This window comes from Rhizobium sp. SG570 (genome assembly GCF_012275345.1).
GTDB lineage: Bacteria > Pseudomonadota > Alphaproteobacteria > Rhizobiales > Rhizobiaceae > Rhizobium > Rhizobium lusitanum.
On the sequence record NZ_JAAZQI010000006.1, the window covers coordinates 280,356 to 337,070 of the forward strand.

General features: G+C 61.4%; 55 protein-coding genes and 1 tRNA gene (2 of these 56 running past the window's edge). 36 read left to right on the forward strand and 20 right to left on the reverse strand.

The annotated features are described in order from the left end of the window. The 3 genes from FHT28_RS15150 to FHT28_RS15160 all read left to right on the forward strand — a co-directional run. Positions 1–6: the 3' end of an adenosine deaminase gene (locus tag FHT28_RS15150; protein ID WP_037200388.1), read on the forward strand. It extends 963 nt beyond the left edge of the window; 6 of the gene's 969 nt are visible here — the last part of the coding sequence; its start codon lies off the left edge, out of view; the stop codon is at positions 4–6. Positions 7–128: 122 nt separating this feature from the next. Then, positions 129–758 (forward strand): uracil phosphoribosyltransferase, encoded by a 630-nt coding sequence (gene upp / locus FHT28_RS15155; RefSeq protein ID WP_037200387.1) that lies wholly within the window; start codon positions 129–131, stop codon positions 756–758. A 125-nt stretch (positions 759–883) separates the two neighbouring features. Beyond that, entirely contained in the window at positions 884–1,405 is a 522-nt protein-coding gene (locus FHT28_RS15160; RefSeq protein ID WP_047560084.1) for a TIGR02281 family clan AA aspartic protease, read from the forward strand. Positions 1,406–1,459: 54 nt separating this feature from the next. On the opposite strand, the gene deoA is transcribed toward FHT28_RS15160, so the two are convergent. The 9 genes from deoA to FHT28_RS15205 all read right to left on the reverse strand — a co-directional run bounded on the left by deoA (position 1,460) and on the right by FHT28_RS15205 (position 10,110). Then, positions 1,460–2,767, reverse strand: coding sequence for a thymidine phosphorylase (gene deoA, locus FHT28_RS15165; RefSeq protein ID WP_168596635.1), 1,308 nt, complete (start codon positions 2,765–2,767; stop codon positions 1,460–1,462). A gap of 4 nt (positions 2,768–2,771) precedes the next feature. Further along, positions 2,772–3,545 carry a deoxyribose-phosphate aldolase gene (deoC, locus tag FHT28_RS15170; protein ID WP_037200384.1) on the reverse strand — a complete coding sequence of 258 codons (774 nt, stop codon included), beginning with the start codon at positions 3,543–3,545 and terminating at the stop codon, positions 2,772–2,774. Next, positions 3,542–4,348, reverse strand: coding sequence for a purine-nucleoside phosphorylase (locus tag FHT28_RS15175; protein WP_037200382.1), 807 nt, complete (start codon positions 4,346–4,348; stop codon positions 3,542–3,544). The genes deoC and FHT28_RS15175 overlap by 4 nt, the downstream gene beginning before the upstream one ends. Next, entirely contained in the window at positions 4,345–4,737 is a 393-nt protein-coding gene (locus tag FHT28_RS15180; protein ID WP_037200381.1) for a cytidine deaminase, read from the reverse strand. Before FHT28_RS15180 ends, FHT28_RS15175 begins: the two co-directional genes overlap by 4 nt. A 3-nt stretch (positions 4,738–4,740) precedes the next feature. Next, a complete protein-coding gene (locus FHT28_RS15185) occupies positions 4,741–5,712 on the reverse strand; it encodes an ABC transporter permease (RefSeq protein WP_168596636.1) in 972 nt (323 codons plus the stop codon). 10 nt (positions 5,713–5,722) lie between these two features. Beyond that, positions 5,723–6,826, reverse strand: coding sequence for an ABC transporter permease (locus FHT28_RS15190; protein WP_037200380.1), 1,104 nt, complete (start codon positions 6,824–6,826; stop codon positions 5,723–5,725). 7 nt (positions 6,827–6,833) lie between these two features. Further along, a complete protein-coding gene (locus FHT28_RS15195; protein ID WP_037200378.1) occupies positions 6,834–8,345 on the reverse strand; it encodes an ABC transporter ATP-binding protein in 1,512 nt (503 codons plus the stop codon). Between the two features lie 80 nt (positions 8,346–8,425). Beyond that, entirely contained in the window at positions 8,426–9,421 is a 996-nt protein-coding gene (locus FHT28_RS15200; RefSeq protein ID WP_037200377.1) for a BMP family ABC transporter substrate-binding protein, read from the reverse strand. A gap of 371 nt (positions 9,422–9,792) precedes the next feature. Next, positions 9,793–10,110 carry a hypothetical protein gene (locus tag FHT28_RS15205; RefSeq protein WP_034512015.1) on the reverse strand — a complete coding sequence of 106 codons (318 nt, stop codon included), beginning with the start codon at positions 10,108–10,110 and terminating at the stop codon, positions 9,793–9,795. Positions 10,111–10,343: 233 nt separating this feature from the next. Between FHT28_RS15205 and FHT28_RS15210 the strand changes: the two genes are divergently transcribed. The 5 genes from FHT28_RS15210 (at position 10,344) to FHT28_RS15230 (ending at position 13,735) form a co-directional block, all read left to right on the forward strand. After that, positions 10,344–10,433: transfer RNA gene (locus FHT28_RS15210), tRNA-Ser, on the forward strand. A gap of 251 nt (positions 10,434–10,684) precedes the next feature. After that, on the forward strand, positions 10,685–10,855 hold the full coding sequence (locus FHT28_RS15215; RefSeq protein ID WP_246704865.1) for a hypothetical protein: 171 nt from the start codon (positions 10,685–10,687) through the stop codon (positions 10,853–10,855). A gap of 88 nt (positions 10,856–10,943) precedes the next feature. Further along, a complete protein-coding gene (locus FHT28_RS15220; RefSeq protein ID WP_168596637.1) occupies positions 10,944–11,750 on the forward strand; it encodes an alpha/beta hydrolase in 807 nt (268 codons plus the stop codon). A 138-nt stretch (positions 11,751–11,888) separates the two neighbouring features. After that, the gene (locus FHT28_RS15225) at positions 11,889–13,010 is read left to right on the forward strand and encodes an alkene reductase (RefSeq protein WP_037200375.1); all 1,122 of its coding nucleotides are present in this window, start codon (positions 11,889–11,891) and stop codon (positions 13,008–13,010) included. Next, entirely contained in the window at positions 13,007–13,735 is a 729-nt protein-coding gene (locus FHT28_RS15230; protein ID WP_168596638.1) for an SDR family NAD(P)-dependent oxidoreductase, read from the forward strand. Before FHT28_RS15225 ends, FHT28_RS15230 begins: the two co-directional genes overlap by 4 nt. A 21-nt stretch (positions 13,736–13,756) precedes the next feature. Here FHT28_RS15230 and FHT28_RS15235 read toward each other — a convergent pair whose 3' ends face one another. Beyond that, positions 13,757–14,056: a hypothetical protein gene (locus FHT28_RS15235; protein ID WP_037200373.1), complete on the reverse strand. Its 300-nt coding sequence runs from the start codon at positions 14,054–14,056 to the stop codon at positions 13,757–13,759. Between the two features lie 138 nt (positions 14,057–14,194). Here FHT28_RS15235 and FHT28_RS15240 point away from each other — a divergent pair, with 138 nt between their 5' ends. Continuing rightward, positions 14,195–15,265 carry a LacI family DNA-binding transcriptional regulator gene (locus tag FHT28_RS15240; protein WP_047559940.1) on the forward strand — a complete coding sequence of 357 codons (1,071 nt, stop codon included), beginning with the start codon at positions 14,195–14,197 and terminating at the stop codon, positions 15,263–15,265. 27 nt (positions 15,266–15,292) lie between these two features. Here FHT28_RS15240 and FHT28_RS15245 read toward each other — a convergent pair whose 3' ends face one another. Continuing rightward, the gene (locus FHT28_RS15245; protein WP_168596639.1) at positions 15,293–17,455 is read right to left on the reverse strand and encodes a mechanosensitive ion channel family protein; all 2,163 of its coding nucleotides are present in this window, start codon (positions 17,453–17,455) and stop codon (positions 15,293–15,295) included. Positions 17,456–17,629: 174 nt separating this feature from the next. On the opposite strand from FHT28_RS15245, the gene FHT28_RS15250 reads away from it, so the two are divergent. After that, on the forward strand, positions 17,630–18,583 hold the full coding sequence (locus tag FHT28_RS15250; protein ID WP_168596640.1) for a hypothetical protein: 954 nt from the start codon (positions 17,630–17,632) through the stop codon (positions 18,581–18,583). Positions 18,584–18,684: 101 nt separating this feature from the next. On the opposite strand, the gene pncB is transcribed toward FHT28_RS15250, so the two are convergent. From pncB to FHT28_RS15285, 7 genes are all read right to left on the reverse strand, one after another. Further along, positions 18,685–19,989, reverse strand: coding sequence for a nicotinate phosphoribosyltransferase (pncB, locus tag FHT28_RS15255; RefSeq protein ID WP_168596641.1), 1,305 nt, complete (start codon positions 19,987–19,989; stop codon positions 18,685–18,687). A 338-nt stretch (positions 19,990–20,327) separates the two neighbouring features. After that, positions 20,328–21,287 (reverse strand): glyoxylate/hydroxypyruvate reductase A, encoded by a 960-nt coding sequence (locus FHT28_RS15260; RefSeq protein WP_168596642.1) that lies wholly within the window; start codon positions 21,285–21,287, stop codon positions 20,328–20,330. A gap of 11 nt (positions 21,288–21,298) precedes the next feature. Next, positions 21,299–22,936: an ABC transporter ATP-binding protein gene (locus FHT28_RS15265; RefSeq protein WP_168596643.1), complete on the reverse strand. Its 1,638-nt coding sequence runs from the start codon at positions 22,934–22,936 to the stop codon at positions 21,299–21,301. Next, positions 22,933–24,087, reverse strand: a complete 1,155-nt coding sequence (locus FHT28_RS15270; RefSeq protein ID WP_037200364.1) for an ABC transporter permease — start codon at positions 24,085–24,087, stop codon at positions 22,933–22,935. Before FHT28_RS15270 ends, FHT28_RS15265 begins: the two co-directional genes overlap by 4 nt. After that, positions 24,087–25,178, reverse strand: coding sequence for a microcin C ABC transporter permease YejB (locus FHT28_RS15275; protein ID WP_037200362.1), 1,092 nt, complete (start codon positions 25,176–25,178; stop codon positions 24,087–24,089). The genes FHT28_RS15270 and FHT28_RS15275 overlap by 1 nt, the downstream gene beginning before the upstream one ends. A gap of 169 nt (positions 25,179–25,347) precedes the next feature. Further along, on the reverse strand, positions 25,348–27,186 hold the full coding sequence (locus FHT28_RS15280) for an extracellular solute-binding protein (protein WP_037200360.1): 1,839 nt from the start codon (positions 27,184–27,186) through the stop codon (positions 25,348–25,350). A 109-nt stretch (positions 27,187–27,295) separates the two neighbouring features. Beyond that, positions 27,296–27,916, reverse strand: coding sequence for a TetR/AcrR family transcriptional regulator (locus FHT28_RS15285; RefSeq protein ID WP_168596644.1), 621 nt, complete (start codon positions 27,914–27,916; stop codon positions 27,296–27,298). A gap of 50 nt (positions 27,917–27,966) precedes the next feature. Here FHT28_RS15285 and FHT28_RS15290 point away from each other — a divergent pair, with 50 nt between their 5' ends. The 7 genes from FHT28_RS15290 to FHT28_RS15320 all read left to right on the forward strand — a co-directional run bounded on the left by FHT28_RS15290 (position 27,967) and on the right by FHT28_RS15320 (position 34,865). Continuing rightward, complete coding sequence (locus tag FHT28_RS15290) at positions 27,967–28,536, forward strand: isochorismatase family protein (RefSeq protein WP_092576013.1); 570 nt, start codon at positions 27,967–27,969, stop codon at positions 28,534–28,536. Positions 28,537–28,681: 145 nt separating this feature from the next. Next, a complete protein-coding gene (gene mepA / locus FHT28_RS15295; protein WP_092575994.1) occupies positions 28,682–29,728 on the forward strand; it encodes a penicillin-insensitive murein endopeptidase in 1,047 nt (348 codons plus the stop codon). A gap of 99 nt (positions 29,729–29,827) precedes the next feature. After that, positions 29,828–30,208 carry a methylglyoxal synthase gene (locus FHT28_RS15300; RefSeq protein ID WP_047640328.1) on the forward strand — a complete coding sequence of 127 codons (381 nt, stop codon included), beginning with the start codon at positions 29,828–29,830 and terminating at the stop codon, positions 30,206–30,208. A gap of 34 nt (positions 30,209–30,242) precedes the next feature. Continuing rightward, the gene (locus tag FHT28_RS15305) at positions 30,243–31,265 is read left to right on the forward strand and encodes a glucokinase (protein ID WP_113102587.1); all 1,023 of its coding nucleotides are present in this window, start codon (positions 30,243–30,245) and stop codon (positions 31,263–31,265) included. 208 nt (positions 31,266–31,473) lie between these two features. Continuing rightward, positions 31,474–33,267, forward strand: coding sequence for an ABC transporter ATP-binding protein (locus FHT28_RS15310; RefSeq protein WP_210255758.1), 1,794 nt, complete (start codon positions 31,474–31,476; stop codon positions 33,265–33,267). Between the two features lie 15 nt (positions 33,268–33,282). Continuing rightward, positions 33,283–34,107, forward strand: a complete 825-nt coding sequence (gene dapB, locus FHT28_RS15315) for a 4-hydroxy-tetrahydrodipicolinate reductase (protein ID WP_168596646.1) — start codon at positions 33,283–33,285, stop codon at positions 34,105–34,107. Positions 34,108–34,229: 122 nt separating this feature from the next. Continuing rightward, entirely contained in the window at positions 34,230–34,865 is a 636-nt protein-coding gene (locus FHT28_RS15320; protein WP_037200350.1) for a 2,3-bisphosphoglycerate-dependent phosphoglycerate mutase, read from the forward strand. Positions 34,866–35,065: 200 nt separating this feature from the next. Here FHT28_RS15320 and phnF read toward each other — a convergent pair whose 3' ends face one another. After that, positions 35,066–35,800, reverse strand: coding sequence for a phosphonate metabolism transcriptional regulator PhnF (gene phnF, locus FHT28_RS15325; protein ID WP_047560077.1), 735 nt, complete (start codon positions 35,798–35,800; stop codon positions 35,066–35,068). A 101-nt stretch (positions 35,801–35,901) separates the two neighbouring features. Between phnF and phnG the strand changes: the two genes are divergently transcribed. The 15 genes from phnG (at position 35,902) to phnN (ending at position 48,885) form a co-directional block, all read left to right on the forward strand. Then, positions 35,902–36,378, forward strand: a complete 477-nt coding sequence (gene phnG, locus FHT28_RS15330) for a phosphonate C-P lyase system protein PhnG (protein ID WP_047560075.1) — start codon at positions 35,902–35,904, stop codon at positions 36,376–36,378. Continuing rightward, positions 36,378–37,001, forward strand: a complete 624-nt coding sequence (phnH, locus tag FHT28_RS15335) for a phosphonate C-P lyase system protein PhnH (RefSeq protein ID WP_047559910.1) — start codon at positions 36,378–36,380, stop codon at positions 36,999–37,001. Before phnG ends, phnH begins: the two co-directional genes overlap by 1 nt. 3 nt (positions 37,002–37,004) lie before the next feature. Continuing rightward, complete coding sequence (locus tag FHT28_RS15340) at positions 37,005–38,114, forward strand: carbon-phosphorus lyase complex subunit PhnI (protein ID WP_092576004.1); 1,110 nt, start codon at positions 37,005–37,007, stop codon at positions 38,112–38,114. Next, positions 38,111–39,022: an alpha-D-ribose 1-methylphosphonate 5-phosphate C-P-lyase PhnJ gene (locus FHT28_RS15345; protein WP_037200344.1), complete on the forward strand. Its 912-nt coding sequence runs from the start codon at positions 38,111–38,113 to the stop codon at positions 39,020–39,022. Before FHT28_RS15340 ends, FHT28_RS15345 begins: the two co-directional genes overlap by 4 nt. Further along, the gene (phnK, locus tag FHT28_RS15350) at positions 39,019–39,795 is read left to right on the forward strand and encodes a phosphonate C-P lyase system protein PhnK (protein WP_037200343.1); all 777 of its coding nucleotides are present in this window, start codon (positions 39,019–39,021) and stop codon (positions 39,793–39,795) included. The genes FHT28_RS15345 and phnK overlap by 4 nt, the downstream gene beginning before the upstream one ends. 9 nt (positions 39,796–39,804) lie before the next feature. Continuing rightward, positions 39,805–40,512 (forward strand): phosphonate C-P lyase system protein PhnL, encoded by a 708-nt coding sequence (gene phnL / locus FHT28_RS15355; RefSeq protein WP_037200342.1) that lies wholly within the window; start codon positions 39,805–39,807, stop codon positions 40,510–40,512. Further along, on the forward strand, positions 40,509–41,126 hold the full coding sequence (locus FHT28_RS15360; protein WP_168596647.1) for a DapH/DapD/GlmU-related protein: 618 nt from the start codon (positions 40,509–40,511) through the stop codon (positions 41,124–41,126). The genes phnL and FHT28_RS15360 overlap by 4 nt, the downstream gene beginning before the upstream one ends. A 95-nt stretch (positions 41,127–41,221) precedes the next feature. After that, positions 41,222–41,776 (forward strand): pyridoxamine 5'-phosphate oxidase family protein, encoded by a 555-nt coding sequence (locus tag FHT28_RS15365; RefSeq protein ID WP_168596648.1) that lies wholly within the window; start codon positions 41,222–41,224, stop codon positions 41,774–41,776. Positions 41,777–41,999: 223 nt separating this feature from the next. Continuing rightward, positions 42,000–42,854, forward strand: coding sequence for a phosphonate ABC transporter ATP-binding protein (gene phnC / locus FHT28_RS15370; RefSeq protein ID WP_168596649.1), 855 nt, complete (start codon positions 42,000–42,002; stop codon positions 42,852–42,854). A 93-nt stretch (positions 42,855–42,947) separates the two neighbouring features. Next, a complete protein-coding gene (gene phnD, locus FHT28_RS15375; RefSeq protein ID WP_037200338.1) occupies positions 42,948–43,853 on the forward strand; it encodes a phosphonate ABC transporter substrate-binding protein in 906 nt (301 codons plus the stop codon). Between the two features lie 64 nt (positions 43,854–43,917). Continuing rightward, positions 43,918–44,898: a phosphonate ABC transporter, permease protein PhnE gene (gene phnE / locus FHT28_RS15380; protein ID WP_037200337.1), complete on the forward strand. Its 981-nt coding sequence runs from the start codon at positions 43,918–43,920 to the stop codon at positions 44,896–44,898. Positions 44,899–44,905: 7 nt separating this feature from the next. Further along, a complete protein-coding gene (phnE, locus tag FHT28_RS15385; protein WP_037200336.1) occupies positions 44,906–46,252 on the forward strand; it encodes a phosphonate ABC transporter, permease protein PhnE in 1,347 nt (448 codons plus the stop codon). 188 nt (positions 46,253–46,440) lie between these two features. Further along, positions 46,441–47,127 carry a DUF1045 domain-containing protein gene (locus tag FHT28_RS15390; protein ID WP_168596650.1) on the forward strand — a complete coding sequence of 229 codons (687 nt, stop codon included), beginning with the start codon at positions 46,441–46,443 and terminating at the stop codon, positions 47,125–47,127. 16 nt (positions 47,128–47,143) lie between these two features. Continuing rightward, complete coding sequence (locus FHT28_RS15395) at positions 47,144–48,283, forward strand: alpha-D-ribose 1-methylphosphonate 5-triphosphate diphosphatase (protein WP_047559888.1); 1,140 nt, start codon at positions 47,144–47,146, stop codon at positions 48,281–48,283. Then, positions 48,280–48,885, forward strand: coding sequence for a phosphonate metabolism protein/1,5-bisphosphokinase (PRPP-forming) PhnN (gene phnN, locus FHT28_RS15400; protein WP_168596651.1), 606 nt, complete (start codon positions 48,280–48,282; stop codon positions 48,883–48,885). Before FHT28_RS15395 ends, phnN begins: the two co-directional genes overlap by 4 nt. Before the next feature lie 221 nt (positions 48,886–49,106). Here the strand turns inward: phnN and polA are convergent, their stop codons facing one another. Then, positions 49,107–52,109, reverse strand: a complete 3,003-nt coding sequence (gene polA / locus FHT28_RS15405; protein WP_168596652.1) for a DNA polymerase I — start codon at positions 52,107–52,109, stop codon at positions 49,107–49,109. 436 nt (positions 52,110–52,545) lie between these two features. Here polA and FHT28_RS15410 point away from each other — a divergent pair, with 436 nt between their 5' ends. From FHT28_RS15410 to FHT28_RS15425, 4 genes are all read left to right on the forward strand, one after another. Further along, the gene (locus FHT28_RS15410; protein ID WP_168596653.1) at positions 52,546–52,962 is read left to right on the forward strand and encodes a MarR family transcriptional regulator; all 417 of its coding nucleotides are present in this window, start codon (positions 52,546–52,548) and stop codon (positions 52,960–52,962) included. Between the two features lie 343 nt (positions 52,963–53,305). Next, a complete protein-coding gene (locus FHT28_RS15415) occupies positions 53,306–54,694 on the forward strand; it encodes a M20/M25/M40 family metallo-hydrolase (protein WP_168596654.1) in 1,389 nt (462 codons plus the stop codon). 137 nt (positions 54,695–54,831) lie between these two features. Next, the gene (locus FHT28_RS15420; protein ID WP_168596655.1) at positions 54,832–55,755 is read left to right on the forward strand and encodes a nucleoside hydrolase; all 924 of its coding nucleotides are present in this window, start codon (positions 54,832–54,834) and stop codon (positions 55,753–55,755) included. Further along, on the forward strand, positions 55,752–56,715 hold the 5' portion of the coding sequence (locus FHT28_RS15425; RefSeq protein WP_168596656.1) for an adenine deaminase. The gene runs 824 nt beyond the window's last position; only the first 964 of its 1,788 coding nucleotides appear in the window; its start codon is at positions 55,752–55,754; its stop codon lies beyond the right edge, outside the window. Before FHT28_RS15420 ends, FHT28_RS15425 begins: the two co-directional genes overlap by 4 nt.

The window sequence follows — 56,715 nt, forward strand, 5'->3', positions numbered from 1 at the left end:
CTGTAAAGGCTGGATTCCAGGCCGCAGACTGGGGATGAAATTTCCCAAAGCGGCCTATTTTCTTGCACCAGAGACGATTTCCGTGAAAGAAACATCTCATATCGCGGAATTACTGGAAGGCTGAAACCATGGACGGCGTCACTGTCATCGATCACCCGCTTGTGCAACACAAGCTCACAATCATGCGCAAGAAGGAGACGTCGACAGGGAGCTTCCGCCGACTGCTGCGCGAAATCTCGACGCTGCTTTGTTACGAAGTGACGCGCGACCTGGAATTGACCATCGAGACGATCGAAACGCCGCTTCAGCCGATGGACGCGCCGATCCTCGAAGGCAAGAAGCTGGTCTTCGCTTCGATCCTGCGCGCCGGCAACGGCCTGCTGGAAGGCATGCTCGACCTCGTGCCCTCGGCCCGTGTCTCGCATATCGGCGTCTACCGCGATCACGAGACGCTGCAGCCCGTCGAATATTACTTCAAGGCACCCGAGGATATCGCCGAGCGCCTGATCATCGTCGTCGACCCGATGCTGGCGACCGGCAATTCCTCGATTGCGGCGATCGACAAGCTGAAGGAACGTGGTGCCCACAATATCCGCTTCCTCTGCCTGCTGGCCGCTCCCGAGGGCATTGCCAATTTCCGCAACGCGCATCCGGACGTGCCGGTCTTCACCGCCGCGATCGACAGCCATCTGAACGAGAAGGGCTATATCGTGCCCGGCCTCGGCGATGCCGGCGACCGTATGTACGGCACGAAGTAGATTTCGCCGTTATATTTGCTTTTTACCCGGCGGTGTCCAACTGCCGGGCTTTTTATTGATTGCCTTAGCGGCCCTTCAGTAAAGTTGACTTACATATAGCGATGCCCGTAGGAGGGGCCTCGCTGATGCTTGTTCGCGTTCTTGTCTTTGCCGGCATCATCGCCGTTGCGGCCACCCAGGTGCCACCGCTCTTGACCGGGATCGCAAACAGAGAAAAGCCCGCGCCGGTGGAAACCGTTTCCGTTCCGCCGCAGAAGGCCGAACCGCCCAGCCTCTATGGCACCGTATTGCTGCACGCCGATGCGAGCGGCCACTATCAGGGCGATTTCAACCTTAACGGCCGACCGGTGCATGGGATGATCGATACCGGTGCAACCTATGTCGCGATCAACGAAAGCACAGCACGCAGCATCGGCTTCAGCAGCGTCGATCTGGACTATCGTTATCCGATGCAAACCGCAAACGGCACTTCCAAGGTAGCTCTCGTCAAGCTCGGGCGCCTGGAGATCGGCGGGATCAGAGTCCGCGATATCGACGCCATCGTGGCGAAGGACAGCGCGTTATCCACGACACTGATCGGCATGAGCTTCCTGAAAAGGCTGAATTCCTATGGTGTCCAGAACAGCACATTGCGCCTGACGCAATAGGGCGGCCAAGCGTTTCGCAGAATCGCTCAACCGCTCCGCTCTATTGTTTTGACGTCATATCCTGGTGACGATAACGGGCGGCAAGACAGGTGCAGTCTCAACGATGCGATAGTTGGCAGCCAGATCGGCCGTGGCCTTTTCCGCAGTTACCTCATCGACGGCGTGAACGGTTGCGATGCGGTCGCCTTTGCTGACCCTCGTGCCGAGCGGCAGGATATCGCTGAAGCCAACGCGATGATCGATCTTGTCCTGCGGATGACGTCGTCCGCCGCCCAGATCGATCACGCTCATGCCGATCGCGCGGGCATCGCAGGCGCCGAGCCATCCATCGGAGGAGGCAAGAACGGGCTTTTGCACCGGCGCGGCTGTCAGATACCGATCGGGATTCTCAAGCAGATCGACCGGACCGCCGAGACCATGCACCATGCGGCCGAACACGTCAGCCGCCCTGCCGGAAGCAATGGCGTCTCGCGCCCTGCCCTCCGCCTCGGTGCTGTCCGCAGCAATGCCGGACTGAACCAACATCTCCACAGCGAAGGCCAGCACGATCGTTTCAAGCCGCGTGCCCGCCTTGTTGCCCTTCAGGAAATCCAGGCAGTTGCGAAGCTCGACCACATTGCCGGCGGCATCGGCCAGTGGCTCATTCATATCGGTGATCAGGGCGGAGGTTTTCACGCCGGCGCCGTTGGCGACATCCACCAGCGAGCGCGCCAGTGTCTCCGCCTCCTCCTGCGAGGTCATGAAGGCGCCATTGCCGATCTTGACGTCAAGCACCAAGGTTTCCAGCCCCGCCGCCAGTTTCTTCGACAGGATCGAAGCGGTGATCAAGGGTACGGAGTCGACGGTTGCGGTGACATCACGCACCGCATAGAGCTTGCCGTCCGCGGGTGCCAAAGCGCCGGTCTGGCCGATGATGGCGCAGCCCACCTCGTCCACCACCTTGCGAAAGCGCGCCGCATCCGGGGTGATCCCGTAGCCGGGAATGGATTCCAGCTTGTCGAGCGTGCCGCCGGTGTGGCCGAGGCCGCGACCGGAGATCATGGGCACGGCGAGGCCGCATGCGGCGGCGATGGGGGCCAGCATCAGCGAGACGTTGTCGCCGACGCCGCCAGTCGAATGCTTGTCGGCGATCGGCCTGCCGATGCCGGACCAGGAGAGCGTATCACCGGAGCGGGCCATGGCGAGCGTCAAGGCCACGGTCTCATCGCGCGTCATTCCGCGAAACCACACGGCCATGGCAAAAGCGCCGATCTGGCTTTCCGCCAGTTCGCCAAGCGCCAATGCACCGATGAAATCGTCGATATCGGCAGCCGACAGCGCGGCGCCGTTACGCTTCAGCCGGATGATTTCCTGCGGGATCATGAGTTCAATAGCCTGAGGAGGCCGTCTTCGACTCTCCGCCGGCCAATACGTTCAGGATATCGTCAAGCAGGCTCGACGCACCGAAACGGAAGGTCGATGGCATGGCCCAGTCGGGCGCCATGATGGTCTCGGCAAGGCTTAGGTAAAGCGCCGCGTCGGCGACGGAGCCGATGCCGCCGGCCGGCTTGAAGCCGACCTTGCGGCCGCTGGCGCGGATCGCCCGCAGCATGATGTCCGCCGCTTCGAGCGTCGCATTGACGGCAACCTTGCCGGTTGAGGTCTTGATGAAATCCGAGCCGGCGTCGATGGCGAGTTCGGAGGCGCGCCGGATCAGCGCGGCGTCCTTCAATTCGCCGGTTTCGAGAATGGTCTTCAAGATGACTGGCCCCTTGCACTCGGCCTTGACGGCAGCCACCATGTCGGTGACGGCCTGTTCATTGCCGGCCAGAAATGCGTGATAGGGAATGACCAGATCGATCTCGTCGGCGCCGTCGGCAATGGCTTCGCGGGCCTCGGCTGATACGTCGGCCACCTCCATGTCGCCGGCCGGGAAGTTCACGACAGTCGCGATCTTCACGACATGGTCGGTTCCGAGAATGCTGCGGGCCTGGGCGACGAAGCGCGGCCAGATGCAGATCGCGGCGGTATTGCCATAGGGGGATTGCGCGCGGGCACAGAGCGTCTCGATCTGGGCGGGCGTGCAATCATCCTTGAGATTGGTGAGATCGAGAAGGGAAAGCGCAACGGCCGCCGTTTCTCTAAGGGAATGGCTCGTCATTGGGGATCTCCTCCGTCGGCAATCATTTCTTTCAAGATGGCGGCGAGACGGGCGCCGCCGACCGGAGCCATGTCCTTGGTCTCGTCATGCGAGAGTTCGCCGCCGGTCATGCCAGCACCATAGTTAGTGATGACTGAGGCAGCGGCAACCCTCAGGCCAAAAAGACGTGCCAGAATGACTTCCGGCACGGTCGACATGCCCACGGCATCGGCACCGAGGATGCGCGCCATGCGGATCTCCGCCGGCGTTTCGAAGCTCGGTCCGGAAAACCACATATAGACGCCGTGCGACAGCTTGATCTCAGCCTTTTCCGCGGCCTTGCGCATGCGCATGATCAGGTCGGTATCATAGGCGCTGGTCATGCCGACGAAGCGCTTGTCGCTTTCTTCGCCGATCAGCGGGTTCATGCCGGAATAGTTGATGTGATCGGTGATCTGCATCACCGATCCGGGCGCCATCTCCTCCCGCAACGATCCGGCCGAGTTGGTGAGAATCAGCGTCTCGACGCCGAGCGCCTTCAGCGTCTCGATCGGCACGCGCATGGCATTGGCGTCGCCCTTTTCGTAGTAGTGCACGCGGCCGGACAGCATGATAACAGGCACGTCGCCGAGCTGGCCCGCGACCAAAGTACCGGCATGACCGGAAACGGCGCTGACGGGGAAACCAGGCAGATCGGCATAGGGAATGCGCACGGCATCGCCAACCTCATCGACGAGAGAGCCGAGGCCGGAGCCCAAAACGACGCCGTAGCGCGGCTTCAGATCGCCGAGCTTTTTGGTGAGGATTTCGACGGCGGCGCTCATCCCAGCATCTCGGTTTCAAAGCTGAAGGGCAGCATCTCGTCCATGGTCATGGTCTTCTTCACGCCGGCCTCGTCGCAAAGGTAGATGCGTGTCTCCTTGCTGGCGAATTCGGCGATCTTCTGCCGACAGCCGCCGCAGGGCGGGCAGAGCGGCAGCTTTTCCGCAATCACGGCCATCTCGACGATCTTCTTGGCGCCACCCATGATCATGTGGCTGATCGCTGTGGGTTCAGCGCACCAGCCCTGCGGGAAGGACAGGTTCTCGATATTGGCGCCGGTATAGATCTTGCCGTCCTCGGCGCGGATAGCCGCTCCAACGGGAAATTTCGAATAGGGAGCATGGGCGAAAGCCATCGCCCCGCGGGCGGCCTCGAACAGATCATGCGACATGGACTAGCGCTCCTTGGTATAGGGCACGCCACCGGCCTTGGGAGGCTTGGCGACACCGATAAAGCCTGCGAGCAGGATGCAGGTGAGGATATAGGGCAGCGCCTGGAAAATCTGTACCGGCACTTCGCCGATACCCGGAACCGCCTTGCCCTGCATGAAATTGGCGAAGGCATCGAGGAAGCCGAACAGAAGGCAAGTGAACATGACCGGCACCGGCTTCCACTTGGCGAAGATCAGCGCCGCAAGTGCAATATAGCCCTTGCCCGCCGACATGTTGTTGATGAAGGCGGCGGACTGGGCGATGGCAAGATAGGTGCCGGAGAAGCCGCAGAGAATGCCGGCGACGATCAGCGAACGATAGCGCAGCCACTCGACGGAGATACCGGCCGTATCGACGGCACCCGGATTTTCCCCAACGGCACGCAGCCGCAGGCCGAACCGGGTGCGATAGAGGATCCACCAGGAAATCGGCACGGCGAGGAAGGCGAGATAGGTGAGGATATTGTTGCCGGAAATGACGTTGGCATAGAGCGGCCCAATGAACGGCACGTCACGCATGGCATCGACGCCGGGCAGCGTGATCGAGGCGAAGCGCGCCGAGCCCGGCAGCGTCGGCGTGCGGCCGCCCTGGCCGAACCAGGCCTGTCCGAGCACAATGGTCAAGCCGGCGGTCAGGAAGTTGATGGCGACGCCGGAGACGATCTGGTTGCCGCGATTAGTGATCGAGGCGAAGCCATGAAGCAGGCCGAGGACGACCGATATCACAATGCCGGCGCCAAGCCCTGCCCAGGCCGAACCGGTGACGGAGGCGACACAGGCTGCGGCGAAGGCCGATGCCAGCATCTTACCTTCGAGGCCGATGTCGAAAATGCCGGCACGCTCGGAAAACAGGCCCGCAAGCGCGGTAAAGATCAGCGGAATCGACAGGCGGATGGTCGAGCCAAGTATGCTGATGAGAAGATCATAATAGTCCATCATCCGATCCTCACGCCCTGGCAAATTTTTGATAGATGCGCGCAAGCGCAGGTCGGAACATATATTCCAGGGCGCCGGCGAACAGGATGACGAGGCCCTGGATCACAACGATCATGTCACGCGTGATGTTCGGCATATCAAAAGAGAGCGCGTCGCCGCCCTGGTAGAGAATACCGAACAGGATCGCCGCCAGAATGATGCCGAACGGATGGTTGCGTCCCATCAACGACACGGCGATACCGACGAAACCGGCGCCGAGCACGAACTCCACCTGCAGGCGCGCGGAGGCTCCCATGACCGGATTAAGTGCCATCATACCGGCGAGACCACCTGATATCAGCATGGCGATGACGACCGTGCGTGCATAGGGAATGCCGGCATAGACGGCGGCCGTCGGGCTGAGGCCGAGCGTACGCATTTCATAGCCGAGCTTGGTGCGCCAGACGAGAACCCAGACGAGAAAACACATGACCAGCGCGATGAGAAAGGACACGTTGAGCGGCGCTGCCCCGATGGTCGAGCCGAAGATGCCCATCAGCCAATCGAGCTTCGGAAGTTGGCCGCCCTCGAGAAAGGTGCGGGTTTCCGGTGCCATCTTGCCTGGCACGATCAACACATGCACCAGGATGAAATTCATCATCGCCGAGGCGATGAAGTTGAACATGATGGTGGTGATGACGACGTGGCTGCCGCGCTTGGCTTGCAACCAGGCGGGAATGAGAGCCCAGAGCGCACCGAAGATGGCCGCGCCGATCACCGCGAAGGGCATCGTCACATACCAGGGCACGTATCTGTCCAGCGCCAGCGCCACCAGGGCGCAACCGAGACCACCGACATAAGCCTGGCCTTCGGAGCCGATATTGAACAGACCGGCATGGATGGCGACGGCGACGGAAAGGCCTGTGAAGATGAAGCTGGTGGCATAGTACAGAGTAAAGCCGATACCCTCACCGCTGCCGAGAGCACCCTGCAGCAGCAGCACAAGGGCATCGAGCGGGCTCTCGCCGATGAACCAGACCACGAGGCCGGAAATCAGAAAAGCAACGATCAGGTTGAGGATGGGGATCAGGCCGTAATTGATCCAATTTGGAAGTGGAACGGAAGCAGTACTCATCAAGGCCTCATGCCGCAATGCCGGCCATCATCAGGCCGAGCGTTTGTTCACCGGCCTCAGCCGTTTTTTCACCGACGATATGCCCGGCGAACATGACAAGGATGCGGTCCGACAGCGCGCGGATTTCATCCAGCTCCACCGAAACCAGCAGGATCGCCTTGCCGGCATCGCGCATCTCGATGATGCGCCGATGGATGAACTCGATGGCGCCGATGTCGACGCCGCGCGTCGGCTGGCCGATCAGCAGCGCTTTCGGATCGCGCTCGATCTCGCGGGCGACAACGATCTTCTGCTGGTTGCCGCCGGAGAAGTTGGCGGTCTTCAGCCGCGCATTCGGCGGGCGGATATCGTATTTCTCGATCTTCTCGACGGCATCCTTGCGCATGGCTTCGAGATCGAGCATTCCGCCCCGGCCGTATTTGACGTCGCGGTGATAGCCGAGCATCGAGTTCTCGTATTCCTCGAACTTGAGGACGAGGCCCATGTGATGGCGGTCCTCGGGGATATGGGCAAGGCCCAGGTCGCGCAGGGCGGCAGGATCGGCCATGCCGATCGGCTTGCCGTGCAGATGGATCTCGCCTGAGGCCGGCTTGCGGATGCCGGCGATCGCCTCCAGCAATTCGGACTGGCCGTTTCCGGCCACGCCGGCGATCCCGACGATTTCTCCCGCACGGACATCGAAGGAGACGTTGTCGACCATCGTGACGCCGCGGCCATCCTTGACGGTCAGATTGCGTACCGACAGCAGGACGTCGCCGGGATTGGAAGCACCCTTCTCGACGCGCAACAACACGCGGCGGCCGACCATCAGCTCCGCGAGTTCCTCCACGGTGGTTTCCGCCGTCTTGCGGGTGGCGACCATCTCGCCGCGGCGCATCACCGATACCGTGTCGGTGATCGCCATGATTTCGCGCAGCTTGTGGGTGATCAGGATGATGGTCTTGCCCTGATCGCGCAGCACGCGGAGAATACGGAACAGATTGTCGGCCTCGGCTGGCGTCAGAACGCCTGTGGGCTCATCGAGGATGAGGATCTCGGCGCCGCGAAACATTGCCTTCAGGATCTCGACGCGCTGCTGCTGGCCGACGGGAAGCTCCTCGATCAATGTGTCCGGATCGACCTCCAGGCCGTAATCCTTCTCCAGACGACCAAGCTCGGCGCGCGCGGCTGCGACGCCCTTGGCGAGCAACGCGCCGCCTTCGGCACCCAGCATCACGTTTTCGAGCACGGTGAAATTATCGACCAGCATGAAATGCTGGTGCACCATGCCGATGCCGGCGGCGATTGCCGCCTGGCTATCACGGATGGCGATGGGATTGCCGTTGATGCGGATCTCGCCGCTGTCAGCATGATAGAATCCGTAGATGATCGACATGAGCGTCGATTTCCCGGCACCGTTTTCGCCGATGATCCCGTGGATCGAGCCTTTGGCGACGGTCAGGTTGATATCTTTATTGGCGTGGACAGCACCGAATTTTTTGTCGATGCCCACGAGCTCGATGGCAGGTGTTTGGCTCACTATAGGGGGCTCCAGAAACCAGATTCCGGATAAGAAAAGGGCGTATGACGTTTTGATCCGTCATACGCCCTTGTTTCATATCAGCTCTTCGGGCAGGCGTTGTCGGTCGTATAGTCGTGGACCTTGACGGTGCCGCCGATGATATCGGCCTTTGCCTTGTCGACCGCAGCCTTGATTTCCGGCGTCACGAGCGGCTTGTTGTTGTCGTCCATGGCGACGCCGACGCCCTCTTCCTTCAGGCCGAGCTCCTGCGTGCCGGGCGTGAACTTGCCGTTCTTGGCATCGCTGAACGCGTTGTAGACGGCGAGGTCGACGCGCTTGACGACGGAGGTCAGAACGGAGCCCGGATGCAGGTAGTTCTGGTTGCTATCGACGCCGATCGACAGCTTCTTGTTGTCGGCGGCCGTCTGCAGCACGCCGAGGCCGGTCGCGCCGGCAGCCGCGTAAACAACGTCGGCGCCCTGGTCGATCTGGTTCTTGGTGAGCTCGCCGCCGCGGACCGGGTCATTCCAGGCAGCGCCCGTCGTGCCGGTCATGTTCTGGAAGACTTCGATCTTCGGATTGGCAGCGCGTGCGCCCTGCTCGTAGCCACACTCAAACTTGCGGATCAGCGGGATGTCCATGCCGCCGACGAAGCCGACCTTGCCGCTCTTCGAAGACAGCGCAGCCATGACGCCGGCGAGATAGGAGCCTTCGTTTTCCTTGAACTTGACGGAGCGGACGTTCGGCAGATCAAGACTGTCGTCGATCAGCACGAATTCGGTCTTCGGATATTCAGCAGCAACCTTCTGGAGAGCAGAGGTCCACGCGAAAGAAACGGCGATGACCGGATTGAAGCCCTTGCTGGCAAAGTTGCGCAGCGCCTGTTCGCCCTGTGTGTCGCCCGTCGGCTCGAAGTCGCGATAGGCGATGCCGGTTTCCTTCTTGAACTTTTCAGCGCCATTGTAGGCAGCTTCGTTGAAGGACTTGTCGAACTTGCCGCCAGTTCCGTAGACGATTGCCGGCTTGATATCGGCCGCAAGCGCCGTTGCCGACATGGCAGCCAAGGCGAAAAGGGTCAGAAGGGATTTTTTCATGAGTTGCAGCCCTGTTGTTGCTATCTTTGTTGGGTCCTCCCGCAAGCCCGTTGGCCGGACATGTCTGCGGAACCGCCGGCCTCCCCCGAGGCCAAGCTGGCGCATCCTTGCATGGCTGCACGAAAAATTCACGAGAAATTTTTCAGTTGGTAAAGATTTGTGGGAATTGCCAAAAACCCGTCCAAAGGGGCCGATTTTTGAACAATTTCGCTCTCAAACTGCGATTTTATTAGCCAGCGAGGCGGTCGTCGAACGTCCGGCAGCCGTTGGTTCGGCGCTTCGCATTCCCTTTGCAAGACCGCCCGAGGGCGTTCCCGTCACTGCCAAACTCCCCAAAATGGCACAGGTCCCGACGGCTCTTGCATAGCGCTTCAGACACTGAAGCGACCGGCAACCGGCGGCCGCTTGTAGGCGACCATCCAAAGGAGCAGCGCGAGCACCAGGAAAACGGCAAAGGCCGGCTGGAACAGCAACCATTGCATCGCCAGATCATAGAATTGCGGATGGACATAATAGGAGATCATCGAGCGGAGCGTCGCCAGCGACGATGGGCTGACATCGTTCCAGGCATCGCCCATCGGGGTCATCACCACAGCCGATGCCGCGACCGACTGGATGGAATCGATGGTGCCGGCAATGACCGCAACCACCAGCGCGACAAGGCTGGCGAAACGCAGCAGGAAACGCATGAACCCCTCCGGATACTCAATTATCCTCGGCCATACACGTTTGGCCGGTCGCGTTCTTTTTCCGTCCTTCTGTTTAGATAGGTTGAGAATGGGACAAACGCAATGGAGGAGAAGCGCGTAGTTTTTTGTCCAGAAGTCAAAAAACTGTCAGATTCAGGTTGATCCCAGAAAATTCATCGGTATATATCGCGCCGTTCCCACGATAGCTCCTTTATCGGACGCGAAGTGCAGATGGACAGGTGGCCGAGTGGTTTAAGGCGCACGCCTGGAACGCGTGTGTACGTGAAAGCGTACCGTGGGTTCGAATCCCACCTTGTCCGCCATCCAACGCTACAGCGTGATGTAACTCTCTATCCTCCGCAATAACCGGCGATCAGCGTGCGCTCGAGAGCGTGCTCCGCATGGACCTGCGCAGCAGGAGCACCCCGCAAAATTGGAGGGCGCCAATGACCAGCGGCCCCGCGGATCAGCGTATAATGCACGCCGAACGCTGTAAGAATGGCATCGAGATCGGTGCCGTCGAAACCGTCATCCCTCGTCTTTTGATGACCGTTTCCTCGCGGCCGGGTGCAAAATGCAGTTCCCATCCAGCCTGAAACGGCAGCGCTGCGGCCGCTCCGCAAAGATCGCGGCACTGCGGCTCACCGACGATTGGGCCACGCGCCTACTCACGGCATGCACGCGCTCCGCCGAGGAGCTGGCACCGCCGGCACGGGATCTTTTCGAGCATCTGGCAGTAAAGTAACCACAGCGCCCTCTTGGAAAAACGAAGCAGGATCGAATAGGTTCGTTCGCGTTGCTGCCTGGAGGAGGCAGCGCGTTGGGAGGTCAGCATGGAATTTCAGGACGACGGTCTCGATCGATTCGAGGCGGAGGGCGCAGCGCCCTTGCCGCACGCAGAGACGGAAGGACACGTCGATCACGACGGCGCTCGCATATGGTATGCGGCCTACGGCAGCGGCGCCCCGGTGATCCTCCTTCATGGCGGGCTCGGAAACAGCGGTAATTGGGGCTATCAGGTGCCGGCGCTGATCGACGCCGCCCATCGCGTCATCGTCATCGACTGCCGTGGCCACGGTCGCAGTACGCGCGACATGCGACCCTACACCTACGAGCTGATGGCTACCGACGTTCTGGCCGTGATGGACAGGCTGGGGGTCCGAAAAGCCGCCATCGTCGGATGGAGCGACGGCGCCTGTACGGGTCTCATTCTCGCAAGAACCCATCCGGAGCGCGTTGCCGGCGTCTTCTTCTTTGCCTGCAACATGGACCCGAGCGGTACGAAGGAATTCGTGGCCACGCCGGTCATCGACCGCTGCTTTTCCCGCCACACCAAGGATTACACGGCTCTGTCGTCAACACCGGATCAGTTCGATAGCTTCGTTGAGGCTGTCGGCCTGATGCAACGAACGGAGCCGAACTATACCGCCACCGATCTCGCCGATATCGATGTGCCCGTTGCCATCGTGCATAGCGAGCATGACGAGTTCATCAAGCGCCAGCACGCCGATCACCTCGCGCGGCACATCCCCGGCGCGGAATTGATCCTTCTGACCGGCGTCAGCCATTTCGCCCCATTACAGCGACCAGCGCAGTTCAACGCCTCCCTTCTTCCCTTCCTTGCGAGGATTTCGGCCTGATATCAGATTCAGTTGCGCACGTCCGATTGTTGGAATAAATGATGATCATCATCTTATTCGAGACTCCCGAGACCGAATCGCCGCTGACAGGCCCTTCCGCCCCGGGGGAGCAACATCAGCTCCAGGCAGGATAATTTTATGACAGCGACCTTATTTTCACCACTTGCCGTCGGCCCCTATGAACTCGCGCATCGCATCGTCATGGCGCCGCTGACCCGCATGCGGGCGAGCCAGCCGGGCAATGTGCCTTCCGCACTGAACGCCGAATATTATGCGCAGCGTGCCACCCAAGGGGGGCTGATCATTTCCGAAGGCTCGCAGATTTCTCTTGCCGGACAAGGCATGCCGGCAACGCCCGGCATTCACACGGCCGAACAGATCGCCGGCTGGAAGGCGGTAACGGAGGCGGTCCATCGCAAGGGCGGCAGGATCTTCCTGCAGCTCTGGCATGTCGGCCGCATCTCCCATTCCTCGCACCAGCCGGGCGGTGCTCTGCCCATCGCCCCTTCCGCCATCGCCGCCAAGGGACAGGCTTTCACCGCTTCGTTCGAACGCGTGCCCTTCGAGACGCCGCAGGCGATCGACATCGATCTCATGCCGCTGCTGATCGACGTCTATGCGCAGGCGGCTGCCAATGCCAAGCAAGCCGGCTTCGACGGCGTCGAGATCCACGGCGCCAACGGCTATCTGATCGAGCAATTCCTGCAGGCGCGCACCAACCAGCGCGCCGACCAATATGGCGGCTCGATCGAGAATCGCACGCGGCTGCTGCTCGAAGTGGTCGAGGCGGTTTCCGGCGTATGGGGCTCGAACCGTGTCGGCGTCCGCCTTTCGCCCTTCGGCATCGCCAACGATAGCGGCGAGGATGACCCCTTGCGTCTCTACGGCCATGTCATTCGCGAGCTGGACCGGCTGCATCTTGCCTATCTGCATCTGATCGAACCGCGTGCCAGCGGGGCGGGCTTCGCTGAGGTCGACCACAAGAATGTGCCATCGGCGGCGGAGCTGTTTCGCCCTGCCTGGTCGGGCACATTGATCGCAGCCGGAAACTTCCGGCCGGAGACCGCCGAAGCAGCACTTGCCGCCGGGCATGCAGACGCCATCGCCTTCGGCCGGCTGTTTATCGCCAATCCCGACCTGCCGGAACGCATCCGTCGCGGGGCTCCGCTCAATCCCTATCATCGCCCGACCTTCTACGGCGGCGGTGCCGAGGGCTATACCGACTATCCAACGTTCGATGCCAGGGAGGCCGCCGAATGAGCACGCCAAGCGCCGTCATCGTCGGAGTGGGAGCAGAACAGGGATTGGGTGCCGCGCTTTGCCGGCTTCTGGCCGGCAAGGGCTATCATGTCATCATCGCCGGCCGCACACCGGCGAAGATCGACAAGGTCGCCGAGACCATCAAGGCATCCGGCGGCAGCGCCGAGGCCATCGAAACGGACGCAACGGACGAAGCCGCCGTCGTGCGGCTCTTCGAACATGCCTTTGCGCCGCGGGACGGCATCGCGGCGCCCGATTTCATCGTCTTCAACGCCGGCATCAACCGCCCGATCGGCTTTCGCGATCTGACAGCCGCCCAGTTCGAGGAGTTCTGGCGCATCTGCTGCTTCGGCGGCTTCCTCGTCGGGCGCGAGGCGGCCCGCCACCTCGTGCCGCTCGGCCGCGGCACCGTGATCTTCACCGGCGCTTCCGCCAGCCTGCGCGGCAAGGCGGGCTATGCGCAATTCGCCGCCGCCAAGGCGGGCTTAAGAATGATCAGCCAGAGCATGGCGCGGGAATTCGGGCCGCTCGGCCTGCATGTCGCCCACACCATCATCGATGGCGGCATAGACGGAGAGCGGCTGCGTTCCCGGCGGCCTGATATAGACGCCAGCGGCTTGCTCAATATCGACGCCATCGCCGAGAGCTACTGGCATATCCACCGCCAGCATCCCTCGGCCTGGACACAGGAGCTCGACCTGCGTCCCTACAAGGAAAATTTCTGAGGCCGGCAATCGAGGCACAGGCTAGCAATTCCGCGAGAGCGCTTTCGCGATGTTGAGAAATTTCGGCTGCGTGGCATCGCACTCGTTGCGACGCCACGCACTTGTTTCACTTTCAGCGTCAGGGGTTTCGCTGGGGATCGTGAAGGACCATGGAGACGGGCGGGACGGGCTACCGCGATACAGGCGACGAAGTCGGCCGAAAATGCCCCTCGCAGCAGCTCGATCCTTGTCCGCGCCCGAAGGCGGCTCGATCGCCTTCAGGTTTGCCGGATCACCCCAACGATCATTGTAAAGATCCCTGAAGAAATAGTTGGTCAGCATTTGGGTTTGCCTTTTTGAACCGATTCAATCCTATATCGGATTCATTGACTTGAATCGGTTCAATCCTACGCTTGAATGCTCCGTTGTCAAGCGGAATTGAACCGATACAATTTCCTGCTACTGTGCACGGGAACGAAAATGGAGAGGCTATTGGTCAAGGGTACGATCAAGCTTGCGGATGTCGCCAAGGCGGCAGGGGTATCGCAGGGAACCGCATCGAATGTCTTCAGCCGGCCCGACGTGGTGCGCGAGGAGGTGCGCGAGCATGTCCTTAAGACCGCCAGACAGCTCGGTTATGCCGGCCCGAGCCTCACGGGGCGGTTGTTGCGGGCAGGAAAGGTCAATGCGATCGGCGTCGCCGCCGTGGAGCCGCTCGCCTATTTCTTCGACGACCCATGGGCGAGAGCCCTGTTGGCGGCCGTGGCCCAGGTCTGCGATGCCAGCGGCACCGGGCTGGCGCTCGTTTCGGCCAAGGACCGGCAGAAGCTGGACTGGAACATCAAGAGCGCCCTCGTGGACGGCTTCATCCTGTTATGCGTGGAGGGCGGCGAAAAGCTGGTGCAGCTGACGCGCGAGCGGCAATTGCCCTTCATTGCCCTGGCATTGAACGACGATGATCCGTCGGTCGCGTCGATCGGCGTCAACAATGTCGCCGGGGCTGCGACAGCCGCGACGCATCTGGCGGAACTGGGCCACCGGCGCTTTGCCGTGCTTGCCACCGAATTCTCTTACGATCATGTCGGGCCGGTGGGCCTCGGCGAGATCGAGCGGGCTGTTTATTCGACCTCGCGCGATCGTGCCACCGGCTATTGGCAGGCGCTTGAGACATTCGGCATCCGACGCCAGGATGTTCCGATCTACGAGACGGATAACCACAAGACGAGCGTCGAGACGGGTCTCGAATATCTGTTCTCGGCGCCTGAGCCGCCGACCGCCCTCCTCGCAATGTCCGACCATATCGCACTGCTGGCCATGAACTGGCTGCAGGCACGGGGACTTTCCGTTCCAAGGGATGTCTCCATCATCGGCTTCGATGGCGTTCCGGAGGGCGGCATGGTGGAGCCGGGCCTCACGACGATGGCGCAGCCCTTTGACCAGATCGCGCAACGCGCGGTAAGGGCGGTTCTGGACGATGCCATGCCGATCGAGCGCGAGATGATCGACGTCACGCTCATCGTCCGTGGCAGCACGGCGGCGCCGAAGCTATGATGCCGCGACACTATCCGACACAGCGTCTCAGCCCGCTTGCTGCGCGCCGTCGACGGCTGCAGTACGCATCTCCATGAGCTGCCGGGCAGCGGCGGCGGAAGCGTCCCTGTCGCTTGCCACCTGCACGGTCGGGAAGGCGAACTGGATGCCGTTTTCATCGAAGGCCTGCTTGATCAGCGCCAGCGCGCTGCGGCGGATGACAGAGACGTCGTTGGGCTTGGCGGTGAGCGCCAGCCTGATTTCGATCGCGAAATCGCCGAACTGTTCCACGCCCTTCATCTTCAGCGTCTGGATGATGCTCGGCGCCAGTTCAGGATCGTCGAGCAGGCGCTGGCCGATATCCCTGATGATCCGCTTCATCTTCACCAGATCGGTATCATAGGTGACCTTGACGATGATCTTGTCGATCGCCCAGTCGCGATTCATGTTGTTGACCGCGCCGAGCGAACCGAACGGAATGGTCGCCAGCGGTCCGCGCTGGTGACGCAGCTTGACCGAGCGCAGGCTGAATGACTCCACCACGCCCTTGTGGTTGCCGCTTTCTATGTATTCGCCGACCCGGAAGGCATCGTCCCACAGATAGAAGACGCCGCTGATGACGTCCTTGACGATGGTCTGCGCGCCAAAACCGACCGCGACGCCGACGACACCGGCACCGGCGATCAGCGGCCCGATCTGGATGCCGAGCCCCGACAACACCATCATGATGGCGATGATGCCGATGGCAACCGCAAGGATATTGCGGAAGATCGGCAGCAGCGTCTGCAGCCGGGCGCGGCTCGCCTTCATCTCTTCGGAATCGCTGTCGGCGGGCAAGGATTCCATCAGCTTGGCGTCGATATAGGTTTTCATCAGGTGCCAGACGAGATCTGCGACCAGCAGGATGACGATGCCGCTGAGAACACCGCGCGCGATTCGCCCGATGATTGATTCGCTGCTGCTCATCATCGCGTGGGCCTCGACACCCAGCATCCGCCCCAGCCAGAGGGCCGCGAAGGTGATGATCAGTGCCCGCACGCCGCGATCGAGAAGCACGGCTGCCAACTTGCCGGCGCCGAAAATGCCATCGGCCGCATCATGCAGCGCCTCGATGGCACGCGTGGATACCGAGAGAACGCGCGGCAACAGGATCGCATAGATGCCGAGCCAGAGAAGGCCGTCGAAACCGGCGACCCACAGGCACCAGAGGGCCACGAAGAAAATCGTCAATAGCCAGGAAATCGTCTTCGCCCCACGTTCCTCCGGCGCGACGGGCCTTGACCACACGGCCGTCACGGCGATGAGAAACAGGCCGATGCCGAGCGCATAGCTGATGAGATCCCGGGCGCCGACGGAAAATTCGAGAGACGTGACGGCCTGCAGAACTGCCCAACCGCAGGCAAAATAGACAGCAAACAGCGTGCATCGCCGATACCAGTATCTCGCAACACGCCGCCGTTCGGCAATGCGGGCGGTACCGCTGTCCTCGTCCAGAACATCGTTCGTTCGGCGCATGGCGATCAACTCCATCAGCAGTTTGCCGATGGAAATGACGAGCCTGATGGAAACCAGCGCAATGACACAGGCTATGGCGAAGCTTTCGATGGCCGGCGGCCAGTCGAAAGCGAGCAGCGGAACCAGCGTCACCAGGGCGTGAATGATCGCAGGCACCACCCCGCCCAAAAACTGGAACCGGGCAGCCTGCAGCTCGGTCTCGATGCCGGCAGCCCTTTCGGTGCGACGCATGTGCTTGGTGTTGATGAAGCGCGCAACGGCGAGCTCTGCCACAAGTCCCATGAAAAAGAGGATCACGACCTGGATGATAATACGCAGGATACCAACCGCCCTGCCTTCTCTTTCGAGCTTTTCGGATGCCGTCATCACCTCATAAGGCAACGTCATCGCCGCGCCGGATACGACCTCCAGGTGATGCCGAGTATGACCAAGCATGCCGGAGAGGACGGACATCTGGTCACCGTCGGACGTTCCGGGAGCGCTGGCGGCGAGTTGATTGTTCAGCTGGACACCAAGCCATTGCTTGACCTCCGGTTCGTTCATCAGCTGAATGAGTTCGCGAACCTTTTCGGGCGGCGGCGGCGCCGGCTGTGGTGCAGCCGTGTTTTGTGCGAGTGCCGCAAGAGGCGCGGCCAATGCAAAAAGACATAAAAGCAGTGTCCTGATCGACAGCCTGCTACCCCCGACATTCTTCATATGCGCTGCCCTTCCCGCAATCGGGCCGCCGGCCCGTTTTTGCAGACTATACGCCTTTTTTATGCGGGCAAGCAGGCACTTACGCCCATGGCGCGATCGGCGCCGGCGGCATTGCCCCGGAGCGGTTGCCGCGCTAGGTTCTGCGGCAATACCGTTCGGTGCTCGGGGACGCGCGTGTTCAATTTCCTGAAAAAGCTCTTCGGTAAAGGCAAGCAACCCGAGCAGCGGCTCATGGCAACCGAACCGGTGGCCGCCACACCAGTCAAGACGCTCGATCTGAACATTCCAGACGAAGCTTTGCAGGACGAAGCCCGCTTTGCGGCCTATCTGCAGGAACGGCTGCCGTTTTTCGGCGACCTGATCGGGATCGACTACGATGCCGCGGCCGGCAGCCTGACGCTGCACAGCCGCAATGGCGACACGATGACGAAATTCCTGAGCAATGCGTTGCTGGCGCTGCGCGAGAAGCGCGGACAAGCCCGCGCGCAGGCGCTGATGAACTATCTCAACATGACCGAAGTCATGGATGACGGCGGCGAACTCGCCAAGGTCCTGCCGGTCTTGAAGGCGCGCGACTTCGTTGACGTGGCGCGGCAACAGATGATCCAGGCCGTCAAGGACGAACCCGACCCGCCGCAATTCGTCTATCTCGACGAGGCGGAAAACCTGATCAAGCTCTTCGCCGTCAACGGCGAAACCACGGTCAGTTACGTGATGTCGACGGCGCTCGAAAGCTGGGGCATCGACGCCGACGAACTTGCCGTGCTGGCACAGGCCAACCTGCAGAAACTTCTCGACAAGACCGGCGTACGGATCGCCAAGCGCAGCCAGTTTCAATATGTCGAGGTGGACGGCCAGTTCGAATCCAGCATCGCTTTCCTGCCGAATTTCTGGGCGCAGGTGCAGGAGCAATCCGGCGGAGCGGCGCCGATTGCGGCCTTTCTTTCACGCGACAAGGTTTTCTTCACCCATGAAAACGACACCCTGGGCCTGCAGCTGCTGGAGCTGATCAGCGCCGATCTCAGCGAGGTGCCTTACGTTATTTCGCCGGATCAGTATCGTTGGGAGAACGGCAGGTGGACGCTGTTCAAGCGGGTCGCGCCGATAGCGGCAGCTAAGCTCCACTAAAGCGATCAAGCTTTGAACGGAATCGCGCGATCATTCTAGAGCGTTTTGTTTCTTTACGCATTCCAGACGGAAAACTGCTTCGCACTTTTCCTGGAAACGCTCTACACCAGCACTTCGTGATCGATGCGATCTTCTGCGCCGAAGAACTTCAGATAGCGCTCGACTTCCGCGGGCTCGCCTGTCGCCTTCTGCGGATTGTCCGAGAGCTTGACCGCCGGGCGGCCGTTGGCCTCGATGACCTTGCAGACGATGGAAATGGGGCTGAGGCCCTTGAGTTCGGTCGGCGCGCAGCCAGCGAAATCATTGGTAAGATTGGTGCCCCAGCCGAAGCTCATACGGACGCGGCCGTCGAAATGCTTGTAGGTATCGATGATCGCATTGACATCGAGGCCGTCGGAGAAGATCAGCAGCTTCTGGCGCGGATCGCGGCCCATCTTCTTCCACCAGTCGATGATCTTCTCGCCGCCTTCGATGGGCGGCGCGCTGTCGGGACGGAAGCCGGTCCAGTCGGCCACCCATTCCGGTGCATCGCGCAGGAACGAGGCGGTACCGAAGGCATCGGGCAGAACCACCAGAAGGTTGCCGCCATAGAGGCGGTTCCAGTCGCGCAGCACCTTGTAGGGCGCCTTGCCGAGCTCTTCGTCATTCTTGGCGAGAGCGGCTGCGACCATCGGCAGCTCATGTGCGTTGGTACCGACGGCTTCGAGATCGGAATCCATGGCGAGCAGCACGTTGCTCGTGCCGGTGAAAGCATGGGGCACGCCTTCCTTCAGCGCCTCGACGCACCAGCGCTGCCAGAGAAAGCTATGACGACGGCGCGTACCGAAATCGGAGATGCGCAGGTGCGGCAGCTCCCTCAACCGCTCGACCTTTTCCCACATCTTCGCCTTGGCGCGCGCATAGAGCACATCGAGCGTGAATGGACCGAGCGCCTTCAGCGCCGTGCGCGAGCGAAGCTCGTTGATGATGGCGAGCGCCGGGATTTCCCACATGGTCGTTTCCTTCCACGAACCGTGGAAGTCGAGAATATACTGGCCATCGCGCTTCGACAGCTCATAGTCCGGCAGCTGGAAATTCGACAGCCAGGCGAGGAATTCCGGCTCGAAGATCTGGGCGCGGCCGTAGAAGCTGTTACCCGCGAGCCAAATCATCTCCTTCTTGGAGAGCCTGAGCGTGCGGGCGTGATCGAGCTGTTCGCGCAGTTCCCTCTCATCGATCACCTCGGCAAGCCGGACGCTCTTGGTGCGATTGATCAAGGAGAAGGTGGCGTCGACATCCGGATAGAGCTTCCAGATCATCTGGAGCATGAGAAGCTTATAGAAATCCGTATCGATCAGGCTGCGGATGATCGGATCGAGCTTCCAGGTATGGTTATAGACGCGGGTGGCGATATCCGTCTTCGTCATGTCGTTCCTGCCCCGTCTCCTGCGCTCCGGACGTCATGCTTGCCGCCCGCCGACGCGTCGGCACGCGTATGTGGTGCCTGTTATCAAAAAATGTTGAGCGAAAGTCCAGTCACTGAAAGAAAATTGATGCCAAAGCGACCGCACCGCTTTTGAACATGCACGGGCACGGCTGAACTGTGCCCATAGCTGCCCATGCCGAACGATATAGTGGTCGGCAGAGGTCATTCCAGCGGGGCTTAGAGCGGTTTAGCGATTCATGGAATCGCCGAACCGCTCTATCTGTTTATTTTTACGCAATTCCGGACGGAAAACCGCTGCGCACTTTTCCTGGAGTTGCTCTAGTAACCCCGGCCGCGATCCACCAGATGCAGCAGCGGCTCACCGCGTTCGAAGCGGGCGATCTGTTCCTCGACATAGCGGAACAGCGCTCTTTCCTCCGACATGGCGGAATCATGCGGCGTGATGATGACATTTTCCAGACCCCAGAGGGGATCGTCCGCCGCCAAAGGCTCGACTGTAAAGACGTCGAGCGACGCGCCGCCAAGCACGCCAGTCCCGATCGCCGAGGCGATATCGGCCTGGACCTGGCTCTTGCCGCGGCCGGCATTGATGAACACCGGTTTGCCGAGCGCACCGTCGCGTCGGAGCCTGGAAAAGAGCGAGGCGTCGTATAGCCCCGTTGTTTCCGGCGTCAGCGGCAGCAGCCCGACCAGAATATCGGTCCGCGCGAGAAAGGCATCCAGCTCGCCGGCATCGAAGGTTTCCATGCCATCGATCTGTTTCTTGTTGCGGGACCAGCCGATGACGTTGAAACCCATGACCTTCAGCTTGGCGGCGGCATCGCAGCCGAGAACGCCAAGGCCCATGACGCCGACGGTGACATCACCTGCCTCGGGGCCATCCTGCGGAACCCAGACGCGCTGGCGCTGGTTCCTGAAATGCCCCGGAACATCGCGCAGGTGCATAAGGCATTGCATCACGACCCATTCGCTCATGCGCACCGTCAGGCTGCGATCGACGAAGCGGACGATCGGTATGTCCGGCAGGCCGGCAATCGACATCATCGAATCGACACCGGCGCCCCCCGAGAAAATGACCTTGAGATTGGGCGCACGCTCAAAAAGGTCGGCATCCGGCTTCCACAGAAGCGCATAGTCGACATGGCTCAGATCCACACCCTTGCTCGCGGGATCGGCGAGATTGATGCTGCCGCGATCGGCAAAGGCGGTCTTCAGCACTTTGGCGATCATAGCGGGATCGAATTTGAGGTCGACGAGAACGGGGCTTTTGGCCGGCATGGCGATTGTCTTTATTGCTGGATAGTGGCGGTGGGCACCGCCTCGATGTTGAAGGCGGCGGCGAGAAGCGCCTTGGTATAATCCTCTTTCGGCGCGCGGAAAATATCGGCCGAGGTGCCCTGCTCCACGACCTTGCCGAAGCGCATGACGATCAGCTCGTTGGCGAGCGCCTTGACCACCTTCAGGTCGTGGCTGATGAAGAGGTAGGCAAGGTCATGCCGCTTCTGAAGGTCGCGCAGAAGGTCGACCACCTGCGCCTGCACGCTCATGTCGAGCGCCGAGGTCGGCTCGTCGAGCATGACGAAGCGCGGCTTCAGCACCATGGCGCGGGCAATGGCGATGCGCTGACGCTGGCCGCCGGAGAATTCATGCGGGAAACGCCAGCGGGTCAACGGATCGAGGCCGACTTCCTCCAGCGCCCAGCAGACGCGCTTGTCCCGCTCGTCCGCCGAAAGCGACCGCTCATGCACCTTGAGCCCCTCGGCGATGATTTCGCCCACCGACATGCGTGGGCTCAGAGAACCGTAGGGGTCCTGGAAGACGACCTGCAACTGGTTGCGGAGCGGCCGCATCTCGCGGAAGGAATAGCCGGCTATGTCCTTGCCGACGAAGGCGATGCGCCCCTGGGAAGAAATGAGCCGGGCCAGTGCCAGGCCAAGGGTCGTCTTGCCGGAGCCGGATTCGCCGACGACGCCGAGCGTCTGGCCGGCCCGGAGCTTGAGATCGATGCCGTCGACGGCTTTGACGTGATCGACGACCTTGCGCATGAAGCCCGCCTTGATCGGGAACCAGACGCGGATATCGCTGCCTTCCATGACCACGGGCTTGCTGGCATCGCCAAGCGGCGGCTCGCCGCGCGGCTCGGCGGCAAGCAGGTGACGGGTGTATTCATGCTGCGGCCGGGTGAAGACATCCTCCACCGGACCGGTCTCGACGATGTGGCCCTTGGTCATCACGCAGACGCGGTCGGCGAACTTGCGGACGATGCCGAGGTCATGGGTGATGAACAGCATCGACATGCCGTGCACGCCCTTGAGATCCCGCAGCAGCTCTAGGATCTGCGCCTGCACCGTCACATCGAGCGCGGTCGTCGGCTCGTCGGCGATCAGCAGCTCCGGACGGTTGGCGAGCGCCATGGCGATCATCACGCGCTGGCGCTGGCCGCCGGACAGCTCGTGCGGATAGGCCTTGAGACGCTTCTCCGGCTCACGGATACCGACCTGGTTCAGGAGCTCCAGCGTGCGGCTGCGGGCGGCCTGGCCGCTCATGCCCTGATGCAAGGCCAGGATCTCGCCGATCTGCCGTTCGATCGAATGGAGCGGATTGAGCGAGGTCATCGGCTCCTGAAAGATCATCGTGATGTCGTTGCCGCGCACGGCGCGCAGCTCGTTATCCGACGCCTTCAGCATATCCTTGCCCTTGAACAGGATCTCGCCCGAGGGGTGGCTGGCGGCCGGATAGGGCAGCAGCTTCAGGATGGAATTGGCCGACACGGATTTGCCTGAGCCGGATTCGCCGACCAGCGCCAGGACCTCGCCCTTTCTTATATCGAACGAGATGCCATCGACCGCGGTCGAGGTATTTCCGCCCTGGTGGAAGGCGACGGACAGATTGCGGACGGACAGCAGGGGAGTGGAATTCTCGCTCATCGGAACGTCTTCCTCGGATCGAAGGCGTCACGCACGGCCTCGCCGATGAAAATCAGCAGCGACAGCATGATCGACATGGTGAAGAAGGCCGACAGCCCGAGCCATGGAGCCTGCAGGTTGGATTTGCCTTGGGCGATCATCTCACCCAGCGACGGCGAGCCGGGCGGCATGCCAAAGCCTAAGAAATCGAGCGAGGTCAAGGTAGAAATCGAGCCTGACAGGATGAAGGGGACGAAGGTGAGCGTCGCGACCATGGCATTCGGCAGCAGGTGCCGATACATGATGGTGAGGTTGTCGACGCCGAGCGCCCGGGCGGCACGAACATATTCGAAATTGCGCGCCCGCAGGAATTCGGCGCGCACGACGCCGACGAGACCGACCCAGGAAAACAGCAGCAATATGCCGAGAAGGATGAAGAAGCCGGGCGGCAGGACGGACGCGATGATCAGCAGGATATAGAGCACCGGCATCGACGACCAGATCTCGATGAAGCGCTGCATCAACAGGTCGGTCCATCCGCCGAAATAGCCCTGCATCGCGCCGGCGCAGACGCCGACGACAGCCGAGCAGATGGTGAGCACCAGACCGAACAGCACCGATATGCGGAAGCCGTAGATCAGCCGGGCCAGCACATCGCGCGCCTGGTCATCGGTGCCGAGCCAGTTGAAATTGCTCCAGTTGCAGTTCGGGTCGGCAACGCCTCCCGCATAGCCTGAGCAGCGCTGCTCCTTGCTCATCATCCAGAACGGCGGGGTCGGCGCCGACTTTCCTTGGGGAAGGTTGGAATTTGCCGTCTGATAGGAATAGTGGATCGGCGGCCAGAGCATCCAGCCATTGGCATTGATCTCGTCCTGAATGTCCTGCGCGCGGTAATCCGTCTGCGCCAGGAAGCCGCCGAACTTCTCTTCGGGATAATCGACAAAGATCGGCGTCAGGATCTCGCCCTTGTAGGAGACCAGGATCGGCCGGTCGTTGGCGATGAACTCGGCGCCGAGGGTGAGGACGAACAGAACGAGGAAGATCCAGAGCGACCAGTAGCCACGGCGGTTCGCCTTGAAATTCTCCCAGCGGCGCACGTTGGTCGGCGAGAACAGCCCCTTGCGCGGCGGCTTTACCGTCGTCGGGGTTGCCGGAGGGTTGGCTGCATCCATCACACATCCCTCCGTTCGAAGTCGATGCGAGGATCGATCCAGGTGTAGATCAGGTCGGAAACGAGGCCGACGACGAGGCCGAGCAGCGAAAAGATGAAGAGCGTCGCAAACACCACTGGATAGTCGCGCTGGACGACGGAGAGATAGCTGAGGCGGCCGAGGCCATCCAGCGAGAAGATGTTCTCGATCAGCAGCGAACCGGTGAAGAAGGCGGAAATGAAGGCGCCGGGAAAGCCGGCGATGACGATCAGCATGGCGTTGCGGAAGACATGGCCATAGAGCACGCGCCGCTCGCTCAACCCCTTGGCGCGAGCGGTGGTGACATATTGCTTCTTGATTTCCTCGATAAAGGAATTCTTGGTGAGCAGCGTCGTGGTGGCAAAGGCGGCGAGCGACAGCGAAATCAGCGGCAGCACCAGATGCCAGAGATAATCGAGGATCTTCTGCCACCAGTTGAGATCGGCGAAATTGTCGGAGACGAGACCACGCAGCGGGAACCAATCGAAGAAGGAGCCGCCGGCAAACAGCACGATCAGCATGATGCCGAACAGGAAGCTCGGGACGGCATAGCCGATGATGATGATGCCCGAGGTCCAGACATCGAAGGTCGATCCATCCTGCACCGCCTTGCGGATGCCCAGCGGGATTGAGATCGCGTAAGAGAAGATCAGGATCCAGATGCCAAGCGAGATCGACACCGGCAGTTTTTGGCCAATGAGGTCGATGACCGACGTGTTGCGGAAGAAGCTTTCGCCGAAATCGAAGCGGATATAGTTCCACATCATCTGGCCGAAGCGCTCAAGCGGTGGCTTGTCGAAACCGAACTGTTTGTCGAGCTTGGCGATCAGCTCGGGATCGAGCCCCTGCGCGCCGCGATATTTCGAGCCGCTGTCCTCAACCGCCTGCTGCGCGAGCATGTCCGTGCCGCCCGAAAGCCGGCCGGTGGCGTTGTCGCCCTGGCCGGTCAATTGCGCGATGACCTGCTCGACCGGACCGCCCGGCGCAAACTGTACGATGGTGAAGGAAATCGCCATGATGCCGACGATGGTCGGGATCATCAGCAGCAGGCGTCTGAGGATATAGGCGCCCATTAGCCCATTGCTCCCTCGCAGAGGGACATGTCCCGCCTCGCCTCAATCCGTCCGTCGTTCAATTCACATTCCCTTCCGCCGCATACAGACCGGCGCAGTCATTTCAGTTTGAAACTTGCGAATCAGCCTTCGCATTTGGAGGCAGCAAGCCCCCTATTGCAAGAGAGCCTCACTTTCCGGCGCTTTTCGACCACCATACGTCCGGGAAGCCGATGGAGTAGTAAGGAAGTTCCGGAAGATGTTCGAACTTGTCCCAATAGGCGATCCTGGTCGTCGTCCCGTAGAAAGTGGGCAAAACATAGTGGTGGGCGAGCAGCACGCGATCGAGTGCCTTGGTCGTCGCTTCCTTCTCCGCCACGTCCTTCGCGAGGATCACTTTCTGGATGAGGTCGTCGATGCCCGGGTCGGCTATTCCGGCGTAGTTGCGCGATCCCTGGCGGGCGGCGGAGGCGGAGCCCCAGTATTCGGCCTGCTCGTTGCCGGGGTTCAGCGTCTCCGCCCAGACGACCCAGATCATATCATAGTCGAAGCTGCGGATGCGGTTGATGTACTGCGAGGGATCGACCGTCCTGACGCTGGCATCGATGCCGATGCGCTTCAGGTTCTGTACATAAGGCAGCACCGATCTTTCCAGCGAAGGATTGTTCAGCAAGAGTTCCAGCGAAAACGGCTGGCCGCTCTGCGCGTTCACCATTTTATTGCCCTTGAGAATCCAGCCCGCGTCCTTGAACAAGCCAATAGCCTTGCGAAAATTATCGCGCGCCTTTTGCGGGTCGCCGCCGACGGGATTGGCATAGGGCACGGTAAAGACATCGGCGGGCACCTTGTCCTTGACGCTGTTCAGAACATTGAGCTCCTCGCCTTGCGGGAGACCGGAGGAGGCGAATTTCGTACCGAAAAAGAAGCTGTCGACACGCGTCAACTTCCCGAAGGAAAGGGTTCGGTTGAGCTCCTCGAAATCGTAAACGTAGTTCAGCGCCTCGCGGACACGCTCGTCCTTGAATTGCGCGCGTCGCATATTGGGAACGAGCGCCTGCATGATGCCGACCGAGCGCAGCGTGTTGGGTAGTTCCTCCCGCTTGATGCGGCCGTCCTTGGCAGCTGGAAAATCGTAGCCGGTCACCCAATGGCTTGTGGAATTGTCCTGCCAGTAATCGATGACGCCGCTACGAAACGCCTCGAACGCGACGTCGTAGTCGGAAAAATAGACATAATTTATCGCGCCGAAGTTGTTCGTGCCGATATTGACCGGCAGGTTCTTGCCCCAATAATCGTCGCGCAGTTCGTAGCGGATCGAAGAGCCAGGCTGGAAGGAAGCAATCTTATAGGGACCCGACCCCATGACGGGCTCGAGCGTGGTGCGCGAGATATCGCGCGGCTTGCCATCGGGGCCATTTGCTTCCCACCAGTGTTTCGGCAGAATGGTCAGTTGGCCCAGGATCGAGGGAAGTTCGCGGTTGCCCTTCTCATTAAAACGGAAGGTAACGTCGCGCTCACCGGTTTTCTCGGCGCCCACGACATGGGCGTAGTAGCTTGTGACCATCAGATTGAGTTCTTTGGTTTTCTCAAAACTGAAGATCACATCCTCGGGCGTTACCGGCGTGCCGTCGGGCCACTTCGCTTCGGCGCGCAGCCGAAACGTGGCGCTCGAAACGTCATCCGGATAAGAGACGCCCTCGGCAAGCAAACCATAGGAAGAATTGGCCTCGTCATCGGCTTTCTTCAGCAACGTATCATAGATCAGCTCTGTCCCCTCGGCGATATTGCCCTTCGACAGGACAGGATTGAAGGTGTCAAACGTGCCGCTGCTCGACAGCTTCACCTCGCCGCCCTTCGGCGCATTCGGATTGACGTAATCGAAATGCTTGAAACCGGGCTGGTATTTGAGATCGCCGAGAATGGCCGTGCCGATGCGGAATTGCGGCTCTTCGGCTTTCGAGGACGCTGGCAGGGCCAGCAGGCACATGAGAGAAACAACCAAGCCTGCTTTCAACCGCGTCAATGCCATTCATCATCTCCTGATGCTTTTCCTAGAATCAGCATAAGCCAAATGAGGGCAAAAAACAGGACGCAATTGCTCACCTCTTCCCTCCGCAATCGTTTGGCAGCTCTCGAAATCAGGTTTTGGAGGTGGCTTCTTCGAGACGCCGGCGCAGCATCAGGCGCAATTCGCTGACGACGCGTTGGTCCTCTTTGGCGTCGGGTTCGTTGGCGACGGCCGCGGCGATGCGCAACAGTTCGAGGACGATACCCGACATCAGCGTGATATCGTCCGATATCGACGGCTCCGCTCGCCGCAAGACGGCGGCGATCAACTCTTTCAATTCCGCACGCGAGCGCATCTTCCGGTCTTTAGGGATATCGCGGCGCGCGGCAAGCACAGGAAATTCCGGAAATTCTTCGATAAATGCGCCAAGCGCATCGAAGATCGCTTCGCCGCTATCGGCTGCGGAGAGGCCGGAACTGCGTTCCGCCAGGTTCTGAAGACCCGCCTTCAGCCGCTCCAGGCGATCGATATGCAGCGCCTCGGCAAGCAAAGGCTTGGTCGGAAAGAATTGATAGAGCGAGCCGATGGAGGATTGCGCCTCGGCCGCGATCTCAGTCATCGTTGCGGCTTCATAACCCTTCCGCGCAAAGACCCTTGCGGCCGCTTCCAGCAGGACGACGACACGATCATGGCCGCGCTGCCGCTTCGGGGTGCGCGTCTTCAATTCTTCACTTGATTTTTGTGAGGCCATCCTCATATTTCCATTGTGAGGATGCCCTCATGTTTCTCTCGGAGCCCCAAATGCCTCTTTACGACCCCCGGACCACCGCGCTTATTTCCATCGACCTGCAAGGCCTCGTTCTCAGCCTGCCGCTTGCCCCCTATTCCGCTCAACAGATCGTTGCGAATACAGTTGCGATCGCGAACAAGCTGAAGGCCGATGGCGGAACCACCGTTTTTGTAACGGTTGGATTTTCCTCGGACTATACCGACGCTGTCAATCAGCCCACCGACGAAACCTTCGCCCTTCCCGCCGGAGGCTTGTCGCCGGCCGCCCTGGCGGCACCCATCGAAATCGCCGCGCTGACGCCGGATGTCGCGATCGTCAAACGCCAATGGAGCGCCTTCTACGGCACCGAACTCGATCTGCAGCTTCGTCGCCGCGGCATCAAAACGCTGATCCTGACCGGTGTCGCCACCAATTTCGGCGTCGAATCGACGGTGCGCGATGCCCATGCGGCAAATTATGCCGTCATCGTCGCTGAGGACGCGGTGACGACTTTTTCCCAGGAAATGCAGGATTTCGCCTGCACGAAGGTATTGCCGCGACTGTCGCGCATTCGCAAGACGGAAGAAATTCTAGCAAATTGATCCGTCGGAGGTGACGGCCTAAGCGGGCGGCGGGCGGTCGTTCATCAGCCAGCGGCGATTGAACGTGGATTACCCTCGCTTCCTTTTCAAGGTAATCTCGCCGCAAATCACCTCGGCTGACGCCGACCGCCTTTCAAGGATATGCATGGTTTCGCTCCTGGTTCGCACTTTCCAAACTATCGGCCAAACTATCGGCAAATTTTCCCTCATCGCCACGATCAGCACGGGTCTCATTGCCGGCGATGCGCTGGCGCAGCAGGCGGGGCCGACGCCCGGCAGTGCCAAGGCGATCTTCGGGGCTGTGACGCTGCCGACGCAGGGACCGACGCAATCGATCGGCTTTTATGCCAAGGGCTGCCTTGCCGGTGCCGTGGCGCTGCCCACCGACGGGCCGACCTGGCAGGCCATGCGCCTGTCGCGCAACCGTCGCTGGGGCCGGCCTGACATGATCGGCCTTCTCGAGCGCCTGTCACGCGATGCGGCAAAGCATGACGGCTGGCCGGGCCTGCTTGTCGGCGACATCTCGCAGCCGCGCGGCGGCCCGATGTTCAACGGCCATGCCTCGCACCAGATCGGCCTCGATGCCGATGTCTGGCTGACGCCCATGCCTCCGCACAAGCTGACGGTCGCGGAACGCGAGACCCTGCCCTTCACCTCGATGCTGGCGAAGGACAAGTTCCTGACCATCAACGACAGGGTCTGGACGCCGGCGCATGCCCGCCTGCTGATGCGCGCGGCCAGCTACCCCGAGGTCGAGCGCATCTTCGTCAATCCGGCCATCAAGAAAAAGATGTGCGATACATGGACCGGCGACCGCAGCAATCTCGGCAAGCTGCGCCCGGAATATGGACATGACTCGCATTTCCATATCCGTATCCGCTGCCCGGCCGGCTCGGTCGGCTGCACGCCGCAGGCGCCTGTTGCGGCCGGCGACGGCTGCGACAAGACGCTCGCCTGGTGGCTTGGCCCCGAACCGTGGGCAAAGCCGAAGCCCGACACGAAGCCGCCTGCAAAGCCCCGCGAGATCATGGTTTCGGATCTGCCCAGGGCCTGCCAGGCCGTGGTGGCCGCGCCGCCGGTCGCTTCCGTTCGTGCTGCCACCTATGGCGCCACGGGTATCGGCGCGTCCGCGGAAACGGAGACGATGCCGATCTCCGGCAATACGCCGCCCGGCCAGATCCCGCAGCAGTGAGGCTCGGATGGTCCTTGCCGGAGCGGCCTTTCAAAACGCCTCCCCTTGGTATAGAAGGCGGATAAATCGATTGAAAGTACTGGGTGGAGCAAGAGTTTCATGGCCGGCGGCAAAAGCATCGCGCTGATCGCGCACGATCAGAAAAAGGATGCGATGGCGGAGTTTGCGCGGCGTAACCAAGCCGCCCTTGCCGATTGGCATATCGTCGCGACCGGCACGACCGGCGGCCGCGTGCTCGACGCCTGCCCTGATCTCAAGGTCACCCGCCTGAAAAGCGGGCCGCTTGGCGGCGACCAGCAGATCGGTGCGCTGATCGCCACCGGCGAGATTGACATGCTCGTCTTCTTCATCGACCCCCTCACCCCGCTGCCGCACGATGTCGACGTGAAGGCATTGACGCGGCTTGCCGTTGTCTACGACATTCCGATGGCGCTCAACGAATCCACCGCCGAGCGGCTGATCAAAACACTGAACCATTAATCCGCCTTGCCGGCGGCAGACCACGGACCTGGCCATGCCCGAGCTCAATCACAGCGATGCCCCCCTGCCTTTTCCGATTCTCATCGGCGATATCGGCGGAACCAATGCGCGTTTCTCGATCCTTGCCGATGCGAATTCCGAACAGGAGCATTTTCCTGTCGTGCAGACGGCGAATTTCGAGACGATCGACGATGCGATCAGGCTGATCCTCGAAAAGAGCAAGGTCCAGCCCCGCGCCGCGATCCTTGCCATGGCCGGCCCCGTGCAGGGCGATGAGATTCCGCTGACCAATTGCGACTGGGTGATCCGCCCGAAGACCATGATCGCCAATCTCGGCATCGAGGACGTGCTGGTCATCAATGACTTCGAGGCGCAGGCGCTGGCAATCGCCGACGTTGCCGACGAGCATCGCGAAACCATCGGTGAGACGGGGGACAGCATGGCCGCCTCGCGCGCCGTGCTCGGACCGGGCACCGGGCTTGGCGTCGCCGGCCTGATCCACACCCAGCATCAGTGGATACCGGTGCCGGGCGAAGGCGGCCATATCGATCTTGGGCCGCGCACGGAACGAGACCTGCAGATCTGGCCGCATCTGGAAGCCATTGAAGGCCGCATCTCGGCCGAGCAGATCATTTGCGGTCGCGGGCTGCAGAACCTCTATCATGCCATCTGCAAGGTCGACGGCGTCGAGCCGAGCCTGAAGGAGCCCGCCGATATCACCACCCATGCGCTTGCCGGCACCAATGCGCAGGCCGAGGAGACGCTGACGCTCTTCGTCACCTATCTCGGTCGCCTTGCCGGCGATATCGCCATGATCTTCATGGCGCGCGGCGGCGTCTATCTTTCCGGCGGCATCTCGCAAAAGATCCTACCGGCGCTGCAGAAGCCGGAATTCCGCGCGGCCTTTGAAGACAAGGCGCCGCATACCGAAATGATGAAGACGATCCCGACCTATGTCGTCGTCAATCCGCTGGCTGCGCTTTCCGGCCTTGCGGCCTACGCCCGCAAGCCGTCGAGCTTCGGGCTTGCGACCGATGGCCGCCGCTGGCGGCCTTGATCGCTTCCAACAGCCGATGGCGCATCGAAACTACCGGCGCGTTATGCCTTTTTGAAGAAGCCGCCTTCCTCTATAATAAGGTCGGCTCCGAGATCGGCCTTAACCAGTGCCGCAGGCCATCCCTAGCCAAAGCCGTCCTAACTCTTTATAGAGCCGCGGCAGCATGTGCCGTGCGCGGCTCACTTGGTTTGAGACAGGAAACCGATTTTTGAAGTCGCCCACCACGAAAAAGACCGATATCGACAGCGAAGCCATTACCGTTGTCCTGAAGCGCGTTATAGCTGAAAACGGCCGTGATCATGTCTGGGGCTATTCGGTCGCAATCTTTTGCCTCGTTGTCGTCGCAGCATCCACAGCAATGATGGCCTTTGTGATGAGGCCGATCGTCAACGGAGCCTTCTACGAGCGCCGCGCCGAAGTCATGTGGCTGATTTGTCTTGCCATATTTGCGGCTTTTATAGCGCGTGGTTTTGCCGGCTATTTTCAATCGGTCATTCTGTCCAAGATCGGCAATGACATCATTGCTCGCTATCAACGGCGCCTCTATGCGCATCTGATGACGCTGTCGGTCGGTTTTTTCAGTGAAGCGCGCTCGGCTCAGATTGCCGCGCGGGTCAGCCAGAACGTTTCCGGCATCCGCGATGTGATGAACCTCGTCATCACGTCTACGGCGCGCGACTTTCTGTCATTCGTCTTTCTGCTCGGCAACATGGTCTATCAGGACCCATTGCTCAGCCTTATCTTTTTCGTCATTGCCCCACCTGTCTTTCTGGCCTTGCGCCACATCTCAAGGCGCCTGCGCGCCGTCACGCGCGAGGCGGTCGTTCTCAACAGCCGCGTGCTCGGCGCGATGCAGGAAACCATTCAAGGCATTTCCATCGTCAAAGCCTTCACGATGGAGCCCGAACTCGACCGCAAGATCAACAAGCTGATTACGGCGGCAGAGAATCGGCAAAACCGTATTGTTCGCATTTCCGAGCGTAACGGCCCGCTGATCGAAACGGTTGCCGGCTTTGCCGTCGCCGGTGTTTTTGCCTATGCCGCCTACCGTTCGATTTATGAAAATGTGCCGCCAGGCGCAGTGTTTTCCTTCATCGTGTCACTGCTTTTGGCTTATGATCCGGCCCGCCGCCTCGCGAAATTGCAGACGCAGCTTGAACGCGCGGTCGTCAATGCACGGATGATCTACGAACTGCTCGACATGGAGCCGCGCCAGCGCGATCTGCCCGAAGCCAAGGCGCTGGTTGTCACCGAGGCCCGCATCGAATTTCGTGGCGTCCACTTCGCCTATGGCGACGATACTGTTCTGGACGACGTGAGCTTCGTTGCCGAAGGCGGACAGACGACGGCGCTCGTCGGCCCTTCCGGCGCCGGCAAGTCCACCGTCATCAATCTCATTCCGCGCTTCTACGACCCGAAGGCCGGTAGCATCTTCATCGACGGGCAGGATATCAGCCACATCACCAAGCAGTCGCTGCGCCAGCATCTCGCCTACGTCTCGCAGCAGCCCTATCTCTTCGAAGGCTCGATCCGCGACAACATCCGTTATGGCCGCCCTGACGCGACCGACGCGGAGATCGAAGAGGCAGCCCGCCTCGCTTACGCCCATGATTTCATCATGGCGCAGTCGCAGGGCTACGACACGCCCGTCGGCGAAAACGGCGTGACGCTTTCCGGCGGCCAGCGGCAGCGCCTGTCGATCGCCCGCGCGCTGGTGCGCAACGCGCCGATCCTCCTGCTCGACGAGGCGACCTCCGCGCTCGACACGGAATCGGAAGCGGCCGTGCAGAAGGCGCTGGACGAAGCCATGAGCGGCCGCACGGTCGTCGTCATCGCTCACCGCCTGTCGACCGTCGTTCGAGCCGAGAAGATCATCGTCATGCAGAATGGGCGTGTCGTCGAAGAGGGCAACCACGAGACGCTTGCGGAGGCCGACAATGGCCTTTACGCTCGCCTCAACAACCTTCAGCGGCCGGCCGTTTCCGGCAACTCCCGCAAATAAGACGATAGAGACGACATGAGCGACGATGCGATGAAGCTGGTGGTGGTTGGCGCAGCGGGCCGCATGGGGCAGGCTCTGATCCGCCTCATTCACGCCACCGAGGGCCTGACCTTGCATGCCGCCGTCGCGCGTCCCGGCTCCGTTTTCATCGGCAAGGATGCCGGCGAGATTGCCGGGTTGGGGCCGATCGGCGTTCCCGTCACCGACGATCCGCTTTCCGCCTTTCTGCATGCCGAAGGCGTCATCGATTTCACGACGCCGGCAACCAGCGTCACCTTCACCGGGCTTGCCGCGCAGGCGCGCATCGTCCACATCATCGGCACGACCGGATGCACGGCCGAAGACGAAGCCAAATTCCAGGCGGCGGCCCGCCACGCCCGCATCGTCAAATCGGGCAATATGGGCCTCGGCATCAACCTTTTGAGCGTGCTCGTCGAGCAGGCGGCACGCGCCCTTCCCTCCGCCGATTGGGATATCGAAGTGCTGGAGATGCATCACCGGCACAAGGTGGATGCGCCCTCGGGTACCGCGCTTCTGCTCGGCCAGGCCGCAGCCAAGGGCCGCGGCATCGATCTCGATGACAATTCCGTGCGCGTGCGCGATGGCCATACCGGCCCGCGTCCGGCTGGCACGATCGGCTTTGCGACCCTGCGCGGCGGCGGCGTGGTCGGCGATCACTCGGTCATCTTCGCCGGCGAGAGCGAGCGGCTGACCCTGTCCCACAGCGCCGGCGACCGTTCGCTGTTTGCCCGGGGCGCGCTGCAAGCCGCTCTCTGGGCGCGTGACAGGAAACCCGGCTTCTATTCCATGCTCGATGTTCTCGGGCTCTCCACACGTTGACCTGATCCTGGAGCGGATCGGCATGGAACTGCCGATCCGCTCCAGCCTTTTATTGTCTCGCAATTCCGGACGGAAAACCGCTACACACTTTTCCTGGAATTGCTTCATTAAGGAGAAATTTTATGAGCGGTACTCTCGTCCTCGTTCGCCATGGCCAGAGCGACTGGAATTTGAAGAATCTCTTTACCGGCTGGAAGGATCCCGATCTGACCGCCCTCGGCATCGAGGAAGCCAAGACGGGCGGCAAGGCGCTTGCCGACTACGGCATCAAATACGACATCGCCTTCACGTCGGCCCTCGTCCGCGCCCAGCACACGCTGAAGATCATCCTTGATGAAATCGGCCAGCCCGGACTCGAGACTATCAAGGATCAGGCACTGAACGAGCGCGACTACGGCGATCTCTCCGGCCTCAACAAGGATGACGCCCGAGCCAAATGGGGTGAGGAACAAGTGCACATCTGGCGCCGCTCCTACGACGTGCCCCCGCCCGGCGGCGAAAGCCTGCGCGACACCGGCGCCCGCGTCTGGCCCTATTATCTGACGGAAATCCTGCCGCGCGTGCTTGCCGGCAAGAACGTGCTGGTCGCCGCCCATGGCAACTCGCTGCGCTCTCTCGTCATGGTTCTCGACCGATTGAGCAAGGAACAGATCCTGGCGCTCAACCTCGCGACCGGCGTGCCGATGGTCTACAAGCTCAAGGCCGACTCCACCGTCGCCTCGAAGGAAGTCCTTGGCGACATGTCCGGCGCGCATTGAGCGTCATCTAAACTAGCTATCTCCGAAAAGCCCCTCACCCTAGCCCTCTCCCCGTTTGGCGGGGAGAGGGGACGACCTCTCTTGCGGCAAATTCTTGACTCTTATTAGGTTGAGAAGCGACGGAGGGTGCGTCTTTCCCCTTCTCCCCGCCGGCAGGGAGAAGGTGGCCGACAGGCCGGATGACGGGCCGAGCCCCAACCTCAATTCTCGATCGTGAAACGCACCCTGTCGGCGGCGAAGCGGGAGATCGAGTATTGCACCGGCACGTTGTCGAGATCGGTGTTCAGCGCCTGTGTGATCAGGACGATGGCGCCGGGAGATAGCTGAAGATCGGCGAGATCGCTCTCGTCGGCATGGGTCGCGGTAATCTCGGTGATGACGCGCACATAGTCCGGCACGCCAAGCTCCCGAAACGCCTTGGTGATCGATCCCGTCGCCCGGTAGATCTCGGCGATATTGCCAAACCGATCCGCCGGGAACCAACTGGTGGCGCGCGATACCGGACGGTGATCCGCTTGACCGAGCGTTTCCAGGCGCACGAGTGGCGTACCGGTCTTGATCTTGAGGTGCCGGGCCACCTCCGCGCTCGCTGCCTCGTCGCTCGTCGCAAGCAGGACGCTGCGGGTCTCGCGCACCTGATCGCCGATGCCCTGCGAGAAACGTGTCCGCTTCGAAATCGGGAAGCTCAGCCGCTCCTTGCGCTCGATCAGCGTACCGCGCCCCTGCACAGCCCTGACGATGCCTTCCTGCGCCAGCGCGGCGAGCGCGCTGCGAATGGTATGCCGGTTGACCCCGAACTGCAGCGCCAGCGTCGTTTCCGGCGGCACCATGCCGCTTTCGTCGAAGTCGCCGTGATTGATCGACATCCGTATTCGGTCGGCGATCTGCCGCCAGAGCGCCACGCCTGTCTGCCTTTGTATCCTCTGCCCTGCCATTTCGCCCACTCGCCCTGTCACACGCTTGTCACGACTCACTAATAGATATAAATCTATCTTGTATGGTTGTCTATATCAATAGACATTTAGAGGAAGGCGCGATGAATTCAGCACAAAGGCAGGAAGCAGCCGCACAGGAGCGTCGGGAGCGCAAACGTGTTGCCGATCTTCTGGCACAGGCCCAGCGCGACGAGCTCGACGCAGCCTGGGAAGCATTGCCGAGCAAGCCGACGGTACAGCCGGTGCGCGGACCGGAAACGGGGCTCGTCATGGTGCGCGGCCGCATCGGCGGCGGTGGTTCCCCCTTCAATCTCGGCGAGGTCACGGTGACCCGCGCCACCATCCGGCTGGCATCCGGCACCATAGGCCATGCGCATGCACTCGGCACGGATCGCGAAAAGGCACGGCTTTCGGCCATATTCGATGCCCTCTGGCAGCAGTCGGCCACCAAGGAATTCGTCGAGAAGGCGATCCTGCAGCCGGTCACCGAGCGCATCGCAGACTATGATCGCAAGCGCGCGGAGGAAACGGCCGCTACCCGCGTCGATTTCTTCACCATGGTTCGCGGAGAAGACTGATGAGCTTCACTACCTCCACCTTCGGCAATGATGCATTGATCGGCGGCTTCACCGACCCGGTTTTCGATGCACAGAGCGTCTTCAAGATGACGATGGACGCGATGGCGCGGCCGGGCATCCTGCAGACCGTGACAGCCGATATTGCACCGCCTGCCCCGCTTGGCATCGCTGCCGGCGCGATCGGGCTGACGCTTTGCGACCATGATACGCCGGTCTGGCTCTCCACCAGCCTTGGACGGTCGAGCCTGCCGGAATGGCTGAGCTTTCACACCGGCGCGCCCATCATCCAGGAACGGCTGGAAGCGATGTTTGCCTTCATCGAGGCCAGCATGGCGCTTTCCTCCTTCAACCAGTTCGGCATCGGCACCCAGGAATATCCCGACCGTTCGACGACGCTGGTGCTGGAAGTCGAAAGCCTTGAAGGCGGCAAGGATCTGGCACTTTCGGGTCCCGGCATCAACGGCGTCCATATGATCGCGCCCAGGGGCCTGCCGGATGCATTCCTGCGCATCTGGACCGACAATCGCGCGCTCTTCCCGCGCGGCGTCGATCTCGTTCTGACGGCCGGCCGGCAATTCCTTTGCCTGCCGCGCACCACCAAGATCACCGCGACGGAGATGTGACATATGTATGTTGCCGTAAAGGGTGGCGAAGCCGCCATCGCCAATGCTCACCGGCTACTGGCCGACCGTCGCCGCGGCGACCGTTCGCTGCCGGCTGTTGGCATCGACCAGATCGTCGCGCAGCTGGCGCTTGCCGTCGATCGCGTCATGGCCGAAGCCTCGCTCTATGACCGCACCTTGGCAGCCCTCGCCGTCCGCCAGGCACGCGGCGACATGATCGAGGCGATCTTCCTGCTGCGCGCCTATCGCACGACGCTGCCGCGCTTCGGCTATTCCCAGCCGCTGGACACGGTGGCGATGAAGATCGAGCGCCGCATCTCCGCCACCTACAAGGATCTGCCGGGTGGCCAGCTTCTCGGCCCGACCTTCGACTATACGCACCGCCTGCTCGATCCGAGCCTTCTGACCGACGAGCAAGTGGACGAGCCGATGCAGCGGCCGGCCGAAGAGGGCCGCGTCATGCGCGTTTCCGAAATTCTCGATCAGGAAGGGCTGATCGAAGGCGACGGCGTCATGCCGGTCGATCATGAAATCGGCGACCTGACGCGCGAGCCGCTGGAGTTCCCGATGACCCGCGACCTGCGCCTGCAGGCGCTCGCCCGCGGCGACGAAGGATTCCTGCTGGCGCTCGGTTATTCGACGCAGCGCGGCTACGGCCGCACACATCCCTTCACCGGTGAAATCCGCATCGGCGAAGTGGAAGTGGAATTCGAGGTGCCGGAACTCGGCTTTGCCGTGTCGCTCGGCCGCATCCAGGTGACCGAATGCCAGATGGTCAACCAGTTCAAGGGCTCCGCCAAGGTGCCGCCGCAGTTCACCCGTGGCTACGGGCTGGTCTTCGGCCAGAGCGAGCGCAAGGCCATGGCCATGTCGCTCGTCGACCGGGCGCTGCGCGCCGAAGAGCTTGGCGAAGACATCACGGCGCCGGCACAGGACGAGGAATTCGTTATCTCGCACTCTGACAACGTGCAGGCGACCGGCTTCGTCGAACATCTGAAGCTGCCGCACTATGTCGACTTCCAGGCCGAACTCGACCTGGTGCGGCGCATGCGCCGCGAATTCGAAGCCGCCCGTGACAGCGGCATGGACCCGATGACGGAGGCAGCCGAATGACCGAACTCGCCACCTATAATTTCGCCTATCTCGACGAACAAACCAAGCGGATGATCCGCCGCGCCATCCTGAAAGCGATCGCCATACCCGGTTATCAGGTGCCCTTCGCCTCGCGCGAAATGCCGATGCCCTACGGCTGGGGCACCGGCGGCGTGCAGCTGACGGCGGCCATCATCGGCCCGCAAGACGTGCTGAAGGTCATCGACCAGGGGGCTGACGACACGACAAACGCCGTCTCCATCCGCGCCTTCTTCCAGAAGGTCGCCAATGTCGCGGTGACCACCCGCACCGATGAGGCAACCATCATCCAGACGCGCCATCGCATCCCGGAAGCCAAGCTCGGCCCCAATCAGGTGCTGGTGTATCAGGTGCCGATCCCCGAGCCGCTGCGTTATCTGGAGCCGCGCGAGACCGAGACGCGCAAGATGCATGCGCTCGAGGAATACGGCCTTATGCATGTGAAGCTCTACGAGGATATCGCCCGCAACGGCCGCATCGCCACCACCTATGCCTATCCGGTCAAGGTCGCCGGACGCTATGTGATGGACCCGTCGCCGACGCCGAAATTCGACAATCCGAAAATGCATCTGTCGGATGCGCTGCAGCTTTTCGGCGCCGGTCGTGAGAAGCGTATCTATGCCGTGCCGCCCTATACCGAAGTCGTCAGCCTCGACTTCGAGGACCATCCTTTCGAGGTGCAGCGTTTCGACAAGCCCTGCGCCCTTTGCGGCGCCGAGCAGGTCTATCTCGACGAGGTGATCCTCGACGACAAGGGTGGGCGCATGTTCGTCTGCTCCGATACCGATTTCTGCGAGGACCGCCGCGCCCATGGCCATGTTGGCCCTATGCTGGCGCCAAATGGGCTCGCAGCCGATGGATTGCCTGATAGCAAGGAGGCCGCCGAATGAGCGACACACCGCTTCTGAAAGTCAAGGACATCTCGAAATTCTACGGCAGCCGCATCGGGTGCCGCGACGTGTCCTTCGATCTCTGGCCCGGCGAAGTGCTGGCCATCGTCGGCGAATCCGGCTCCGGCAAGACGACGCTGCTCAACTGCATCTCGACGCGGCTGCTGCCGACAACCGGCAGTGTCGAATATCATATGCGCGACGAGACCTATCGCGACCTGTTCCGCATGAGCGAGGCCGAACGGCGCTTCCTGATGCGTACCGACTGGGGCTTCGTGCATCAGAACCCCGCCGACGGCCTGCGCATGACGGTTTCGGCCGGCGCCAATGTCGGCGAACGGCTGATGGCGATCGGCAACCGCCACTACGGCAACATCCGCAACACGGCCATCGACTGGCTAGAGCGGGTCGAAATCGATGCCGACCGCATCGATGACCAGCCGCGCGCCTTCTCCGGCGGCATGCGCCAGCGCCTGCAGATCGCCCGCAATCTGGTGACCGGGCCGCGCCTGGTGTTCATGGACGAACCGACCGGCGGCCTCGACGTTTCGGTGCAGGCACGCCTGCTCGATCTCGTCCGCGGCCTCGTCAACGATCTCGGCCTGTCGGCGATCATCGTCACGCATGATCTCGCCGTCGCCCGGCTTCTGTCGCATCGCATGATGGTGATGAAGGATGGGTACGTCATCGAGCAGGGCTTGACCGACCGCGTGCTCGACGATCCGCGCGAACCCTATACGCAACTGCTCGTCTCTTCGATCCTGCAGGTCTGAGGAAGTATCATGGCAACCCCACTCGTCGTTTCCGAAGTCTTCAAAAGCTTCATCATGCACCTGCGCGACGGCATCTGCCTGCCTGTCGTCGCCGACGTCTCCTTCTCTGTCGCCTCTGGCGAATGTGTCGTGCTCGGCGGCCCCTCCGGCATCGGCAAGAGCTCGCTACTGAAGATGATCTATGGCAACTATGCCGTCGACAACGGCCAGATCCTCGTTACGCACAACGGCAAGATCGTCGATCTCGCCACCGCCGATCCCCGCACCGTGCTCGAGGTGCGCCGGCAGACCATGGGCTATGTCAGCCAGTTCCTGCGCACGGTGCCGCGCGTCCCCGCCCTCGATGTCGTCGCCGAGCCGCTGCTGGCCCGCGGCGTCGCACCCGCTGACGCCCGCGAAAAGGCGGCCGGCCTGCTTGCGCAGCTAAACCTGCCGAAAGAGCTTTGGCAGTTGCCGCCTGCCACCTTCTCCGGCGGCGAGCAGCAGCGCGTCAATATCGCGCGCGGCTTCATTACCGACCACGCCATCCTTCTGCTCGACGAACCCACAGCCTCGCTCGACGCCAAAAACCGAGCCGTCGTGGTCGACATGATCGAACAGAAGAAACAAGCGGGCGTCGCCCTTCTCGGCATCTTCCACGACGAAGAGGTGCGCGAAGCCGTCGGCAGCCGCATCCTCGATGTTTCGCAATTTTCGCCGAGAAAGGCTGCCGCATGAGCCGCAAGCTGGGCGAAATGCCCTTCATCAGTGCCTCGGCCAGCGTTAGCAAATCGACGCTCGGCCGCTATACCGAAGTGTCCGACCGCTGCCGCATCGATGAAACCGAGCTCGGCGACTATTCCTACATCATGCAGGACGGCGCCGTCTGGTGCACGACCATCGGCAAATTCGTCAACATCGCCGCGGCCGTGCGCATCAATGCCACCAATCATCCGACATGGCGGGCAACGCTGCACCATTTCACCTACCGTGCCGCCGACTATTGGCCGGATGCCGATATGGAAACGGACTTCTTCACCTGGCGGCGCGATCATCGCGTCGTCATCGGCAACGATGTCTGGATCGGCCATGGCGCCACCATCCTGCCTGGTGTCAAGGTCGGCAACGGCGCTGTTATCGGCGCGGGTGCTGTTGTCTCCAAGGATGTCGCTCCCTATGCGATCGTCGGCGGCGTGCCGGCCAAGCTGATCCGCGAGCGCTTCACCGCCGAGGTCGGAGCGCGTATGGATAAGCTATCCTGGTGGGATTGGGATCACGATCGCCTGCGCACGGCGCTTGCCGACTTCCGCGCCCTTTCCGGCGAAGAATTTCTGGATCGCTACGGCGCCTGAGGACATTTTCTGCCCACATCGGGCTTGCATGGGGCCGACAGGCGATCCAGCCTCGGGCGATCTGTCCAGCCCGAGACCAAGGGAGCCTTCTCTTCATGGCAAAGCAGTTTTCCAGCATCGATGACCGGCTGCGCGATTTCATCGCGCGGCAACACATCTTCTTCACGGCATCCGCGACCGCGAATTCCCGTGTCAATGTTTCGCCGCGCGAAACGCTGTGCCTGCGCATCATTTCCCCGAACACGGCCATCTACCTCGATCGCACGGGCAGCGGCAACGAAACGTCGGCCCACATGAAGGCCGACGGCCGACTGACCATCATGTTCTGTGCGATGGAAGGGCCACCGATGATCCTGCGTCTTTACGGCCGCGGCAGGATCATGCATCGGGCATCGCCAGAATACCGGGAATTGCTGCATGACCACTACGCCGGAGACGAGCCGCTGGGCGCACGGCAGATCGTTTGGCTGGACATCGATCTCGTGCAGACGTCCTGCGGTTTCGGCGTGCCGCTGTTTTCCTATGAAGGCGAAAGACCAAGCCTCGATCAGTGGGCCAAGGCCAAGGGGCTTGATGGTATTGAGGAATACCGGCGCGAGAAGAATGCCCTTAGCATGGATGGTTTGCCGACGGGTTTGTTTGACGGCTAAAAGTAACCAAATCCGTCAGCCGGCTAATCATATCGAATAGCCGCCGATTGTAACAGCACTTACACAAAACTGACATTGGAGCTTCATGAAGCGAGACTAATGCGTTGCCTTGTGCTTGGCGTGCGCCCCTTGAAACTCCCTTCGAGGCAAGGGTGTGCGCCCGTTCATAGCGTCGGGTCGAATGCATTTTGCCGATCCAGGGCAGCCGCGAAAGGGAAGCTTCATGTTCGAACTCAGGAATGTCTCACGCCGGTTTGGCAACAAGCTCGCTGTCGATTCCGTGACTTTGGACATTCCGCAGGGACAGATGGTCGGCGTCATCGGCCGCTCCGGCGCCGGCAAGTCGACGCTGCTGCGCATGATCAACCGCTTGGCCGACCCGAGCTCCGGCTCCATCCATTTCTCCAGCGTCGAGGTCTCCAAGCTCAGAGGCCGTGCGCTGCGCAACTGGCAGCGCGACTGCGCCATGATCTTCCAGCAGTTCAATCTCGTTCCCCGCCTCGACGTGCTCACCAACGTCATGCTCGGCCGCCTCAATCAGCGCTCGACCGTCATGAGCCTCCTTTCCGTCTTCACCCGCGAAGAGCGCATCGAAGCCATCGCGGCGCTGGAGCGCCTCGGCATCGAGCAGACGGCACTGCAGATGGCCGGCACGCTTTCCGGCGGCCAGCAGCAGCGCGTGGCCATCTGCCGCGCCCTCATGCAGCAGCCGAAGATGATGCTCGCCGACGAGCCGATCGCCTCGCTCGATCCACTCAATGCCAAAATCGTCATGGACGCGCTGCGCGACATCAACGAGCGCGAAGGCATCACCGTCATCACCAACCTGCATACCTTGGATACGGCCCGCAACTATTGCGAACGCATCATCGGCATGGCGGCCGGCCGCGTCGTCTTCGACGGCAAGGCGGCTGATCTCACGGCTGCAGCCGTCAAGGAAATCTACGGAACCGACAAGGACGGCGCCGGCATCGACGAAACCATGACGTCGACATCAATCAATTTCGCCGATCCGGCCGCGCAAGCCGCGGCCAGCGAATCTGCCGGCCCGCAACCGCTGGCACTGGCCGGTCTCTGAGAGAGGCAGCCGGGATCGAGAGCCCGCGTCAAGGGCACATTTTTTCTAGACCGAAGGCATCCGGGGACACCGGTTAATCAGGAGACGAACCCAATGTTGAAGAAGACCCTTCTCGCAGCCACGGCGCTTCTCGCGCTCGTTGGCGGCGCTGCCGCTCAAGACCTCAAGGAATTCCGAGTCGGCATTCTCGGTGGCGAAAACGAAGCCGACCGCCTGCGCAACTATGCCTGCCTCTCCGACCACCTGAAGAAGGAATTCGGTTTCGAGAAGGTATCGCTGTTCCCGGCCGCCGACTATGACGGCGTTATCCAGGGCCTGCTCGGCGGCACGCTCGACTTCGCCGAACTCGGTGCTTCCGGCTACGCAGCCGTCGCCATCAAGGACCCGAAGGCCGTCACCCCGATCCTGACCACGCAGCAGGCAGACGGCTCGACCGGCTACTACTCGATCGGTCTCGCCCTCAAGTCTTCCGGCATCAAGACCATCAAGGATGCCAAGGGCAAGAAGCTCGGCTACGCCGATCCGGACTCGACCTCTGGCTATCTCGTTCCGCTGACGCAGATCCCGAAGGATACCGGCGCTCCGAACGACAAGTTCTTTGCCTCGACGCAGTTCAACGGCGGCCACGAGAACAACCTGCTCGCCGCTTATGACGGCAAGGTCGACGTCGCCGTCGACGACTCCTCGGGCCTCGGCGATTTCAAGGACGGCTACACCTCCGGCACGTTCCGCAAGGAAGTCGACAAGGGCGCCGTCGACCCGAACAAGCTCGTCGAAGTCTGGCGTTCGCCGCTGATCCCGAACGGCCCGCTCGTTGTCCGCAACGCGCTCGGCGACGCATGGAAGACCAAGCTGACCGACTTCTTCCTGAAGCTCCCGACGACCGACGCCAAGTGCTTCTCGGCTATCGAAGGCGGCGACTTCAAGGGTTACGTCAAGGTCACCCCGGACTTCTACAACGCCGTTATCGACGTTCGTAAGGCTGCCATCGGCGGTTGATCCGCATTCTGAATACGGGGCGGCCGGCAACGGCCGCCCTTTTGCTATCACAAGGGCAGAATTCATGACGATTGCCGATACGCAGCTGAAGATGCAAGCAGCGCCGCAGAGCGCTCGGGATATCGGCGACGCCTGGAGCAAGATGGTGGCGCGGCGCCGCCTCTATACCGGCATCGGCCTGCTCATTCTGCTTGTTGCCTTCGTCAGTTCCGTCCGCTTTGCGGACGAAAGCAATGCCGGCCACTTCTTCGACCGTCTGCCGCATCTCTTCGACTTCCTGAGCTGGCTCATCCCCAAAGACTGGGCCGATGTCTACCGCGCGCTCTTCGATCTGCCGAGCCCCAACGGCGCCAATGGCGTCGGCGGCGAGGAATTCAACTTTCCGCTTGGCCGAGTCTATGTCTGGGGCGATTTCTATATTCCCGAATATTTCGAGCTGATGATCATCACGATCAACGTGGCGCTTGTGTCGACCATCATCGGTTTCGTCTTCGCGCTGCCGCTCAGCTTCCTTGCCGCGCGCAACCTGTCGCCTTCCAATCCCGTCCGCCTGGTGACGAAGCGGGTCATGGAATTCCTGCGTGCCTTTCCGGAGATCGTCATCGCCGGCCTGTTTTCGGCGATCCTGTCGATCGGGCCGATCGCCGCCATCATCGCCGTCGGCCTGCACACGATCGGCGCGCTCGGCAAGCTGTTCTACGAAGTCGCCGAGAATATCGACATGAAGCCCGACGAGGGCATGCGGGCCGTCGGCGCGAGTTGGACGGAGCGCGTCCGGTTCGGCGCCCTGCCGCAAGTGATGCCGAACTTCATGTCCTATGCGCTGTTGCGCCTCGAGATCAACGTTCGCGCCTCCACCATCATCGGCGCCGTCGGCGGTGGCGGTATCGGCGAGGAGCTGAAACTCTCAATCTCGCGCGGCTTCGGCGCCAAGACCGTGGCGCTCGTGCTGCTGCTCTTCGTGACCATCATCGCCGTCGACCAGTTTTCCGCATGGCTCCGCCGCCGTCTCGTCGGCGAACATGCCTTCCTTTTGCAGCATTGAGGTTCCCATGTCCGTCATCGACGCCGGCCGTATGCAGGAAATCGAAGCGCGCTACCCGGAGATCCTTCACCGGTCGTTCCGCCAGCGCTTCGGCGCGCTGATGATCTTCATCGGCGTGATCCTCTATGGCTTCTATGCGGTATGGTTCTTCGACCTGCCGAAAGTCATCGCGGAAGCGCATTGGGAACGCGTCGGCATCTATCTCAGCGAATGGATCAGCTACGACGTCCAGCCGGAATTCCGCATCTCCGGCGACAAGATCACCATCAAATATCCGCGCTTTTCGCCTCTGGGCGACAACCCCAACCCGGATTGGGTGAAGACCGCGCCCGACGGCAGCATGACCGTTTCGGTCAGCGGCACCAGCCGCATGGTCACGATCACCAAGACGCAGGCCATCGTGACGGCGCATGGCGTGACCATCCCGATCGATATCACCGGCGACATGCCGAAGATCGTCGGCTCACAACCCGTTCCCAGCTGGATGACCGTCTATGACGATAATATCCTCGCGAACATGGGTTTTGCCGGCGACGTCAGCATTTCCACGGACCGCGTGAAGATCCGCAAGCGTTTCATCGGCTGGGCCAATTTCGTCTTCGATACGCACTCGCCCTTCTTCGACAAGCCGGCCAGCGAAGTCATCAGCCTGATCGTTTCCGGCCCGCGGCTGGAGCCGGACCAGTCCAACCTCTCGCTGGCCTTCGACAATATCTGGAACAACGGCGCCTGGCAGCACGGCGATGTCTGGACCAAGCTGTTCCAGACCATCGTCATGGCCTTCCTCGGCACGTTGCTCGGTTCGCTCGCGGCCTTCCCGCTCGCATTCCTGGCCGCCCGCAACATTACGCCGAACCGGCTGCTCAATCAGGTGCTGAAGCGCTTCTTCGATTTCCTGCGCTCGGTCGACATGCTGATCTGGGCGCTGTTCCTGACCCGCGCCTTCGGCCCGGGCCCGCTCGCCGGCAGCGGCGCGATCTTCCTCACGGAGACCGGCACGCTCGGCAAGCTCTACTCCGAAGGTCTCGAAAACATCGACAACAAGCCGCGTGAAGGCGTGAAGTCCACCGGCTCGTCGACGATCCTCGTGCATCGCTACGGCATCGTACCGCAGATCGTCCCCGTCATCGTCAGCCAGACGCTTTATCAATGGGAATCCAACGTGCGCGGCGCGACCATCATCGGCGCCGTCGGCGCGGGCGGTATCGGCCTGAAGCTCTGGGAAGCGATGCGCACAAACGCCAACTGGGAAAACGTCGCCTACATGGTGTTGTTGATCCTGCTCGTGGTCTTCCTGTTCGACGCCGCGTCCAACGCTCTGCGCTCGCGCCTGATGGGCACACGCGTCAAATAAAAAGCCCGATATAAATCGAAATGCATCATCATTTTGTCACGGGAATCCGATAGCGCAGGCGCGGCAAGATCGCATCGATCGAGCCGGGTTTAGCCGGATTCGATAGGTTGCTGCCTTGCCGCTCTTGCGGTTTGTCGCAAATCACCCAACAGTGTCGCGCGCAGCCGATTTTTCCAAGGAATACAGCCTTGCGCTATGCTCTCTATTTCACGCCGCCCAAAGACGATCCGTTGACGTCGCTTGCTGCCCTCTGGCTGGGTCGCGATGCTTTTTCCGACGAGATTTTTTCCGACAAGGCCATCGGCCCGGTGCCGGAAGGCCATGCCGAACTGACGGCCGATCCGCGCCGCTACGGCTTCCATGCTACGTTGAAGGCGCCCTTCGAACTCGCCGCCTCGGTGAACGAGCGCGATCTGCTTGAGGTTGCCGCCGATTTCGCGGCCCGCACGAAGGCCTTCGTCATTCCTGAGTTGGTTCTTGGCCAGCTCGGCCATTTCTTCGCCCTCGTGCCCGGCTCGCTTTACCAGCCCCTGCAGGATTTCGCCTCGCGGGTGGTCAAGACCTTCGAGCCGTTCCGCGCGCCGCTTTCGCAATATGATATCGCCCGACGCAACCCGGAAGGAATGACCGAGGCGCAGCGCGCCAATCTGCTGCGTTGGGGCTATCCTTATGTTAACGACGAGTTTCGTTTCCATATGACATTGACGGGGCGCGTCCCCGCCGAGCGCCAGGCTGAAATGCACGAGGTGCTGCGCGAACGCTTTGCCGACCATACCGGCAAGCCGCTCGACATTTCCGGTCTCGCCATCTTCGTCGAAGAAGAGCGCGGGGCACCCTTTACCGTCCGTTCCTGGCTGCCGCTTGCCGGCGCCTAAAAGTGAAAGACCTTACATGACCAAAGAAACCGTCCTCTCCAATGCCCGCATCGTCCTTGAAGACAAGATCGTCCAGGGCTCCGTGCTGATCCGCGACGGTCGCATCGCCGGCATTTCCGAAGGCAAGTCCGATATCGGCGAGGATTTCGAGGGCGATTTTCTGATCCCGGGCCTGGTCGAGCTGCATACGGATCATCTGGAAGCCCACTATTCGCCGCGCCCCGGCGTACGCTGGAACAAGACGGCGGCCATCCAGGCGCATGACGCCCAGATCGTCACCTCAGGCATCACGACGGTGTTCGACTGCCTGCGCATGGGCTCCGACGAGGACGGCGGCTTCGAAAAGGGCGAGATGCGCGATATGGCCGACGCCATCCAGGCGGCACAGCGCGAGGACCGGCTGCGCGCCGATCACCTGATCCACCTGCGCTGCGAAGTCTCCTCCGACAACGTCCTCGATCACTTCCAGGATTTCGAGAAGGATGACTATGTCCGTCTGGTCTCGCTGATGGACCATGCGCCGGGCCAGCGCCAGTTCCAGACCATGGATCAATATATCTTCTACTACCAGAAGAAGCGCGGCCTGAGCGACGAGGCCTTTGCCCGCTTCGTCGCCAAGCGCCAGGAGGAATCGGCCAGATACGCGACACCGAACCGCGACGCGATCTCCAAGGTCTGCTCCGAGCGCGGCATTACCGTTGCCAGCCATGACGACGCGACGCTCGCCCATGTCGACGAAGCCATTGCCTATGGTGTTCGCCTGGCGGAGTTCCCGACCAGCGTCGATGCGGCGAAGGCGTCGCATGGCGCAGGCATGAGCGTGCTGATGGGCGCACCGAACATCGTGCGCGGCAAGTCGCATTCCGGTAACATCGCCGCCCGCGATCTCGCCGAACTCGGCGTGCTGGACGTGCTTTCCTCCGATTACGTGCCGCTCAGCCTGCTGCATGCACCATTCATCCTGGCCGATGAAGTCGAAGGTATTTCGCTGCCGCAGGCCATTGCCATGGTGACGGCAACGCCAGCGAAAACCGTCAGCCTGAGCGATCGCGGACGCATCGCCGAAGGCCTGCGCGCCGATCTGGTGCGCGTTCGTCGCGATCACGGCGTGCCGGTCACGCGTTCGGTGTGGCGGGAAGGACGCCGGGTCGCATGAGCGCTGACGCCAACATCAAGCCGGCTAATGACCGTCTGCCCGATAACGCAGCTGGTATCATGGCCGTTGTCGTTGGCCCGAGCGGTGCTGGCAAGGATACACTGATGAACCTCGCCGCCCGGCATTTCGCCGGCCGGCCGGACGTTCATTTCGTTCGCCGCGTCATCACCCGCGAGGGGGATGCCGGCAACGAGGATCACAGAAGCGTTTCCGAAGCAGATTTCGACGCCATGGAGCAGACCGGTGCTTTCGCTGTCTCCTGGGAGGCGCATGGCCTGAAATACGGTATTCCCGCCGACGTCACCGACGAGCTGGCGCGTGGCAATCTGGTCATCGCCAACGGCTCCCGTTCGGTCCTGCATCGTTTCCAGGCGGCCTTTCCAAGACTGAAAATCATCAACGTCACGGCGCGGCGTGAGGTGCTGGCGGAACGGCTGATGGCGCGCGGGCGCGAAAGCCGTGAGGATGTGTTGAAGCGCCTGGATCGCAGTTCGCTCACCGTTGGGGGCAGCTACGACGTCACCGATATCGACAATAGCGGCACACTTGGCGATGCCGAGCGCGCGATCATCTCCGCGCTGGACGTGCTGATTGGGAAATAACCGTTCGGTGTTCTGCTCGGATCATCCCAACGCTTATACATTGATGCCAAATCGCCGATCTCTCACCACCTCATGCTGAGGTGCCTTGGCGCGCCAGCGTCAAGGCCTCGAAGCACCGGGGGCGCCGAGTAGCAATACCCCACCCCCTCTTGGTTCGAGGCTCCGGCCTTTCAGGCTTCCGCACCATGAGGACTAATCTCTTCGCCGGGCCGGACATTGCCTCAGTGCGCTTCGTCCCAATTGTTGGCGGCGCGTGCGTCGACCTTCAGAGGCACAGCCATGTCCACGGCCGGCATGGCGGCATTTTCCATGACCGAGACGATGATCGGCGTCGTACGCTCGACATCGGCATCCTCGACTTCGAAAATCAGTTCGTCATGCACCTGCAGCAGCATGCGCACGCGATCGCCGAGGCCGGCTGCGGTCAGCGCCGGCTCCATCTTGATCATCGCGCGACGAATGACGTCGGCGGCCGAGCCCTGGATCGGTGCGTTGATCGAGGCGCGTTCGTTGAAGGCACGCACGGAAGGATTGGAGGAGCGGATCTCCGGGAAATGGATGCGACGACCGAAGATCGTTTCGACATAGCCCTTGTCGCGCGCGGTTTGCTTCGTGCCGTCCATGTAATCGCGAATGCCCGGGAAGCGCTCGAAATACTTCTTGATATAGTCGCCCGCTTCCGAGCGCTCGATGGAAAGCTGGTTGGCCAACCCGAAAGCCGAGATGCCGTAGATGATGCCGAAGTTGATCGCCTTGGCGCGGCGGCGCACATCGCTCGGCATGCCCTCCACCGGCACGCCGAACATCTCCGACGCCGTCATGGCGTGAATGTCGATACCATCCTCGAAGGCCTGCTTCAGCTGCGGAATATTGGCGACATGCGCGAGCACGCGCAGCTCGATCTGGCTGTAATCGGCCGAAACCAGCTTATGGCCGGGGGTCGAGATGAAGGCCGTACGGATCTTGCGGCCTTCCGCCGTGCGCACCGGAATATTCTGCAGGTTCGGCTCGGACGAGGATAGGCGCCCGGTCGTGGTCGATGCCAGCGAATAGGAGGTGTGGACGCGCTTCGTTTCCGGATGAACATAGCCCGGAAGCGCGTCTGTATAGGTCGATTTCAGCTTGGTGAGCTGACGCCAGTCGACGATCTTGCGCGGCAGCTCGAAACCGGCCGCCGCCAGGTCTTCCAGCACCTGCGCCGAGGTCGACCATTGGCCTGTTTTGGTCTTGCTGCCGCCTGCCAATCCCATCTTGCCGAAGAGGATGTCGCCAAGCTGTTTCGGAGAGCCGATATTGAAGCGTTCGCCGGCCAACGTGTAGATCTCGTCCTCCAGCCGCGCGGCACCCTGCGCCAGCTCGCCGGAAAGCCGCGACAGGATCTGCCGGTCGATGGTGATGCCGCGCTCTTCCATATGGGCGAGCACGGGCACCAGAGGCCGCTCCAATCGCTCATAGACGGCTGAGAGCTTTTCCGCCGTAAGCCGCGGCTTCAGCACCAGCCAGAGGCGCAGCGTCACGTCGGCATCCTCGGCGGCGTAAGCCGTCGCGCGGTCGATATCGACAAGGTCGAAGGTGACGTTGGATTTGCCGCTGCCGGCCACATCCTTATAGGCAATCGGCTTGTGGCCGAGCCAGCGTTCGGAAAGGCTGTCCATGCCGTGCGCGGCGTTGGAGCCGCCGTCGAGCACATAGGAGAGCAGCATCGTGTCGTCGAAGGCCTTGGTCTCGATGCCATAGCGCTTCATCAGCAGATAGTCGTATTTCAGGTTCTGTGCGATCTTGAGGATGGAGACATCCTCCAGCAGATCCTTCAATCTCGCCAGGGCATCGCGCAACGGAATCTGATTGTCGGCGAGCCCGCCGCCGAGCAGGTCGCCAACGCCGGTCTTGTGGCTGAGGGGCACATAAGCGGCGCGGATGGAGGCACCCGAAGGGTCGTTGCGGTTGTCGGCGATCGCCAGCGAAAAGCCGACGATTTCGGCCTGCATGACATCGAGCGACGTCGTCTCCGTATCGAAGGCGACGATGCCGGTCTCGCGCGCATCCGCGATCCATTGGTCGAGGGTGGCAATATCGCGGATGGTTACATATTTCGAATGATCGATCGGCGCGGTGGCGAAACTTGCCGCGCGCGCATTGGCAAAGTCGGTCGGCTCGGTCAGCCCCTCGACAGCCAAACGCGGCTTGACCGCCGGCGCCGGCACGGAGGAGCCCTCGACCACAACCGCGCTGCCGGCAACGAGCTCGACATTGTCTGCGACATCGAGATCCGGGCCATGCGCGGTGTCACCAAGTTCGACCTTGACCTCGGACGGTTCGATCGCGGCGGGATCGCAATCGCAGGCGTCGGCGACGCGGCGCGTCAGTGAGGTGAACTCCATCGCCTTCAGGAAGCCGATCAGCTTCGGGCCGTTCTGCGGCTCGAGGACCAGTGCGTCGAGCTCAAGGTCCAGCGGCACATCGGTCCTGAGCGTCACCAGCCGGCGGGAGATCCTAGCCAAATCGGCATTGGCAATGATGTTCTCGCGGCGCTTCTGCTGTTTGATTTCCTCGGCACGGGCAAGCAGCGTATCGAGGTCGCCGAATTCTTCCAGAAGCTGCGCCGCCGTCTTCGGACCGATGCCGGGGATGCCGGGGACGTTGTCGACCGAATCGCCGGTCATGGCCTGCAGGTCGATCATCTTGTCCGGCGTCACGCCCCATTTCTCAATGACATCGGGAATGCCGATCTGCTTGTCCTTCATGCTGTCATACATGTGGACCGCAGGAGTGACGAGCTGCATCAGGTCCTTGTCGGACGAGATGATGGTGACATCGGCGCCGGTGGTCTCGGCCTGGCGCGCATAGGTGGCGATGATGTCGTCGGCCTCGAAGCCGTCAGTCTCGATGCAGGGCAGGTTAAAGGCGCGGGTCGCCTGGCGGATGAGGCCAAATTGCGGGATCAGCTCTTCCGGCGGGGCCGAGCGGTTTGCCTTGTAGTCCGGGAAAATTTCCTTGCGAAAGGTCTTCGAGGAATAATCGAAGATCACGGCGAAATGCGTCGGGGTGACGCCCACCGATGTATCGCGCGCCGAGGTCAAAAGCTTCCACAGCATGTTGCAGAAACCGGAGACGGCGCCGACAGGCAATCCGTCGGACTTACGGGTCAGCGGCGGCAGGGCGTGAAAGGCCCGGAAAATGAAGCCGGAACCGTCGACGAGGAAGAGATGATCACCTTTTTTCATGGAAGCATGGATAGCGTGGCGCACCTGGAACGTCCATATAAACTTCTATTTCGAGAGGTCGCGAGGGGCCAAATCTCTCACCGAAACGTTACTAAGTTTTAATCAATCTAATCTGCAGATTCCCTTGAAAAACCATATTTGAAATCACAAATCATACTCACCGGCGATTGTTACGCCGAGGGTCTGACACCCGGCCTGTCCCCCGCCATGTCAGACTTGGACAAAGGCCTATCCCCTCTCCGGGCCTTTGTCCGCCCTTTTCTAAGCCGCCATGGTGCCCTCCAGGCCATGGCGGCTTTTTCGTTAAGAAAACTGCGCCTAAAGCGTGTAAAAAGCTTCGGCGAAGTTGCCGATCTCAGACCCGTCCCCACCCAAGATTTGCTGATTGTCTTGGTTTTGAATTATCGGCATACTTGCAATCATGGGATTTAATCGGATGGACTCCGCGGCCTACCTCGCCAGTCAAATGGCAAAGGGATTCGCTCGCGCGTTACAACAACGCGCGACTAAGCTTGGTTTTTCTCCCGGCCAGTTTCCGATCCTTCTTGAATTGTGGTCCGAGGACGGACTGACACAGAAACAATTGCTGGAGAGGGTCGATATCGAGCAGGCGACCATGGCCAATACGCTGTCCCGCATGGAGCGCGACGGATTGGTGAAACGTCGGCCGCATCCCTCCGACAAACGGGCGCAATTGATCTTTCTGACCGACAAGGCCGCCGCCATACAGGCTGAGGCCATCGAGGCCGCAATGGCTGCCGACACGGACCTTCTAAAGGATTTCCGCAGTTTCGAGCGCGAGCTGCTCCTGGAATATATCCGGCGCATCCTGGAAAACTCCAGGCATCTCTAGACTTGGGCTTCGACTTTTTCCAGGGCCAGAGGCCAGCTGCTCGGCCCGAGGAGGAGCATGGTGGCGAGTCTGCCTATCAGGCAGACAGCGACGAAAATCAGCCCGATGTCATGGTCGTCGCGAATGCATGCAGGTACTGAAAACATCTCGCTCTCTGGAATACTCTTCCGGATTGAGATTAATTTCAACCATCTAAAAAACTTGTAAACTGCGTACACAACCAATCAGATAAGAACGGCTGCCGACAGACACGGGAATGTGCGGGAAATTTTCGGTTCTACCGCCTCGAAACCGGCTGGGCTTTGGTCTATCGTCCGGCGAATTCTCATGTAAGGAGTCGGATATGACCGATCTAACGCCCGTTCTCGATCGCGCGGACCAAAACCTCCCATCCAGCCTCGACAATCTTTTCGAGCTGCTGCGCATCAAATCCATCTCGACGGATCCGGCCTTCAAGGCGGAATGCCGCAAGGCGGCGGAATGGCTGGTCGCCTATCTCAACTCTCTCGGCTTCACCGCCTCGCTACGCGACACCCCCGGCCATCCGATGGTGGTTGCCCATCACGATGCCGGCAGCGCCGACGCGCCGCATGTGCTTTTCTACGGCCATTACGACGTGCAGCCGGTCGATCCCATCGAGCTGTGGGAGAGCGACCCCTTCGCGCCTGAGATCAAGGACATGGGCAACGGCCGCAAGATCCTGACCGGCCGCGGCACGTCCGACGACAAGGGTCAGCTCATGACCTTCGTCGAAGCCGTGCGCGCCTACAAGGAGACCAAGGGCGGAATTCCGGTGCGCATCACCATTCTATTCGAAGGTGAAGAAGAATCGGGTTCGCCCTCGCTCAAGCCCTTCCTCGAGGCCAATGCCGCCGAGTTGAAGGCGGATTTTGCCCTGGTCTGCGATACCGGCATGTGGGACGGCGATACGCCGGCGATTTCGGCCGGCTTGCGCGGGCTGGTGGGCGAAGAGGTCACCATCACCGCAGCCGACCGCGACCTGCATTCGGGTCTCTTTGGCGGCGCTGCCGCCAATCCGATCCATATCCTTACCGATATCCTCGCCGGCCTGCATGACGAGACCGGGCGCATAACGCTCCCAGGCTTTTACGAAGGCGTCGAGGAGACGCCCTCCAACATCAAGGCCTCCTGGGAAAAGCTGGGGCTTTCAGCCGAGGATTTTCTCGGCGAAGTGGGCCTTTCGATCCCCTCGGGCGAAAAGGGCCGTTCGGTGATGGAACTCACCTGGGCGCGGCCAACGGCCGAGGTCAACGGCATTTGGGGCGGCTATACCGGTGCCGGCTTCAAGACGGTGATCGCCGCGAAGGCATCGGCGAAGGTTTCGTTCCGTCTCGTCGGCCAGCAAAATCCGGCTGCGATCCGCGAAAGCTTCCGGGCCTATGTGCGCTCCAAGATCCCGGCGGACTGCTCGGTGGAGTTCCACGAGCATGGCGGCTCGCCGGCCATCCAGCTCTCCTACGACTCACCGGCTTTGACCAAGGCGAAGACAGCACTTTCAAACGAATGGCCGAAGCCGGCCATCGTCATCGGCATGGGCGGCTCCATCCCGATCGTCGGCGATTTCCAGAAGATGCTCGGCATGGAATCGCTGCTCATCGGCTTCGGTCTTTCCGACGATCGCATCCATTCGCCGAACGAGAAATACGAGCTGCGCTCCTACCACAAGGGCATCCGCTCCTGGATCCGCATCCTCGAGGCGCTCGCCGTTTGATCAATCGACCGGGACGCGCATGCCACCTTGCGCGTCCCGCACCCATTCCCGCCTCGAGGGCGTTTACGCCATCATCCAAGGACGAGCGGCCGCAAGCCTGCCCTCGCGTCCTTTGGCCACGATCGATGAGATAGAACATGGGAATCTGGATCGATACCGACATGGGGTTCGATGACATCGCCGCCATTCTGGTGGTGGCGCATTCTGATCTCGTCATCGACGGCGTTTCACTGGTAAGCGGCAATGCGCCGCTATCCCATGTCCGCGCCAATGCGGCGAGTGCGGCCGCCGCCTTCGGCTGGGAATTCCCTATCCGTACCGGCCGCGAATTGCCTGTGCTGTGCAAGCTGGAAACGGCGCAGGGTATCCTCGGCCAAAGCGGCATCCCTACATCAGGCAGGAGCCTGCCGCCGGCCGATCCACTTCCGATCAGCAATGCCTTTGCCGCGCTCTGCGATTGGCTTGCCGATGGCGCGGGGCCGAAACGCATCCTCGCGCTTGGTCCGCTGACGAATATCGCCGCCGTGGCGCTCGCCAGGCCGGAGCTCGCCGCACGCATCGATGAACTGACGTGGATGGGCGGTGGCGTCACATCGGGCAATCACACCGCCTCTGCCGAGTTCAACGCCTTTGCCGATCCCGAGGCGCTGGCGATCGTGCTGGCACATGATATGCCGCTTCGGATGATCGATCTCGACATCTGCCGGAAGGTGCTGGCCTGGCCCGCGGACGTCGCCCGTCTCAGACAGACGGCCGGCGAAAAGGCGCAGCTGCTCGCCGATCTTCTGGAAGGCTACGTCAACATCGCCATCAGCCGCGGCCGGCAGGCCATGTCACTATACGACCCGACGGCGGCGGCCATTTTCGTTGCGCCCGAGATGGCAACGCTTCGGCATGCACGGATCGACGTCGAATTGCAGGGGCAGCATACGCGCGGGCGCACCGTCGTCGAAACGCGTGCCTCGCATGCTGAGTTCAACGCCCATTTCGCCGCCGAGATCGACGCCGACAAGGCACGCTCCATCATATTCGACGCCCTGTTTCAGGAGGCCGGCCGATGATCAACGATTTAGCGAACGAGCCTGCCGATCTGAACGTCCCCGAGCTGCGGGCTCGGGCGGTCACCGCCGCCCGAGGCGATCAACCCTTCGATCTGCTGATCACCGGCGGCCGCCTTGTCGATATGGTGACCGGCCGCATCCGCGCTGCCGATATCGGCATCGTCGGCCCACTGATTGCAAGCGTGCATGCGCCGGGCAGCCGTACCGATACGGCGCGGACGATCGACGCTGAAGGACGCTTCCTGTCGCCCGGCCTCATCGACACGCATATGCACATCGAAAGCTCCATGGTGACGCCGGCTATCTACACCGAGGCCGTGTTGCCGCGGGGTGTGACGACCATCGTCTGGGATCCGCACGAACTCGGCAATGTGCACGGGCTGGAAGGCGTGCGCTGGGCGATCGACGCGAGCCGCCAATTACCGATCCGTGTGATACCGCTGGCGCCGTCCTGCGTGCCTTCGGCGCCGGGGCTCGAGCTGGCGGGCGCCGATTTCGACGGCATCGACATGACCGAGATGCTGGCATGGCCTGAGATCGGCGGCATCGCGGAAGTCATGACCATGCGCGAAGTGATCAGCGGCGATCCGCGTGCCAGCGCGATCGTCAATGCCGGGCTGCATTCGGGCAAAATGATCTGCGGCCATGCCCGCAACCTCGAGGGCGCGGATCTCAACGCTTTCATGTCGGCCGGCATTACCTCGGACCATGAGCTCACATCCGGGGCCGATCTGCTGGCCAAGCTGTCGGCGGGCCTGACGATCGAGCTGCGCGGTTCGCATGACCATCTGATGCCGCAATTCGTCGAAGCGATCAACGAGCTGGGGTTTCTGCCGCAGACCGTGACGCTCTGCACAGATGATGTCTTTCCCGACGAACTCCATGACGACGGCGGCCTCGATGACGTCATGCGCCGTCTGGTGCGCTATGGGCTGAAGCCCGAATGGGCGCTGAGGGCCG

Bases quoted from the DNA above. Each gene is read 5' to 3' on its own strand.
- mepA (WP_092575994.1), top strand. From the start codon at position 28,682: ATGGTTTCGCTCCTGGTTCGCACTTTCCAAACTATCGGCCAAACTATC.
- phnN (WP_168596651.1), top strand. From the start codon at position 48,280: ATGAGCGCTGACGCCAACATCAAGCCGGCTAATGACCGTCTGCCCGAT.
- FHT28_RS15245 (WP_168596639.1), bottom strand. From the start codon at position 17,455: ATGAAGAATGTCGGGGGTAGCAGGCTGTCGATCAGGACACTGCTTTTA.
- phnG (WP_047560075.1), top strand. From the start codon at position 35,902: ATGAATTCAGCACAAAGGCAGGAAGCAGCCGCACAGGAGCGTCGGGAG.
- FHT28_RS15345 (WP_037200344.1), top strand. From the start codon at position 38,111: ATGACCGAACTCGCCACCTATAATTTCGCCTATCTCGACGAACAAACC.
- FHT28_RS15275 (WP_037200362.1), bottom strand. From the start codon at position 25,178: ATGGGCGCCTATATCCTCAGACGCCTGCTGCTGATGATCCCGACCATC.
- phnH (WP_047559910.1), top strand. From the start codon at position 36,378: ATGAGCTTCACTACCTCCACCTTCGGCAATGATGCATTGATCGGCGGC.
- FHT28_RS15300 (WP_047640328.1), top strand. From the start codon at position 29,828: ATGGCCGGCGGCAAAAGCATCGCGCTGATCGCGCACGATCAGAAAAAG.
- phnC (WP_168596649.1), top strand. From the start codon at position 42,000: ATGTTCGAACTCAGGAATGTCTCACGCCGGTTTGGCAACAAGCTCGCT.
- FHT28_RS15240 (WP_047559940.1), top strand. From the start codon at position 14,195: ATGGAGAGGCTATTGGTCAAGGGTACGATCAAGCTTGCGGATGTCGCC.
- FHT28_RS15235 (WP_037200373.1), bottom strand. From the start codon at position 14,056: ATGCTGACCAACTATTTCTTCAGGGATCTTTACAATGATCGTTGGGGT.
- phnD (WP_037200338.1), top strand. From the start codon at position 42,948: ATGTTGAAGAAGACCCTTCTCGCAGCCACGGCGCTTCTCGCGCTCGTT.
- FHT28_RS15280 (WP_037200360.1), bottom strand. From the start codon at position 27,186: ATGGCATTGACGCGGTTGAAAGCAGGCTTGGTTGTTTCTCTCATGTGC.
- FHT28_RS15190 (WP_037200380.1), bottom strand. From the start codon at position 6,826: ATGAGTACTGCTTCCGTTCCACTTCCAAATTGGATCAATTACGGCCTG.
- FHT28_RS15215 (WP_246704865.1), top strand. From the start codon at position 10,685: ATGCAGTTCCCATCCAGCCTGAAACGGCAGCGCTGCGGCCGCTCCGCA.
- FHT28_RS15205 (WP_034512015.1), bottom strand. From the start codon at position 10,110: ATGCGTTTCCTGCTGCGTTTCGCCAGCCTTGTCGCGCTGGTGGTTGCG.
- FHT28_RS15290 (WP_092576013.1), top strand. From the start codon at position 27,967: ATGCCTCTTTACGACCCCCGGACCACCGCGCTTATTTCCATCGACCTG.
- FHT28_RS15305 (WP_113102587.1), top strand. From the start codon at position 30,243: ATGCCCGAGCTCAATCACAGCGATGCCCCCCTGCCTTTTCCGATTCTC.
- phnL (WP_037200342.1), top strand. From the start codon at position 39,805: ATGGCAACCCCACTCGTCGTTTCCGAAGTCTTCAAAAGCTTCATCATG.
- polA (WP_168596652.1), bottom strand. From the start codon at position 52,109: ATGAAAAAAGGTGATCATCTCTTCCTCGTCGACGGTTCCGGCTTCATT.
- FHT28_RS15270 (WP_037200364.1), bottom strand. From the start codon at position 24,087: ATGGATGCAGCCAACCCTCCGGCAACCCCGACGACGGTAAAGCCGCCG.
- FHT28_RS15360 (WP_168596647.1), top strand. From the start codon at position 40,509: ATGAGCCGCAAGCTGGGCGAAATGCCCTTCATCAGTGCCTCGGCCAGC.
- FHT28_RS15395 (WP_047559888.1), top strand. From the start codon at position 47,144: ATGACCAAAGAAACCGTCCTCTCCAATGCCCGCATCGTCCTTGAAGAC.
- FHT28_RS15180 (WP_037200381.1), bottom strand. From the start codon at position 4,737: ATGTCGCATGATCTGTTCGAGGCCGCCCGCGGGGCGATGGCTTTCGCC.
- FHT28_RS15320 (WP_037200350.1), top strand. From the start codon at position 34,230: ATGAGCGGTACTCTCGTCCTCGTTCGCCATGGCCAGAGCGACTGGAAT.
- FHT28_RS15285 (WP_168596644.1), bottom strand. From the start codon at position 27,916: ATGGCCTCACAAAAATCAAGTGAAGAATTGAAGACGCGCACCCCGAAG.
- phnE (WP_037200337.1), top strand. From the start codon at position 43,918: ATGACGATTGCCGATACGCAGCTGAAGATGCAAGCAGCGCCGCAGAGC.
- FHT28_RS15420 (WP_168596655.1), top strand. From the start codon at position 54,832: ATGGGAATCTGGATCGATACCGACATGGGGTTCGATGACATCGCCGCC.
- phnF (WP_047560077.1), bottom strand. From the start codon at position 35,800: ATGGCAGGGCAGAGGATACAAAGGCAGACAGGCGTGGCGCTCTGGCGG.
- FHT28_RS15225 (WP_037200375.1), top strand. From the start codon at position 11,889: ATGACAGCGACCTTATTTTCACCACTTGCCGTCGGCCCCTATGAACTC.
- FHT28_RS15365 (WP_168596648.1), top strand. From the start codon at position 41,222: ATGGCAAAGCAGTTTTCCAGCATCGATGACCGGCTGCGCGATTTCATC.
- FHT28_RS15415 (WP_168596654.1), top strand. From the start codon at position 53,306: ATGACCGATCTAACGCCCGTTCTCGATCGCGCGGACCAAAACCTCCCA.
- deoA (WP_168596635.1), bottom strand. From the start codon at position 2,767: ATGATCCCGCAGGAAATCATCCGGCTGAAGCGTAACGGCGCCGCGCTG.
- FHT28_RS15185 (WP_168596636.1), bottom strand. From the start codon at position 5,712: ATGGACTATTATGATCTTCTCATCAGCATACTTGGCTCGACCATCCGC.
- pncB (WP_168596641.1), bottom strand. From the start codon at position 19,989: ATGACGAAGACGGATATCGCCACCCGCGTCTATAACCATACCTGGAAG.
- upp (WP_037200387.1), top strand. From the start codon at position 129: ATGGACGGCGTCACTGTCATCGATCACCCGCTTGTGCAACACAAGCTC.
- FHT28_RS15260 (WP_168596642.1), bottom strand. From the start codon at position 21,287: ATGCCGGCCAAAAGCCCCGTTCTCGTCGACCTCAAATTCGATCCCGCT.
- phnK (WP_037200343.1), top strand. From the start codon at position 39,019: ATGAGCGACACACCGCTTCTGAAAGTCAAGGACATCTCGAAATTCTAC.
- FHT28_RS15160 (WP_047560084.1), top strand. From the start codon at position 884: ATGCTTGTTCGCGTTCTTGTCTTTGCCGGCATCATCGCCGTTGCGGCC.
- FHT28_RS15265 (WP_168596643.1), bottom strand. From the start codon at position 22,936: ATGAGCGAGAATTCCACTCCCCTGCTGTCCGTCCGCAATCTGTCCGTC.
- FHT28_RS15200 (WP_037200377.1), bottom strand. From the start codon at position 9,421: ATGAAAAAATCCCTTCTGACCCTTTTCGCCTTGGCTGCCATGTCGGCA.
- phnE (WP_037200336.1), top strand. From the start codon at position 44,906: ATGTCCGTCATCGACGCCGGCCGTATGCAGGAAATCGAAGCGCGCTAC.
- FHT28_RS15410 (WP_168596653.1), top strand. From the start codon at position 52,546: ATGGACTCCGCGGCCTACCTCGCCAGTCAAATGGCAAAGGGATTCGCT.
- FHT28_RS15230 (WP_168596638.1), top strand. From the start codon at position 13,007: ATGAGCACGCCAAGCGCCGTCATCGTCGGAGTGGGAGCAGAACAGGGA.
- FHT28_RS15340 (WP_092576004.1), top strand. From the start codon at position 37,005: ATGTATGTTGCCGTAAAGGGTGGCGAAGCCGCCATCGCCAATGCTCAC.
- FHT28_RS15220 (WP_168596637.1), top strand. From the start codon at position 10,944: ATGGAATTTCAGGACGACGGTCTCGATCGATTCGAGGCGGAGGGCGCA.
- dapB (WP_168596646.1), top strand. From the start codon at position 33,283: ATGAGCGACGATGCGATGAAGCTGGTGGTGGTTGGCGCAGCGGGCCGC.
- deoC (WP_037200384.1), bottom strand. From the start codon at position 3,545: ATGACGAGCCATTCCCTTAGAGAAACGGCGGCCGTTGCGCTTTCCCTT.
- FHT28_RS15175 (WP_037200382.1), bottom strand. From the start codon at position 4,348: ATGAGCGCCGCCGTCGAAATCCTCACCAAAAAGCTCGGCGATCTGAAG.